Here is a 57,671-nt window from a genome sequence, read left to right as displayed (position 1 = left end):
GCGATCATGTACATTCGCGATCCCGGGTTGTTTCCGCTTCAGGTCAAGCTTCGTCAGCTGCTGGTGGACAGCGATGCGGAAGCGCTGATGCAGAGCGTGAATGTCACGATGCAATCGATGGAAGGCATTAAAATGGCGACGATAATGGTCGCTACCATCCCAATTTTGTTGGTCTACCCTCTGATCCAGAAGCATTTTATTAAAGGCGCCATGATCGGATCAGTCAAGGGTTAATCCATAGTTTCTCATTTCACGTATAAAGGAGAAGGGGTACATGAGAAAAAAGATATCTTTACTAGCCTTATCGGCAGCTTTGGCGGCAGGGGCACTGGCGGGGTGCTCGTCGGAGAAACCCACTCAAGGACAAGCAGATGGCAAGGGCGAAGCAAAACCGCCCAAGCTGAAGGTCGGCATCGGCACGGAGGGACTTCAATATATCGAAGGCTCTGCAAATATTAATGAAGACAAGTACACGAAGAAGCTGCGCGAAATTTCCAAGACGGACGTGACGTTGGAATTGATCCCGCATCGCGAATTCGATCAGAAGCTGACGCTGCTGTTTGCCGGCGGCGAGCTGCCTGACCTGCTGCAAACGCATGGCATCAATAAGCCGGAGGTCGCTCCCGCTATCGATACGGGCGTGCTGATCCCGCTGAACGATTTGATCGATAAATACGGCCCCAATCTGAAGAAGCATATTCCTAAGGAAGCCTGGGATTTCGCATCGGTCAGCAAGGACGGCAAAATCTACGGGGTGCCTAACGTAAATGCAACGCCTAACGGCAACGTGATGATGGTGCGCAAGGATTGGCTGGACAAGGTCGGACTCAAGCCGCCCAAAACGATCGATGAATATATCGAGATGTTGAAAGCGTTTAAAGAGAAGGACCCGAACGGAAACGGCAAAGCGGACGAAATTCCTTTCTCCGGGCGGGAAAAGCTAGCGTTTACCGAAGCTTTCTTCGGCTCCTATGACGTGCTGCCGGCGGATTGGAAATTCGAGAACGGGCAGCTGGTCCCGAACATCATCCGTCCGAATATGAAGGAAGCGCTGTCCGTCTACCGCAAGCTGTATGAGCAAAAGCTGCTGGACAATGAGGTATTCGTGCAGAAGGGGAAGGACTGGGACGCGAAAATTAAAGCACAGGGCATCGTCGGGTTATGGACGCATTCCCCAAGAATGGCGGATAAATGGACGGCTGAGGTCAAAACCGGAACGCCGAGCGCGCAGATCGAGGTTATCCCGTCTCCGGTCGGACCAGACGGCAAAGGCGGCTTAAGCATCGGCTCGAGCGTTGGCGGTAACGTATGGGTCATCCCGAAAACGACGAAAAATCCTGAAAACGCGATCAAGTTCCTAGACTGGTTTTATTCCGACGACGCCCAGAAGTTTCTGACTTACGGCATCGAAGGCGAGGACTACACGCTGGATGGCGGTAAAATCAAATACAAATATCCGGACAAGCAGGAAGATATCTTCCGGGAGGAAATGCACTTGACTTGGCTGCGGCTGGTAGGGCCTTCCCACCTGAGTGATGTGGAGTTTATGAAAAATCGTCCTTCCGGCGACCTGGTCATGAAGGCGTTGGATATAGCTGCCAAGGAAGGCCGGAATAACGATGGCTTGGGTATGCCCGCTCTGCCGACGCTCCAAGCGCGTCCCGAGCTTGGCAGAGACGGCCTCTGGCTGGAGCTTGCGGCGAAAATTATGACCGGCAAGGAATCGCTTGACGCGTTCGACAAATTCGTCGATGATTGGAAGAAGCGCGGGGGCGATCAAGTGATCAAGGAAGCGACAGACTGGTACAAAAGCACGCATAAATAGTAGATCAAGAGGTGAGGAACAAGGCATTGCTTAGGCAATGCCTTGTTCTATCGAGGGCGAGAGGAGCGGTTAAGACCCGTGGAACAGTTAAGAGGAACGCATGATTTGCCGCAGCTCCCCGCGTGGGGACCCTATACGAAAACATATATCGGCATTTCGCATATCGCGGATGCCAAGAGAGGACTGCGCTTCGATCTGAGCCTATTTCCCGGCTTTTATCGGAGAAAGGTCGATGTGCCGAATACGATGTGGGAGTCGGGCTATCATCCTTGGGAATCGTCGCCCGATCTAAGCTGGTATACGCACCGGCATGAGCTGGAGTGGAAGGACCGCGTATATGCGGATATTTCCTATGCGGAGCTGCCCGGAACCCGAACCGGCGAGGCGAGACTGCTTCGCTGTGAGCTTGCGAACCGAACGGAGGCGGAGCAGAACGTCGTGCTGCATGCAATGGCTTCCCTCCATTTTCCCCAGGTAAGCGGGCATGGAGACAGGCTGGAGACGGTGCGTCCTGAACTGCCGGACGGGGCATTGTGGACGGACGCGCTGGACTACGCGTTCTTCTCATTCGGATCGCCTCGTCCGAGCGATAATCTCGTATACGACGGTTTTTCCCGTGGTGAACGAAGAGGCCAGGGCCTTGTCGGCGGCTCTGCGCTTGGTTTCGGCGGGGAAGCCGGGGATAGGGCTTCCTACTCGTTCGAGCTTGCCCACCCGATGAAGCAAGCTGCGCTGCTGCTGCGCTGGAGGCTGCAAGCCGGGCAGCGGCTGCGGCTGCAAGTGACCGGAGCGGCCGAGAACGTCGTCGAGCTGGTCGGAACGGGCGACGTATCCGTCACGACCGTAGCCGCAGGCGCGCTGCAGGCTGGGCGTCATGAGCTTGTGTTGACGGCGGTCGAGGCGGTTGACTCCGGCACCGCCTGCGGCCATGCTTCCGCTGCCGGGCCGGGCTATGCCGAGCTCGACGGCTTTGCGGTTGCGGAGCTCGACGGCTTTGCGATTGCGGAGCTGGATGCGGCGGATGAGGTGCGATTTGTGCCGGAACCGTCCAACGCTATTCCGGAATTAAGTGCGGGGCCGGTTCCGAACAGCCTGCTGATTAAATATGAGGGGATCGACCATTATTACGGGCTGTTGTGGGCCTTTGACGATTATGAGGTACGGGAATTTCATTGCGATGAGCTGGATCGATTTCTGCGCCATAATGTGCACCATCATACGAGCGCTGTCTTTAAGGGAACGGGTGACGGACACTTTACGAATGTGTACTTGCGGCCGATTCCACTTGCTCCGCACACAAGCAAGATCATTCACGGCATGGTTTGCAGCGGTGCCAAAGAAGACGTCGAACGGCAGCTCGCCGAATTCCGTTCTGACGCGGATCATTGCGAAGCGATCTTTTCCGCTGTTAAGCGCAAATCGGAAGCGCGTGCGAAAGCGTTCAATCCTTCGGGCGAGCCGTACCGGTTCGGCCAACAGCTGATGGAGGCGACTCTGGCTACGAATGTCGTGTATCCGGTATACACCCGGCGTTCCTATATACGCCATAACACGCCGGGACGCTGGTGGGACAGCTTGTATACGTGGGATTCGGGCTTTATCGGGATTGGATTAGCCGAGCTTGATATTGAACGGGCCATAGAATGCTTGAACGCTTACATGACAGAGCCGGGAGATACGCATGCCGCCTTTATTCATCACGGCAGTATGGTGCCTGTCCAGCATTATTTATTCCTTGAAATTTGGAACAAGACGCAGTCCAGGCAGCTGCTTGACTATTTTTATCCGAAGCTGAAGCAATATTATCGCTTTTATGCCGGCAAGCTGGGAAGCTCGACGACAGGCACGCTTTCTTCGGGACTCTTGAAGACATGGGATTATTTCTATAATTCCGGAGGCTGGGACGATTACGCCCCTCAAGTCGAGGTTCATCGCAGCTCATTGACGGGGATAGCCGCTCCGGTATCGAATACCGCCAATGCCATCCGGATCGCGAAAATTTTGACCATGGCAGCGACGGCGCTCGGCGGGCTGGAGGAAGATACGGCGGAATACGAACGGGATATCGCACGGTTCTCGAAGGCGATCCAGGCGCATGCATGGGATGAGGAGAGCGGTTATTTCGGCTATGTGCTGCACGACGGCGAAGGACGTCCGGAGCGGCTATTGCGTCATGAAAGCGGACAAAATTACAATATGGGGCTGGACGGCGCTTATCCGCTGGTGGCTGGCATATGCAGCCCAGAGCAGGAAAGCCGCCTGATCGGGCATTTGACGGACGGCAGCAGGCTATGGAGCCCGATCGGGCTGACAGCTATCGATCAGAGCGCCGCCTACTACAAGAAGGACGGGTATTGGAACGGGGCCGTATGGATGCCTCATCAATGGTTTTATTGGAAAATGCTGCTCGGTCTCGGGTACGGCGAGGCTGCCCGCAGGATCGCCGACACGGCCTTGGAGCTCTGGCAGAATGAGACAGGCGAAAGCTACAACTGCTACGAGCATTTCATCGTACAGTCGGGCAGAGGGGCTGGCTGGCATCATTTCGGCGGCTTGTCGGCCCCCGTGCTGAGCTGGTTTGCCGCCTATCACCGTCCGGGCACGCTCACCGCTGGCTACGATGTATGGCTTGAGCATGTCCGCTTTAGCGCGGATCATGCCGAGCTTAGTGCTGATTTGCGTTATTTTGGAAGCCCGGAGCGCTCCCATACGGTGCTTGCGTGCATGCGTGAAGGACTCGCCTACCGCGCATTGTGGAACGGGGAGCCGGTAGCTGCTGCAACCGCGGGCGGTTTGCTGGACATCCAGCTGCCTGGCGACTCCGCCGGAACGCTGACCATTTGCCCCGTATGATGGCTGAGGCAGGCGGCATGCTTCGCGTGACTTGATTTTCACTTCATCTAGGTTCCAATTTGTTTCGAGGGAGACAGCGCCCTCGGTATGTCCAGCAGGATGTGCCGAGGGCGTTATTTATGTTTCGGGACATTCTGTTATACCATTTATTTCCATGCAATGCACAAAGATGTTTATTCCTATAACCGCAACATTCCGTATGACTGAATAAAGCAAAAAATGACTTTTGCGTGTAAAGACGCTGTCCTTTATCCAATCATACAATAAATAGGTAATGACTCAATTGGAGGAGGAAGAGCAAATGGTATAAAGAAAAAATTCATGGGGGCACTTGTAGCAGCAGTTATTTTGAAATAGCTTGCAAAAGGCTGTGGAGCAAAACAACGAAGAAGACAGATAGGCTCGACTACCCTTAGCGGCGGTTAGCACCTAGTGCCATGTCGTCGTCACTGGCAACACTCGTTCAACAGATATTGGAATAGAGCGGCATAGAGATCAGGCATCTTTGTATAAGGATGCCTGATCTGTCTAACCATTTGCCTGTTCGTATCGAATTCAAAGCTCGGACAGAAGCTTCAAAGGAGAGGTTACGGTGAAAAATCGGATAGGGTTGCTTATCGGCCTAGTGGTTCTCAGCGCACTGTCGTTGTTCTTTAGTATTTCCTATGGCAGTACCGAGACCAGCTCCAGTGAAGGGCAGAGGCTGGATGCCCATAAGCTGGAAAGTATTATGCGGTTGGCGCAAGCTGGTGGAAATCCCGGACCGAATGATGTAAAGGCACCCGCCTTTACTTTGAAAGCCACGAACGGCGCTTATTATTCGATCGGAGGTAAGCGCGAGAAGCCGCTAGTGATTCATTTTTGGGCCAGCTGGTGCGAGGCTTGTTCGATCGAAGTGCCAATGTTAAAAAAGCTGTATGAGCAATATCAAGATCAGATTGATTTTATGGGTATTAATGTATCCACCGAGGAAAAGCTGGACAACATTCAAAAGTTTATCGAGAAACACGGTATTTCGTATCCGGTGTTGCTGGATGAGCATAAGCATGCTGCCGACTTATACGAGCTTCACGCTCTGCCGACTGTGTTTCTTATCGATCGAAACGGCTTCGTGCTGGATACCTTCCATATGATCGATCCGCTTGAGCTTCAGGAGAAAATTGGACGACTGGCACAGAATTAAAACATTCTGAATAAAGTTGAGGTGTTGTCATGAAGAAAGCTAGACCAGCGCTTGTGCAAATGCTTATCCTTGCACTCTATATGTCGCTGATTTCTCCGTACTCGGCACATGCCGAGCAAGAGAAGCCAATTCCTACGTATTTCGCCGATCATTTCGATAAATCCATCATTAATGAGAAGTGGGATGTGATTGAAGGCCCGTGGTCCGTTGACGCAGGCAAGCTCACGGTGTCCAAAGGGCTCGGATATAAAGCAGTCTCGAAAGACCGGACATTTAAGGATTTTACGCTATCCTCTGAGATTTCGCTTGCTGACCGGACGGGTGATGCCGGATTGCTATTCAGAGTGAATAGTGCAGTTCCTGGCGCGGATAATGTTCGGGGCTATTATGCAGGGATTACGGCCAGCGGATCTGGTTCCTTGTTGCTGGGCCGCATGAACAACAGCTGGACGGAGCTGAAACGCGTTCCCGTTACCATTAATCCGAATACGGCCTACCGCTTGAGCATTACGGCTACGGGCAGTCAGATTCGTATCTATCTGGACGATCAATTACTTATCCAGCAAGAGGATACGGCTTATACCGAGGGCAGCATCGGAGTTCGGATGTACAACTCCCAGCCTGTCTACGATAATGTGGCGGTTCGATCGACAGCAGGCGATGTTTTGTTCGCGGATGACTTCAATGACTCACAGAATCCGGCGCTAACCCGTTGGAATACGATTGACGGCAATTGGAAGCTGCAATCGGGAGCGATCACGGTCAATAAAGGAGACGGCTACAAAATTTTAGCAAAGGACGCCCAGTTTGAGAATATGACGCTCGAGGCGGATATTAAGCTGTCCAGCGATACCGGCACAGGAGACGCGGGCTTGCTGTTCAAAACCCAAAGCGCCAAGCCGGGGGCCGACAATGTACAGGGCTACTATGCAGGCTTAAGCGGGGACGGGCAGGTCATCCTCGGGCGGATGAACAATAACTGGCAGCCGCTAAAGCTGGTCAAAGCTTTCGACAAGATTGATTTTAACCGTTACTACCATATGAAGGTCGTCACCTACAAGAATGAGATCAAGGTTTTTGTCAACGATTCCCAGAAGCCTGTGATCACCTATACCGACGACACTCCGCAGAAGTATGTGAAGGGCGGCGTTGGCTTAAGAAGTTACCGCTCCCAGCCGATGTACGATCATTTTATTGCGAGCGAATATGTAGTGCCAGAGTCGAAGTTCACAACACCGGTACCCAACAAGGATCCGCTGGTGCAAACACCGTTCATTCCACTTCCGTTGGGCAGTGTTGAAGCGGAAGGCTGGCTGCTGAAGCAGCTCGAGCTCCAGCGGGATGGCGTTACAGGGCATGCAGAGGATCTATATGGCGAGCTTGGAACGGGTGCCGCTTGGCTCGGAGGAACAGCGCCGGATTCCGATTGGGAGCGGCCCGTTTACTATCTGAAAGGTCTAGTGCCTCTGGCCTATACACTCAAGGATAAGGACTTGATTGCCAAGTCGCAGAAATGGATCGAAGCAATGCTGGCCAGCCAGAAGGAAGACGGTTCCTTCGGACCGGCAGGCAATAATGATTGGTGGCCGCGTATGGTCGCGCTTTACGTGCTGAAGGATTATTACGAGGCGACGAACGATGCCCGCGTGCTTCCTTTCATGACCAAGTATTTTCATTACCAGGCTGCATCGCTGCCCGACAGACCCTTGAGAGACTGGGGCAAGATGCGCGTCGGAGACAATATTGACACCGTACTCTGGCTGTATAACCGGACAGGGGATGCTTTTCTTCTGCAATTGGCCGACTTGCTTGCCGGGCAGGGCTACCCTCACACGGATACGTTCAAAAATAACCGTTTCCAAAACTTCGGGAACGATTTCCAGCCCGTGCATTCCGTTAACGTGAGTGAAGCGATCAAGATGCCGGCGATCTACTACCAAAGATCGCATAATGCCGATGACCGGGACGCCTTCCAGGCCGGTGTTGCGAATCTGGCGGACCACGATCAGATTACAGGCATGCCGTCAGGAACCGAGATGCTGGCGGGGATCGCTTCCACGCAAGGCGTAGAGCTCTGCGCCATTACCGAGCGTATGCAGAGCAATGAAGAAGCGGCGATGATTCTGGGAGATCCGCATATCGGCGATGCACTTGAAAAAATCACCTTCAACTCGCTCCCTGGCGCGATGGATAAGCAGCTGAAGCTGCATCAATATTATTCCTTGCCGAATCAAGTCGAGAGCAACTTGGCCGATCATGGGTACAAGCAGAACTATAATAACTCCACGATGCCTTCTCCGGTTTCGGGCTTCCCTTGCTGCCGGTTTAATATGCACATGGGCTGGCCGTATTTTGTGAAAAATATGTGGGCTGCCACATCAGATGGCGGCTTAGGCATTATCGCCTACGGACCAAGCCGCGTGTCAACCCGCATCCAGCAGGCGGATGTATCCATTGAGGAGAAGACGAATTACCCGTTCGAGGATCAGATTGGATTCGAAATCACGACTTCGGCTTCGGTCAAATTCCCGCTTAAATTAAGAATTCCAGCATGGGCAGATCAACCGTCCGTGACGGTCAACGGCCAAGAACAACCAGCTGTAAAGGCTGGCGAATACTTCACGATCGATAGAGCCTGGGCTACGGGAGACCGTGTTGTCCTGAAGGTGCCGATGAAGCTGAAGACATCCACATGGGTCAACAATTCCGTGGGAATTGAACGGGGACCACTCGTGTTCTCCCTCCAATTGGAAGAGAACTGGCAGGCGGAATCCAGCCCTATAGCGGCTGTGCCGGGCTTTGATGCGGCGGCCCTCGGATTCAAGCAATACCGTGTATTGTCTAAGACACCGTGGAATTATGGATTATTAATTGACCGGGAACATCCGGAAAAATCGATAGAGGTTATACAAGGACCTATGCCGGAAAATCCGTTTATTCAAGCGACAACTCCTGTCAAACTAATCGCAAAAGCAAAGAAAATCCCTTCATGGGGCAAGTCCGCCAATGGTGTCGAAGCATCGGAGCCGCCTATCAGTCCGTTGCTCTCTGCCGAGCCAACCGAGAGCATTACACTGGTTCCCTACGGGGCGGAAAATCTGAGAGTCACTTATTTCCCTGAAGTGACGGAGGAGCCGGACCAAGCGGCTCCAGCCCAATATGAGGCTGAGCAAGCCGAGATTTATAAAGCCAAAGTGAATACAAACAACAACTATGCCTCCGGCAAAAGCTACGTAGGCAGCATCGATTATGAAGACAGCTACGTGAAGTTTAAAGACATTACCGTCCCTGCAGCCGGTACGTATACGATGGACGTTTGGTTCGCGAACGGCGGAGATTATACAGCTGCGACTGGCAAAATTATTGTGAACGGCAAGGAGCAGACGCATAAATTCCAAGGAACTCGCGGCTGGGGCCGATTTATGGCGGCGCCAATCCAAGTAAAGTTGAATGAAGGGAAGAACACGATTACCTTCATGAAAGGAACGGGGTATTACGAGCTGGATTACATAGTAATCCGACAAAAGGCAGACGCACCGGATGCCGTTCCTGCGGTAACCTTGTCTGGCCCGGCTTCGGTAAAAGGAAACGAGCCGTTTGACCTGGTACTTGGCTTAAAAAGCGTATCCCAAAGCGTGTACGCTCAAGATTTGACCCTTACGTTTGATCCAGGACAAGTGGAATACTTGGGGTCAGAGGAATTGATTGAAGGATTTGAGATCGTGGGGCAGTCCCAAGCGGCCGGGCAGGTTCGTCTGATTACCGCGAACTTGGGTGCCGGTGATCTGAATGCTTCTCTGCTGAAGCTGAAGTGGAGAGCAAAGTCGGCTAGTCAGCCAGCCAGCACGGTTATTACGGTGTCCAAAGCCATCATGGCTGATGGACACGGGGTAGAGACTACGTACCCAACTGCGGCCCATAGTCTGCAAATTGCTGTTGCCACAGACAAAACAGCTTTGAATCTATTGATCGATTCGGCGTTAGAGAAGCATCGGAATGCGACGGAGGGCACGAACGTCGGTCAGTACCCTGTTGGTTCCAAGGCTCTCTTATTAACAGCGATTAACCTGGCCAAGGCCATAGCGGATGACGCAGCAGCAACACAGGTGCAAATTAACCAGGCTACAGTCACTCTGCAGCAGGCATTAACGAAGTTCCTGGATAGCGTCATTACTCGCATGCCTGGCGATACGAACGGTGATGGCCGTTATTCGATTGCTGACCTGGCTATCGTGGCGGCTGCGTACGGCAAAACATCGGCAGATCCGGATTGGGAGCTATACAAGCAAGCGGATATGAACAACGACGGTAAAATCAGTATTGAAGACCTGGCTATCGTAGCGCAAAGGATATTGGAATAAGTTTGTCAAGGAACACAGCTGGAACAGACGCTTGGAGCGGGCTGTTCCAGCTGTGTTTTCTTTAATACCGTATACTGAGATGATTACCGGACAAGCTCGATAAATCGTCTTGCCGGATTGGATAAAGGCATGTTGCGCATAGTCATGATGCCGACGGGGGAAGGTGGAAGGGTGACGTCGAGCTTGATTTCGAACAGGGAGCCATCATCCAGCTCATTTTTCACGAATTGCCGGGTCACATAGGATATGCCAAGCCCCCTCTTGGCGAACTCAATGAGCAGATCGACACTTCCGACTTCGATTTTCGGCCTTAGTTTCAGTCCATAGTCTTGAAATAATTCTGTGATCGACATTCTTGCCCGGCTATTACGGGAAAATAGAATAATAGGATGCTCCAGAAGCCCCGAAAGCGACAGCACCTCATGTTTAAGATGGGCATAATCCTCTCCAGCAACAAAACAATCCATCAGTTGAAACGTTTGTTGTACCTCCAATTGGCTATCAACGATAGGCATGCGAACGACGCCAAGGTCGATTTTTCCCTCTTTCAGGAACGTAATAATATCAGGGGTCGTGCCGTGATTCAAGCGAAGATTGATACCGGGATGGCTCTTGTGAAATATTTCTATAAAAGGTAGTAAATAATGCTTGAACAACGAATCACTGCCCCCGATTCGCAGCTCGCCGTTTTCCAAATTTTTAAGCGCAACCATTTTTTCTTCAGCCAGCGTGATTAAAATTTGCGATTGTTCGATGTAGGAATACAAATAAGCGCCTTCCTGCGTCAGGGAAACGCCTTTGGAATTCCTGTAAAACAACGTCATGCCGATATTCTCTTCGAGCTGTTTGATGGCATGGCTTACACTGGGCTGCGTTAGGTAGAGCATTTTAGCGGCCTGACTCAAGCTTCCGGTTTTCGCCGCCCAATAAAATACTTTGTACAGTTCATAATTTATACTCATAGATGTGGTATATAGCTCCTGTGAAATATATTGATTACTTATATGTCCCTGAATCGTATTATAGTGAACTTACATCCAAGAAACAAGGGATTGTTAAGCGAACGTTACATCGCTTCGCCGTCGACGTCCTAGGATAGAGAGATAGCTAGCTCTAATTCGGAAGGAGTATGCAACCTATGGAACCCATGACATTCGTGTTGTTTGGAGCGACAGGGGATTTGGCCAAACGTAAAATTTACCCGGCGCTTTTTAATCTTTTCCTTGACCGTAAGTTGCCGTCGTCATTTTCACTGATCGGTCTAGGTCGGAGAGAATGGAGCGACGAGTCGTTCCGAGCGAACGTCGAGCAATCGATTCGCGAATTTTCGAGACGTCAATCAAACGACCCTTCGTTAATGAAACAATTCGTTGAAGCTTTTCGATATCATGTACTGGATATCGGTCGTCAAGAGGATTACCTGGACTTGAAGCATTTGATCGAGCAGTGTGAGGAGGAGCTTCATCTACCGCAAAATCGGTTGTTCTATTTGTCGGTCGGGCCGGAACACTTCCAACCCATCGCCATGAACATCCAGCAAAGCGGACTTGGCTCCGTGAACGGCTGGAAACGGCTTGTTATCGAGAAACCGTTCGGCCATGATTTACAATCGGCCCGCGCACTTAACGAGAAGCTGTCCCAGGCGTTTACGGAAAACGAAATTTTCCGCATCGACCACTATCTTGGCAAGCCGATGGTTCAGAAACTCGAAGCGCTCCAGCAAAACAATCTGGTCATTCAGGGGATTTGGAACAACCGGTATATCGCAAACGTACAAATTACGGCGAACGAAACGGTAGGCGTCGAAGAAAGAGCGGGCTATTACGACCATGTAGGCGCTTTAAGGGACATGTTCCAAAACCACATGCTGCAATTGCTGATGATGACGGCTATCCAGCTCCCTCGTGAAAGTGGTTTTGATGAAGTGCGAGTCAAGAAGAAACGGGTAATGAAGGCTCTTGAGCCGCTACAAAAGCAGAATGTCACCGCAAGCGTCATTCGAGGGCAGTATACCGCGGGAAGCATGAAAGGCCAACCCGTCGCGGGTTACGTTGACGAACCGGGTATCATGGCCGGAACGATGAACGATACGTTTATCGCCGCCAAATTGCAGATTGACGATTATTATTGGCGTGGTGTGCCATTTTATATACGTACTGGCAAGAGGTTGAAAGAGAAATCGACGCGAATCGTCATCGAATTCAAGGAGCAGTTTATCTCGTCTCCGTCTGAGAAACACGGCCGTATCGAGCCGAATCTGCTCGTTATCGAGATGAGCCCCAACGAAAGCATCACGCTGCAATTGAACTCGAAGGACCTGTCCGGAGAGGGTGAAGTGAAGCCGGTTCACATCGACATTCACCCTGCAGGCGAAGAACTGCCGGAAGCCTATGAAAACCTGATCCGCGATGCCTTAGCTGGCGATTCCACCTTCTTCGCACATTGGGACGAAGTCGAACTTGCATGGGCCTGGGCGCAGCCGATCCTAGAAGCCTTTGAAGAGAACCTCGTTCCACTTCGCTTGTACGAAGCCGGTACATACGGACCTCCCGAGTCAGACGAGCTTCTTTCCCAAGACGGCTACCATTGGTGGTTCGATGCCAAAGAGCAACAAACTACCGAAGGGGAAGAAAAACAATATGCCTACCACAAAAATATAAATACTGTGGCCTCTTTACCGACAAAGTCGTTCTAAAAGACAGCGTTCTGCTCGTAGCAAAAATCGCTGAGTTGTTCCGCGTGTATAACATGGACACGTAAATCATCGCGGTTTCCGTTCTCGTTTATCGAACAGTTTGCGAATCACTTACTGACGGCGCAAGGACTGGAGAAGTTCGCCGCCGACTGGAAAAAATCTGTTCGCTAAACGACTCCCGCAGCATTGAACCTGCAGTAGATATGAATATTTAAGGAGGACGATTCTAATGACAATCAAATTCGATTATTCCAACGCGCTGCCCTTTATAGGGCAGCACGAAGTGGACTATGCGGCACCGTTCGTTGCTGCTGCGCACCACATGCTTCACGATAAGAAAGGTCCAGGATCCGATTTCCTTGGATGGGTGGATCTTCCACTGAACTACGACAAGGACGAATTTGCAAGAATCAAGTTAGCCGCCGAGCGCATCCGCTCGAACTCCGAGGCCTTGATCGTCATCGGCATCGGAGGGTCCTACCTGGGAGCACGATCAGCGATCGAAGCACTATCTCATACGTTTCACAATCAGATGAGCGGCCATACCCAGATTTATTTTGCCGGTCAGAACATCAGCTCGACATACATGACGCATTTGCTTGAGCTCCTCGAAGGCAAGGACATTTCGCTTAACGTGATCTCCAAATCGGGCACGACGACGGAACCGGCGATCGCTTTCCGCGTGCTGCGCGAATACATGGAGAACAAATACGGCAGGGAAGAAGCGAGGAAGCGCATCTTCGCGACGACAGACTCCTCCAAGGGAGCCTTAAAGAAACTCGCCGACGAGGAAGGCTACGAAACGTTCGTCATTCCGGACGATGTGGGCGGCCGTTACTCCGTCCTGACGGCAGTCGGCTTGCTTCCGATTGCTGCGGCCGGACTCGATATCGATCGGATGATGGCTGGCGCGGCGGCAGCGGCTAGCAAGTACAACAATCTGGATCTAGCGACCAACGAAAGCTACCAATACGCGGTCGTCCGCAACGCCCTGTATCGCAAAGGAAAATCGATCGAGCTGCTTGCGAACTTCGAGCCTTCCTTGCACTACGTATCCGAGTGGTGGAAGCAGCTGTTCGGGGAGAGCGAAGGCAAAGACCAAAAGGGCTTATACCCGGCTTCCGTCGATTTCTCGACCGACCTGCACTCGATGGGACAATACGTACAAGAAGGTCGGCGCGATCTGATCGAAACGGTTCTTTCCGTGAGGAAGCCGCGAGCCGAGCTGACTATCCAAAAAGATTCGGGCAACCTCGACGGCTTGAACTTCCTCGCCGGCATGACGATGGATGAAGTGAACAGGAAGGCGGAGGAAGGGACGCGATTGGCGCACATGGACGGAGGCGTACCGAACTTGGTCGTCGAGCTGGATGCTTTGAACGAATACACGTACGGCGAGCTGGTGTATTTCTTCGAGAAGGCTTGTGGGATCAGCGGCTTACTGCTTGGCGTGAATCCCTTCGACCAACCAGGCGTCGAAGCGTACAAAGTCAATATGTTCGCGCTGCTCGGAAAACCGGGCTTCGAGGCGCAACGGGAAGAGCTTGTCAAACGTTTGGCAACGAAGCAAAACTAAAGAGGAGGCAGTACGATGAAAAAACAACAAATCGGCGTTGTAGGCTTGGCCGTCATGGGCAAAAACCTGGGGCTTAATATTGAAAGCAAAGGATTCTCCGTCTCTGTGTACAACCGTTCGCCACAAAAGACGAACGAGCTGATCGAAGAAGCGAAGGGCAAAAACTTTGTCGGCACATACAGCGTGGAGGAGTTCGTACAATCGCTCGAAACGCCTCGTAAAATTCTGATCATGGTCCAAGCGGGTCAACCGACGGATGACACGATCAATCAGCTGGTGCCTCATCTGAGCGAAGGGGATATTCTGATCGATGGCGGTAACGCCTTCTTTCTTGACACGCAGAGAAGAAACAAAGACCTGCAAGCCAAAGGCTTCCGCTTTATCGGAGCTGGAGTTTCGGGCGGAGAAGAGGGGGCGCTCAAAGGGCCGGCGATCATGCCGGGCGGACAACGAGATGCCTACGAATTGGTCGAGCCGATTCTGACGGCTATCTCTGCCAAAGTGAATGGTGACCCTTGCTCGACGTACATCGGGGGAGACGGCGCGGGGCACTACGTTAAAATGGTCCACAACGGCATCGAATACGGCGATATGCAGCTAATCGGGGAAGCGTACCACTTGCTGAAGGATATCCTCGGCGTTGGAACTGATGAGCTTCATGCCATTTTCACAGAATGGAACCAAGGTGAGCTGGACAGCTACCTGATCGAAATCACGGCTGATATCTTCTCGAAGACGGATCCTGACACAGGCAAGCCGCTGGTCGATGTGATCCTCGACTCAGCCGGTCAAAAAGGAACGGGCAAATGGACAAGCCAAAGCGCTCTGGATCTCGGCGTACCGTTGTCCATCATTACCGAATCCGTGTTCTCCCGCTTCATCTCTGCGATGAAGGATGAACGCGTAGCTGCAAGCAAAAAGCTGAACGGACCTAAGACCGAGGTCTTCGAAGGAGATCGCCAAGCGTTCATCGAAGCGGTTCGCCAGGCGCTGTTTGCAAGCAAAATCGCATCCTACGCACAAGGCTTCGCACAAATGCGCGCGGCGTCCGATGAATACGGCTGGAACCTGAACTACGGCAGCATCTCCATGATCTTCCGCGGCGGCTGCATTATCCGAGCGGGCTTCTTGCAAAATATCAAGGACGCTTACGACCGCGATCCGGAACTGAAGAACCTTTTCCTAGATGATTACTTCGGAGCCATCATTGAAAAGTACCAAGCGGCATGGCGGAAAGTGATTGCGATCGCCGTCACTTCCGGCATCCCGGTTCCGGCATTCGCTTCTGCGCTGGCCTACTATGATAGCTACAGGGCGGAAAGACTTCCGGCGAATCTGCTTCAAGCGCAACGTGATTACTTTGGAGCGCATACGTTTAAGCGTGTCGATCGCGAAGGCACCTTCCATTTCCAGTGGATGGGCAGCAGCCAGTAATATAGGGGCGCGATCCGCCCCTGCTTTCGGAAGCGGTCAAGCTGGACGAGGAGCTGTCCGTGCAGCGTCCTTCCGGTGAAGCCGATATAAAATAATAGGAACAATCATCCCACAAGATATGTTAAAACCCTCGATACATGAGGGTTTTATTTTTTTTATCTCGATATCAAAATCCCGAATAAGTGGTTCTATGTTATCTCTAGGTTTAAAAGGAATTTGAATCCTAACTAAGAAAAAATTACAATAGAATAGATCATTTAAAAGGGGATGACTGTAGTGTCAGTATTAATTGACGAATTTAAAAAGTATCTACATAACGATAACTGGAAATACACTGAACTCAGAAATGGGACATTATTAGCTGCTCAGCCCATTAGATGTGATCGTGGAACTTACGAAGGATTTTTCGATCTTCGAAACCCGCAGCGGATTGATTTTTATTTCAAAGTTCCAATTCCGATACCCGAGGAGAAGAAAGAAGCCATAAGTCAATTTATCCATCTGGCCAACTACGGATTGTCTGCCGTAACATTTGAATTTCATTGGGAAAGAGGAGAGGTGCGAAGCAGATCTACGCTTATCTGGGTTGAAGAATCGGCTCCCTCTGAGGAAACGATTAGACATCATTTGGTCAGAAATTATCTCTGCTTAGATGAGTACTTTGAGGGTATCACTGCCATTTTATATGCTGGAGCTTCCCCGCAAGAAGCATTAGAAAAGTCAGAAAGTACGAATTGAGTATTAGGTGGCGGATCTTCATAAGTGCGAATAGCAAAGACGTGTGGGATCGTATACGGGGGATCTATGAAATATGAAATTATATCTAAACACTTATCCTTTCAGGTTTGAACATGCATATGAACTAGGATTTGGTCCTAGCTGTTTTGATTCCTTGGCGGAAATAATTCAAGCATTTACTGATGCTGATAAAGAAGTACTTTTTGCATTTTTTGATTACGATAAAGATAAAGAGCCGCATAAGAATGAAATTTCAGAGGAAATTTTAATGGGATTTTACAATGATACACATAGAGATGGGGAAGCTGAGAGACAAGTTAAGGAGATATTATTTAATTTTTATTATGAGGAAGAACAAAAGCATGAACATATTAATATTGAAGAACTAAAGAACCAATTGTTAACACAATTCAGAAATACGGACATCGATTTGTTGAATGATGTAGTAAAAGATCAATTAAAAGCAAGTTTGTACCGTTGTTTCATGAAATACGGTTTTAATGATATAGAATTAAGTACACAATTATTCATTCAGGAAAGACTTAAATATGAGAACTTAGCATGGCCATTTCCCCAGGAGAAGCCGGATTTTTTAAAGAGAATACTTTGGTATAAAGTCTTGTCTAAGGAAGAGATTATACACGCATTAACGGATACTGATTGGTGGTTTAAATGTGTTATTGCCAGTCCGAATAGGAAATTTGAGGAATATACTTACTTTTTAAATTATACCGAAGAGCATGGGGATGAGTGCGACGGCATGGTGCTTTATATTAGTACTAAAGAAGTCAATCATTTTCAAAATGTTATAGTTCCAAGATTACAACAACTTTACAGTACATTGGAGATTGTAAGATGAATTTATACGCCCACACGCCTATACAACAAAGATTGATCTCGGGGGCTCGATCCCTATACAAACGCAAATAGGCCTTGCAAGAACGATCAAAGTGGAGTATTTTAGACATTGTTATGAGAGATGTGCTCCCGAGGGTCCTCGCAAAGGCTCGGGAGCATTTTCTTTATTTAAATAACTGTACGGCCATCATTCCATGCGTCTACGTGTTGTATGGTATAAAAAACATAGAATAATCAATCAACATAGCCGCGTATAATCAGGCCTTGACTTTTCTAAATCGTTGTACGTTTACTTTTCTTATGGAGGAGTATATAAACCATCCAAATATTGATCCGATTACATAAAATAAAATATCGTTAATATTTAAAGTTCCAGTATTGGTTATGAACTGCACCAATTCTATAGATATCCCAGTTATAGCGGAATAAATCATAATTTTCTTCAAAGTATTGATCTTAAACAATATCGGAAGAAACAAACCTAAAGGAATAAATAATGAAACGAGACCTAAAACAGTAGTGAAGAAGGTGATGTCAAAGGCATTTCTTTGGGCGACCAAATAAAGAGATGATATAATTTCTTGGTCTATGCCTTTGAGTGGAATCAGATTATGATTTGCGTGAATTCCCCAATTAAACCTTAAAGTAACCCCTCTTTCGGCATTATTCAAGTGAGATAAGTTATCGAATTTACCAATAAAACAAGCCATTAGAACGAACCATATGTAGAAACCCCATAATAACCATTGCGTTACTTTTATGAATTTTTTGAAGGGATTTAGCGTTTTGTTTAAATTTTGTTGTAGTGATTTATATTCTCCGAAGTCAAAAACTGCACATTTCTCTGCAATATCTTCTGAAATTCCCTTCTCCATATACTCTTTTTTTAATAACATCAAATGATCTTGAAATTCCTCGATAAGTTCTTGTTTTATATTCGGATTACAGTCAAGATGTAAAGATAGTTGTTGTAAGTAACGCTGGATATAGCTCATACCGCTCCCTCCGTAACGTTTAATATCATAATATTGAGTTCATTCCATTGTTTAAGTTTCCTGGAAAGTTCAGTTTTGCCGTTTTCCGTGATACGGTAATATTTCCTTCTTCCCCCATCATGTGATTCTCCCCAATACGATTCCACATATCCCTTATTCTCAAGGCGTCTTAAGGCTGGGTATAATGTTCCTTCGCTCATATCGTAAAAGTTGTTACTTCGTTGTTTTAAGTGTTTAACGATCTCATATCCATAAGAATCACCTCTGTTTAGTTCTGCTAACAATAAAATATCAATACTGCCTTTCATCATTTCTTTATCCACGACGCTCACCCCCTTAATGGCACCTTAATTTTAATACATAGTACATCGAATTACAAGGTATTTGAAGCTGCTCTGCCCATTACAGAGTTATGAAAAATAGCCTAATCCTCCGTCAACTTACAGAAGGAATTAGGCTATTGCCGGTAAAGAGTTGGGATGGCATCCGCCATATCAGATGGCGAATTTCTGCGTTTTGCCGACAAATAATCCGACGGCGAACACCATATGAAATAAAAAGCACAGGACTGTACTCCAATGCTATGAGTGATTTCAGTTACTTGAGTCCAGATTGAGTTTTGTCTGTAAGTTTGTTCCCTGAAAAGGTCAATATGGCATATGTTCCTGACGATTTTCCGCTGTATGTTACAATCAGGAGATGATTTTTATTTCCTTTAAAACCTGATTCAGTATTTACTTCTCCTTCTGATCCAACTAATTCAATAACCTTTTCATAGGAAATTCCGGCTTCAAGAGAATCAAACATGGCCTTATTAATTTTTGGATTTGTACTTTGTGATTTCGTAGTAGTAACTGTTTCAGAATTTGGTGTCACTTCACTTGTTAAATTCTGCCGGGGAGTCAAAGAGGCCTCGTTTATACCATTTGAGTATGTTTTGACACTTAAAACTACGCCAATAATAAATATCGTTATGGAGGTAATAAATAATTGTCTCAACTGTTTCTTATTCTTGGAGTATGCACCTGACAGAACAATAATTAGCCAAGCAACTACATTAAGTGCCAAACCAATTAATCCAAAAACAAGTAGAGCTGCTGTGACAGAATTGAGTTTGTTTTCTGCGAGCAACGAAAATGTGATTAACAGTCCGAAGGGAATACCACAGATCCAATATAATACTTTCAGCCAGCTTTTCTTTTTGATTACAATCTCTTTTGTTTCGTAATTGGCACTAAAGAGAGGTTGATGGCACTTTTTGCACACATTACGATTGTCCGCATTAGCTGTATCACAGAAGGCACATACAAATAATCTCTCCGATTTGATAGTGGTATCTACTTTCTTAGCAGGAAAAGCAGTACTGAGTAACCATGTCCCACAGCTCATACAGTACTTTTGTTTCTCATCGTTTTTAGTTTTGCAACTTGGACATTCGTATAAATCAATCGCTTTTCCCATGAGAAACTCCTTCGCTAAATTCTTAATTATTAAAAGTATTATACAATATTTACATGAATTAGAACAATTAATCAAATGGATTTTGTACTAATTTAAACGATTTTGTATGATCAGATAAATCAATTCTTTCATGCCAAAAAGGAGATAACTAAGTGTGAAAAATGATGATTTCGGCAACAGAATGAAGGGATATGAAAACACATTCAGACAATCTCTTCCGCAAAGGCTACCTGTTATCAAGGATCGATGGATGTCATTTCCACACATTTACACATGGAATGAAGAAGCCATTTGATGAAACGTTAACTAGTGCTATGTGGGAAACATGCAAGTACTTAGCTCAGAATATTATGGGCTGCAAGCTTGTGTATCATCAGAGCGATGAGATTTCATTACTCCTTACCAATTATGATAGATTAGCAACCCAGTCATGGTTTGATAACAATCTTCAAAAAATGGTTTCTGTTTCAGCATCAATGGCCACTGCAAAGTTTAATGAAGTTATTAAGCAATCCTATCCAGATAAGCCTTTAGCAACTTTCGATAGCAGAGTCTGGGTGCTTCCTCACGATGAAGTTACCAATTATTTTCTGTGGAGACAGCAAGATGCTACTAAGAACAGTATTTCAATGGTTGCTCAAGCCAATTTTCCGCATAATCAACTCCAAGGATTAGGTGGTAAGCAACTTCAAGATAAGTTATTTTTAGAGAAGGGAATTAATTGGAATGACTTGCCTAGTTGGCAAAAGCGCGGCGTGTGCATTACCAAGCAATACTACAAAAAAGGTGAAGCAATTCGGAGTAAGTGGGATGTCGATTTGGAAACACCGATCTTCAGCCAGAATCGAGATTATATAAACCAATACGTCTATCTGAATAGGGATGAGTAACTGTGGAATGCGTAATCTTTATAGGGATTCAAGCTTCAGGAAAGTCAACCTTTTTTAAAGAGAAATTCTATAGTTCGCATATACGAATTAATCTAGATATGTTGAGGACAAGAAACCGCGAAGATATCTTCTTAATGGCTTCCTTTAAGGCCATGCAGCCATTTGTTGTAGACAATACGAATCCGATAGTTGCCGATAGAAAAAATACATCGATATGGCTAAGGAACATAAATTCAAGGTGATAGGCTATTTCTTTGAACCCGATTATGAGTTGTCTTATTCACGGAACGATTTGAGGCAAGGAAAAGAAAAATTACCTGAAGTAGCAATTAAGAGCACATTAAAGAAGTTGCAGAAGCCTTCATTCGCTGAAGGATTCGATGAGTTGTACTTAGTTAAAGCTCAGTATGGTAAGTTTTTGATTGACGAAATGGAATAGAACGAGTCTTTCATTGGCTTAAGAGTAAATGAAAGATAGAATGAAGATCCCAGCCGTAAGGAGCAATCATTCATGATTTCAAGATTTAAAAACGATGATGCTGGCTATGAAAGTTGGCTACAAGAAAATCAAAAAGGTTTTGTACTACATCATGCGAGTTGTGTCTATTTAAAACGATCCAAGTTCAAACTAAGATTGAAAAGACATGTTCAGACAACTTCATTTAGTTAGAGCTGGAGATCCAATAGATCTGCGGTGGAAAGTGGGATAGATGCGGCTTGTGTTTCAGGCAGTAAAATAGATATTTAATTGGGAATACGGGGATTGTTATTTGATTATTTCGCTTTCGTTAGGAGTGAATTTATTAGTTGATCAGTAGAAACAATTTGTATGATGGCAGAAGTTAAAATGGAATTGAGAACTGTTAAATCTTGTGATTGATGTAATGTACTCATGCTGGTGTGTGAAATGTTTAGTTTTGACCTTGAAGATAGTAGTGGACATTGTGAGAACAATGCGTGAACATAAGAAATGCATTAAATTTGGAGCTGAGAAGTACTTAGTCAAAAATAAATGGACTAAAAGGTAAATGTGATAAAGATTTATCACCGGACTTTAGGTGATCTTTATTAATTGAAAAGAATAGTGAATGGGCTTGCAAGGATAAAAGGAGGTTCGAGATGAGAAACGAAGAATATTGTCCTGAATGTGGAGAAACTAACTTTGGGGAAGGCAAGTCGCACGGCGAAGCCAGAGTATATCCTATGAAAAAAATCCTAACATTAGGATCGGATGTTACTCATGTAATTTGTATAAAGTGTGGGTATATTTTAAAAAGCTTTGTTAAAGAGCCACATAAATTTGAGGATAAATAAAATGAATATCAACATTTATGAATACTGTAAAACAAATATTTAATTTGGAAAGACGTGGTGATCAGCATCTGGTTTGTAGCTGTTCAGCGTATTAGCGATAGTAGCTTGTTTATATATGAGACTGAGGATGAAGCAAAAGAAGAATATGAAAACTTGTTTGTGAAATACTTGGAGGATGAAGCTGAAGATGATGTAAAACTTGTGTTTGGAAAAGTTACTGAACTTACGCATTTCAAGTAGATTTATAAAATAATACTTTCATGATGATTAATGCTACATGGGGGTTGGAATGGGAAAAATAGGTTTTTCAGTAATTATTCCAATAATTACATTATCTGGTGTTTTTATTTATTGGACTAATGAAACAGATAGCAAAACCGTTGCTCCAGTCATAACCGGTTTCTACGGCATTTTTATCGAAAAAGATTATTCTAATATGTATAAATATACGGACTTCAGCAAGCATTCGCAACATACTGATTTAACAATGAAAATGCCTTAACACAAATTGGAAAGCAATAAAACAATTCTTTCAAGGGAGTGGCAATGGCAGGTAAATCATTTTATTTCACTGAAAAGAATTGCAATGAGGTGGTTAAAATCTCGCTTTCACTTGAGGGGATGAGAAGATGAGAATCAACAAGAAGTATAAGTATTGGGTATTTTATTTTGACGAATCAAATGACGATGACAGGCAGCGTGTTGCTGCGATTTGGGATGGAGAATGGCATGGTATTGAATTGCTGGATATGCCTGATGCCGAATTGGAGGAATATCTGTCTGAAGTGATTGATGATAACAATGTATACACAGGTGAAAAAATCAATAAAAATATGATTAAACATGCTATATCTGAGATGAAGAAGATTAAAGAAGAGCTAAATTTAGGTTAATACAGATTGTTATACTATCTTGGTTTATGAACCGAGTATATATGACAAACAATTATTTAATAACTCTCAAAAAGTGGTCTGATGAGATGGATGGCACTTATTTTGTTGCTAGAGTACTAGAATTAGACGGATCTATGTCTGATGGAAAAACAATAAAAGAAGCGTTAAGTAATATTAGAGAGGCTATCCAGGAATATCGTGAGGTAAAGCAAGAATTTGGTGATTTCATCCCTCCTCCAGTGAACAGTAGGGAGATAGTTAAATTACTTGGAGAGTATACTCAAGATGAAATCAAAGGTGTTACGATGCAGTTGAAAAGTTCGGAGATCTTCTTAGGGAGACTGAATGAAATTGAACTTTCATAGGGGGATAATCCATGATAAGGCATAGTGATATGGAACTTATTCAACGACGGATTGAAGACGGAGATACATCATTAGTTGATAGTGACATTATCGAAGTATTTCTTGCTTGGTTACCTAGTTACAATTGTGAAACTGCAGCTGAAGGATATTTTTCCTTTCTTACGTCAATTGCAGACTACAGACCCCAGTTAATTGAGCCGCTATTAAAAAAAGCAATCGAACCTGTTTATTTTTTGGGCTACGATAGTTCAGAAGGTATTATTAATTGGGTAACTTATTTTGCCGATTGCGCGGATGGCGTCTATAAGCCATCAGAATCAGGAAAACTTTGGTTGACTCAAGAATTACCTAATTACAAGGAGTTTATTGAACGATGCCTGAAAGAATATATATCTGAATGAATTGAGCATTTTAGATTCACCACAGCCATTTGATAAAGATTATCACTCCAAAGGAGAATGGTTAGAATGTACCAAGTGAATGATGCTGTTTTTGGCGAACTTAGTTTATTTTTGAGTTGGTCTAGAGATACAACGATTGATTTTTGCGGTAAACTTTCTGAGATAGAATTGATAATTGACGGAGAAGAAGATGGTAAATTTGATAAAGAGCAGTACGATGCATACGTTGCATTGATGGATAATTGGGAAACGCTGCAATACAACATATTACAGTTTATTTTTGATTATTATATTCAAAGACGACATGAACTTGGTTATGATGTTGGACATAATGAAGATTATCCTTTGATTGATACAGCAGAACAACTTCTTGAGCATATAAATTTAGATGGAATTATTATCAAATCTGCTAGTCTATCTAAATATATAGATGTTGGGTTGACATTTTATTGTAGTTGGGATGATGAAAATGGTCTTGGAGTAAAATTATTAAGAGGTCAAGTAGTTGAAGTGGGTTTTCAAGATGTTGCTATTTGACAAACGATAATAACGAAACGGATATTTTATTTGTATTTTTTTAATAAATAGATGTGGGGGGTTAGTTGTGGAAGATAAAAGTCCGATGTATATCACGAGAGCAACTATAGAAAGCTTCATTACGAAATTAAGTTTACCTGATCTGGGTCCTTATTCACAAGATTGGGAAATTGAGAGTGCTGATTCATCGAGAGTACTAGAATTCATCACATTTTATGAAAACCACTCATTCACTGAAGATGAAAAATTTGGGCTTATGGCTTTGATTATCGCATCTTATGATGATTTTATATCAGAAGGTAATGAGCCTGATTTTGTATGGGGTAAAATTAGATATTATCTTACACAAGACTTTGTTATACATAAGAATACAATTTTATATTGGGTATTAGAAGATAATGATTTGGATGATTGTTTTGCAATTACACCATTAATGAGGGAGGTTCTAGCAAGCATGAACAAGTAAATGTTTGGTTTGTCGATAAAAAAATTAGGAAAGTAGTGATTGCATGATCTACATTACTGGAGACGTGCATGGCAGCATAAGTATCGGTAAGAGATTGAACACCAGAAGCTTCCCTCAGCAGAAAAGTATGACAAAGAATGATTATGTTATCATTGCGGGAGACTTTGGCCTAGTCTGGAACAATGATAAGGAAGATTTATATTGGCGCAAATGGCTTAACAAAGAAAAGAACTTCACAACACTATTCATCGACGGAAACCACGAGAATCATGACTTGTTGGATGCATATCCTGTAGAAGAATGGAATGGGGGAAAGGTGCATAAGATCAATGATTCAATCATCCATCTTATGCGAGGCCAAGTGTTTGAGATTGAAGGGAAGCTGTTCTTCACATTCGGTGGAGCTGATTCACATGATAAGGAGCATCGACGTGAGGGGATCTCCTGGTGGAGTCGTGAGATGCCTTCTTATGCTGAGTACGAGGAAGGTTTGATCAACCTGGATAGGCACAGATGGATGGTAGATTATGTGATTACACATACGTGCTCTAGTGGCACGATGGAGCGGATAGGAGAGCGCCTGGGGCTTAACTATGACCTGGATCAGACACATAGATACTTTGCTGAAATTGAAGAAAAATTAGAATATAAGAAATGGTTTTTTGGACACTTTCATGCTGATATGGAGTTTCTCAATAATCAAAGGTTGATTTATACGGATATGTTACAGTTGCAATGAATCATGCAGTTTACGGGAGTTGTTTGCATGGATAATACGAGGAAAAAAGCATACAAAACATTAATCTATCAAGCCTTCTTGGACATAAAAAACAGTGGGGGATATAGCGAGGAAAATTATAAGCGAATAAAAAGTACATTTTACCTGAAAGGAAGTAAATGATGAAGTTCGTATACTACAATGATACAGGAAGAGTCGTATCTATCCATCCGGGGACGCTTGTTCACGGTTGTACTGCGGACCAGACTTCAATTCAGCCGCTAGAAGAGAGAACATTTATTTTACCTAACAACACCTATCCATGGGTTAAAATGTGGGATTATGGGGAAAAGCGTGGACTGAGCATTTTGGTATCACCAAGGCCGATAACAGAATAACAGCCAATTTTTAATTGACTAAATCGTCTGCGTTTTCTCTATTAAGCCTCATGAATGCAATTATTTCAAAAACATCAACCAATTTGACTCCTAGTTTTTTAATTTGCTCCTCGCTGTAGTTACGAAATGTTAGACCTCCGATAGCATTCTTTTCACTTACGTCTTTAGAAACGGCAGCAGGCCGATATATAGCTCCCTGCACCTTACCGAAGCTTAACGTGGCGTATTTATATGTTGATAGATCAGCGACAATCTCGCCGTTATAGGTGTTGATTCCTGCACTGAAGGTTTGGCTAATCAACAATTGACCCAGAAAATTTGCCTGAGAATCATAAAATCTCATCACTCCTCCCATGTCGTTGTCAGGAATATCATTAAGGAGCTGAAAGGATACTAAAGAATTAAGACCTTCTTTAGTCACTTTAATATTGCCATAAGGGAGTGCGTTGTTGGTTTTATAAGGTAAATTGGGATCATAGTTCTCTTCTTGATATTGTGGAGGAATAGGAGCCGCATTTTGACCGTCAATTCCGTAGTTGATGAGCACTCTTTTACCGGTCTCGTCATATCCGATATTTAAGTTAGTGTTTTCTGCAATAAATCGTATCGGTACATAAGCATGACCGTTATAATTGATGCTGGAATATTCGGTAGGAATCGGCTTTTCAATGTCATTAAAAACATACTTTACTGGAAATAAGGATACATCTGTGAGATTTGTTGCTAGACTTGTGGCGCTGAGAGACAGTATTGCACCTGCCATTACACCAATAACGAACTTTTTCACATCGTTCATCCCTTCGATTTCAATTTATTGTAATAACGTAATCGATTGGAAATATGTTACATTTTCATAGGTAAAAAATATGCACCCCTTTTATTTTGGGATGCATATTTTGGGGTCATTTGACGGTTTTCAAGAAAATAAAACTCCACTGTCCATGATTATTATAGTCCGTTTTCTCACCGTAGAGAGCGGATTTTTTACGTTCCTCTTAAAATGCCCCCGCTCAGCATCGTACCCTGTGAGATAGTGCCGGCCGCAGTCACGCGCTAGGCCTACTCTTTTTTCCCCTGAGAGGGACGTGCAAGTTTGTCCGCGATAACAAGAATGAGCAGTACCGGCAGGAATGTTATCATATCCACGACGACGAAAGCCCATGGCTTGGAACCGATCAGCCGATAGGCGGGATGATGAGGCAGCAGGGAGGTCTCCACCCCAAGCCATATCGCAACCAATAGGTAGGCGAATATATAATACTTCATCTCGACCTCCAATGTCCCGTAACCTGTAACAAGTGAATGGCGCCCGTTTATCGTTCATTGCTGAGTAATTCCTTTATATGGTGGCACAGGACAAGCTTCTCTATGCATTCGCATAAATCGTCCCCGCAGGCGCATACTAGCGCTATATGGAAGGGGAGTATGGACATGGCACAGCAGAGCATGATTTCCAATCGTCAGTTGCTGGCTCTCGTCGCTCTGGCTACCGTAGGAACATCAAGCCTCTACGCTCCTGCACCACTGGCCCATTATGCAGGACGGGATGCGTGGTACCTGGTCCTGATAGGCGGTGCTGCAGGTTTATTGAACATAGGGGTATTTGTATGGCTGAATCGGCTCTATCCGGAGCATAACTTGATCTCGATCTGCAAACAAGTGCTCGGCCGCTGGGTGGGCGGGCTGCTCGGTTTTATTTTTGTGCTGTATTTATTAGATATCAGCTCCTGGGTGCTTCGTGAATTTGCGCAATTTTTTATCATTACGCTTGAACCTACGATTCCAATCACCTGGTACTTGGCGGCCGGCGCTTTGATGTGCGGTTATGCGGTATACCACGGATTGGAGGTATTCGCGCGGGTATCTGAAATCGTATTTATTCTTACTGTGGCTACCTTTCTAGGCATTTATCTGCTTTTGCTGTATCAATATCAGCCGGAATACATGCTGCCTGTGCTGGAGAATGGCCTGTTGGAGCCGCTGAAGGGCGTGCTTGTCCCGATTTCGTGGGTCGGGGATCTGATGTGTGTTTCCATGCTGCTCAAGCATGTCCGCAAAACAAAGCAGACGGGCTATTACATAGTTGGTACTGTAGGGGTTATTGCTCTGATCCTGCTGCTCGCCGTCGTGACGTGTACGATGGTGCTGGGCGGCGAAGCGACAGCAACCTTCACCTATCCAAGCATCAGTTTGATTCAAAATATTCATTTGTTCCGCAACATCGAGCGCTTCGATGCCGCATTGGTCGCTGCCTGGGTGATGAGCGCTTTTATTAAAATCACTGTTTACTTCTGGTCGGCGCTTCAAGGCTTCACCGAGCTGCTTCCGATCCGGCAGCCTCGCGCGTTCGTAGCTCCTCTGGCGGTTGCGATGATTCTCTGCTCCAAATACAAGGTTTGGGGGCTGATCGAGATGGCCTCCTTTTACGATAAGCAGTCCTGGTATTTCATCATCTTTCAATTCTGCCTCCCGGCACTTTTATTGCTGGCCGCATTAGGTAAATCGATTCTGACCAAACACAGAGACGGGTGAACACGGGTGGATGCCAGTACAAGGACATGGACGAACGAAGGCTCTGCCAATAGGCAGATGCTTGAGGAGAGAATGCAGTATACGGAAGACTTGATCATCGTGGAACCTTCCTCAGGCGTTCAGCCTGGTGTGCTGGTTTGCTACCTGGATGGGCTTGTCGATCCGATGAAGCTGGAGAATTTGCAGCTGTCTGTGGATGGTCAGGGAGAAAACCGAACTTCTTTGTACAAACAGGTACCCGTTCCTACCGTAGAGGAAGCGGTTCATCGTCTGGCACAAGGGTACACAGTGATCATCAACTCTCCGGCGGGGACCGGTACGGCGATTGAGACGCTGGGCGTTCAATTGCGCAGTGTGGAGGAGCCGTCCAGTGAGGTGACGGTGAAGGGTCCCCGCAGCGGATTTACCGAATCGATGCAAAATAATCTGGCACTGATCCGGTTTCATTTTCCATCGCCGGAGTTAAAGGTAGAATGCCGGAACGTCGGCAAGCTCAGCCAAACCCAGATAGCCGTCCTCTCTGTGGGAGGCTTGACGAACACGGAGATCGTGCGAGAGGTACACCGCCGTATCGAGGAGATTCCTCTCGATTCGATCTTGTCGAGCAATTATCTGGAGGAATGGATCACGGATAACAAATATACGCTATTTCCTTTAATTGAAACGACGGAGAGACCCGACCGGGTCGCGGGAGCACTACTGGATGGGAGGGTAGCTGTTCTGGTGCAAGGTTGCCCATTCGTTCTCCTGCTGCCGTTTGTATTCCTGCAGGCCTTTCAGGTGAGCGAGGATTACAACTGGAACTTCTATATCGGTTCCGTGATCCGGCTGCTCCGGCTGTTCAGCGGGCTGATCGGGCTGTTCCTGCCAGCCTTCTATGTGGCTACCATTACGTACCATCATGAGCTGGTTCCGACTCCTCTGCTGCAAAGCATCGCCGCGGCCAAGGAGCCGGTTCCCTTCCCGGCGGTCGTGGAGAGCTTCGCGATGATGATTGCCTTCGAGATCATGCGCGAAGCAGGGGTCCGCATGCCCAAGCAGGTGGGGCAGGCCGTCAGCATCGTCGGAGCGCTGATTCTCGGCCAGGCGGCAGTCCAGGCCGGGATCGTCTCCCCGATCATGGTCATCGTGGCCGCGTTAACCGGTATTTGCACATTTACTCTGTCACCGACAGCCGTTAACTATGTAATCCGGATGCTGCAATTCGGCATGACTGTATTTGCAGCCCTGCTCGGCTATGTCGGCATCATGGTGGCCGCCATCCTGCTGCTGACCTATCTGGCATCCTTACGGTCCTTCGGCGTTCCCTATCTGGGCCCTGTGGCTCCGTTCGATCTGTCCGGTCTGACGGATGTGCTGGTACGCAGACCGCTTGTGGTCCATGACAAGCTACCGCGCTTATTCAAGCCGCTCAGGACGTACCGGTTCAGGAGCAAGCGATGAGCGGGGCGGGCTGCCGGAAGCATGCTCTGCTTATACTTGTACTTGCCGTCACTTTGGCGCTAACTGGCTGCCGGGGAAATCGCGAGCTGAATGAATTGCATATTGTCCACTCGGCTGCTATTGATGAGGGGGAAGACGGGAATATCAGACTGACGGCAGAGATTGCCAAGCTGACACCCGAGGGGCAGCAGCCCAAAGGCATGCAGAACCCTACCTTTCTGCTTACTTCGGAGGGAAAGAGTTTATTTGAAGCGGCCCGGTTGATGAGAACGGAGTCAGATCGTGAGTTGCTCTGGGGACATACCACGGTCGTCCTGATGAGCAAGGACGCAGCCAGGAAAGGGATCGCGCCGTATATGGATGACATCCGGAGACTGCGGCAATTTCGCAACGGGACGTTACTTTATGTGACAGAGGGAAAGGCCATGGAGGCGCTGCAGATTTCCTCGCCGCTGTCCTCCATAACCTCCCAGGTGCTGCGCGGATTGACGGATGGAGGTGAAAGCACAGCTCTGACGCATAAAACAAGCTTGATCGAAGTATACAAGGAGCTGGTCAACCATTACCGCGACCTGCATATACCGGCCGTTCAGGTCGTAAGCGACCCCCATGTGAAGGGCGATAAGCTGCTCCAGACCAAGGGGTTATATGCTTTCCGGGGAGACCGTCTCGTGGGACTGCTTTCTTCTGTGAAGACCAAGGGCTTCATGCGGCTGATCAACGAGTTCAAAGGCGGACTTGAAAAGCTGCCGTGCAGTTCCGGTGAAGGTGGTGAAGGTGTGACTTTGGAGAATATCAGTAATGTCAGTAAGATCCGTCCTCAAGTCGACAGCAGCCTGAAGGCGTCGGTGCTTATCAATGTATTTGCGGACCTGAATATGACGAGCCTGCATTGCAAGTCTATCGAGGTTACCCCTGAGATCATATCGGAGTGGGAAAACATTCTGAACCAGAATATTGCCGGGGAGATCCGGCAGTTTCTCCAATACTCTCAGGAGCACAAGACGGATCTGACTGGAATCGGGGAAGAGATTCACCGTCATGACCCGGTTGCATGGAAGAAAATAAAGGAGCGCTGGAGTGAGATCTACGCATCGATTCCGTTCGACATCCAGGTGCATACCCGCATCGACCACACGAATTTTATCAAGTAAGGAGAGGCGGGAACAGCTTGCTGTACACCTGGTATTCCGTTAGAATAAGAATATGATTATCATTGATAATCATTATCGATTGTGAAATGAAAAAAACCTTTCCGGGGAGGAGTAAGGTTTCTCCTCTCCCATGAAAGGGTTAAGCTTGGAACGTTGCGGCTGCGCGGTGAAGCCGGATCCGATTGCGGATCGCAGTACTTGGTGATGGGTCAGTCGGCCACCAGCAGAGAAGCCTCTCCATCGTAGAACAGCTTCAGCTCATGCAGGGCGCGTGTGCAGCCGACATACAGCAGCTTGGCATCCCAGGCGGTCTGCTCGTAATGCTTGCGGCTCGCGTCTACGATGATGACGGCGTCGAACTCCAGCCCCTTGGACATGTAGACGGGGAGAACGGACACTCCTCCTTCATAATGCTGCTGGCCCGCGCCGATCCGGTGCACCTGCCCGCAGCCTGCTTGGTGCAGCAGCTTATGCAGCTCGATGCTGCGCGACTCCGTGCGTGTCAGCACAGCCAGTGTTCCATTGTCATTGCCGGCCTGGAACTCCCGTATCTCCTCGGCCAGCCGGTCGATCAATTCTTTCTCCGGTACAGGAGTCACGGCTACTTCACGGCCACTGCGGAACACGGGTACTGCCAGCGTAGGGGGCGGCTCGGGTGACCGCTCCAGCACGCGGTTCGCAAAGTGGATAATTTCCATCGTCGACCGGTAGCTGCGGTTCAGTGTGAAGAAACCGCGCGCATCCGCGGGGAACATATCCAGCATCTCTTCCCAGCGGCGTACGCCCTGGTAGGCATGGATGCCCTGGGACAAGTCGCCGAGAATGGTGAAGGAGCCGTTCTTCGTATGACGGTTCAGCAGAGCGACCTGGAAGGGCGAGAAGTCCTGCGCCTCGTCGATGACGGTATGGTCGAACCGGTGGTCGCTGTGAATGCCGACGAAACGCTCGCGGATCAGGAGCAGAGCGGCCAAATCCTCCTGCTGGACTTTTTTCTTCTTGGCAAGGCGCAGCGTTGTCTCACGCAGGGCTTCCGGCAGCCGGAAGGGGGACTCGCTATCCGCAGCGGCCTGGGCAGGGGCTGATGGTTCTTCGGATGGAGCAGCTCCCGGTGTCTCGAAGAGCTCTCTATAGAAAGTGAACGGCGTGTAGGCCGTCCAGCGCTTGCCGTAGTCTCGCAGCCGGGAGGTCAGCTTTTTCTTATGCTCCTTGCGGAGATGGACCTCCCAAACCTTCTCGAGCTCCATCTCGGCCCAGCGCTTGATGCGGGCCATGACGCGTTCGCGCCGCTTCATCAGCGGCTCATGCTTATTCTCAACGTCGAACCACTGCTTGATTATGGCCGCTGGCAGCTTCTTGCCGTCCCAGGGCAGGAAGTCCTCTTTAGGCACAGCCTGACGCTCGTAGCTGTCCAGACGGTCCGAGATCCATTGCATGTAGCGTAAGGAGCCCTTCAGCCGTCCGGGAGCATGATCATCAGCCTGTGGCCGGTCAGGTCCGACAGCGAACCATTCGTTCAGCTTTTCCGCCGGGTCGGTAAGCGAGACTTCGCCGTCCAGCAGGTCTAGCGCCCAGTCGCTAAACGTGGTTTGTTGAATATGACCGACGCCAAGCTCAGGCAGGACCCCTGAGATATAATCGAGGAACATCCGGTTAGGTGCGAAAATAATCATTCTCTCCGCCTTCACCTGCTCGCGATATTGATAGAGAAGGTAAGCAAGCCGGTGCAGCGCGACGGTCGTTTTTCCGCTCCCGGCTACGCCCTGAATGACAAGCGCATCGTTCTTGCCGGCACGGATGATCGCGTCCTGCTCGGCCTGAATCGTCGAGACGATGTCCCTCAGCTTGTTATCCTTGTTCTCACCGAGCCGGTACAGCAGGAACTCGTCGGTGACGGCCATCGCATTCTCCTCGCGGTCGAACGTATCGACTACCCGCTGGAGGATACGCTTGCGGATCGCCAGGTTGCGCTTCAGGTATACGAGCCCTTCGATCTTGCCGTCCGGTGAGTCGTAGGCCGCGGGATCGAGCCCGCCGGTGAAGGAGTAGAATAGGCTCGCCACAGGCGCCCGCCAGTCGATGACGAGCAGATCGGGAGAGTCCGCTTTCTCCACGCCGAACTTGCCGATGTAAAGAGGCGTCGGCTCGGGCTTGCCGGATTCCTGAAAATCCAGTCTTCCGAAATACGGCTCCGGCATCGCGTGGGCAAGGTTATGGCGCTTATTCTCGCGAATCGATTCCAGGACCTGCTCCGACACATCATGACCGGTGTACCTCGGTACGGCTTCCAGCAGGCTCAGATGTTCATCCATTTCGCGGATGGTCCGGTCGAGCCGCTCCATTTCTTCTTGATAGGCTTGGTGCAAAGCGGTTTCCAACAGTGATTCCTCCCATTCGGTTCATGTTCCAGTAACTGTAAAACAGTTGACAGAATGATGAGTATACCACAAACGGAAGCCGCGCGGCAACTGACCTTAAGACGGATTTATGCGATCCGGCTCCGGCATGCTTGAGTCCAGTTGCTTCTCTTCTTCATTCTCCTTATCATTAAAAGGGAAGAACAGGAATGAGAGTGAGGAGCTTCCATGCTGGATCAAACAGACAAAGACATCCTGCGTTTGCTGAAGCAGAATGCCCGGCTGCAATGGAGAGAAATAGGCGAGCAGGTACATATGACAGGTCAAGCGGTAGGAGCCCGCATCCGCAAGCTGGAGGATACGGGCGTGATTCAGGGGTATACGGTCATGTCGGACCCGGCGAAGCAGGGAATGGCGGTACAGGCGCTCGTGACCGTCTTCTTGAAATCCTGGGATCATCAGCCCTTCCTGCGGTACCTGCAACAGGAAGAGTCGGTTTCCGAGGCTCACCGGGTCAGCGGCGAGGGATGCTACCAGCTCCGGGTGATCGTCGAAGACACGGATGCGCTGAACGCGATGCTCGACCGGCTGCTGGAGCATGGCAATTACCGGGTGAACATGCTGCTCGGCCGGATCAAATAGAAAGGGCTTAGGACAGCTTGAATTCGAGGGTGTCCCCATCTGCCGGAATATGAATCCGGCGCGCTGTCCCGGGATCGGCCTGTCCGGCGATACGGCGCATGTCGGCGCGCGTGACGAAGCAGTGGTTCCAGGTATCCAGGTGGGCGACGACAAGCTCGGCCTTCGGGCCGTACGAGGCAACCTGAAGCACATCCTCGCCCGTCATGGTGATCGGACCGCCCTCCCGGAACTCCGCCCCGCCGCCAAACAGAACGATCACATCAGGCTGATGGACGTTTAGCGCGTCTTGCACATCCGAACACCAGATGGTGTCTCCGGCAAGGTAGAGGGATGGCTCGTTGTCCGCTTGCAGGACGAAGCCGGAGACGGGGCCCATCGCGATCCCGATCTCGCCCGTCCCGTGCTGGCCGGATGTCCGCGTCAGACTTATGCCTTGCCACCGCAAGGAGGATTCGACGGCGGTGACTTCCTTAAAGCCTAGCTCCTGCAGCATCTTCAGGTCGGCGGGCTGGCAGAAGACCGGGATGGAGCGGGGCAGGCGCTGGGTCGCGGCTGCGTCCCAATGGTCCGGGTGATTATGCGTCAGAAGAATAGCGTCCGGATGCAGCAGCTCTCCCACGGACACTGGCAGCGGTACGAGCGGGTTGTTCACGGCGTTATCCGTATTGGGAACGGGTGGCAGGGAGCCGGCCTCGCTGAACATCGGATCGACGAGCAGTCGGAGACCTGCGTAATGGAACTGCAGAGTGGCGTGACGGATTAATTGAATATGCATGGGAATCTCTCCTTATGGGATCAGATAGAAGACTTGCTTGAACTTCTATCTGATCGTACACCGGATCGCACGAGCTTCGCGAAGGGATTCAAGCCGGTTAGCTTTCATCATGAAAAAGACCGGCACCGATGAATCTTAGGCGGGGCCGGCCGCATTTGCAGGACACAAGTAGCATGAAGTTAGTTGCCTTTACGGTGCTGCTCGCCGGGAAGCTTGCTTTCCGGATGGCCTCCGCCGTTATGCGCACGATTTTTGTCGTCCTTGGCCTGGGTATCGTGCAGCTTGTCTACAAACTGCTCCGTCGATCCTTTCAGGTTGTCTTTCACTGGAAATCCCTCCTTTCGCTGTCAGTCCTCTAGGTTGCCCAAACCCTATAGAGCCCTATGCAGGAGGGGAACATGCTTACCAAATCTATTCACAATTGAGGAGGCTATACGTATGGATTACCGGATTGAGAAGGATACCATGGGAGAGATTCGCGTCCCGAATGATAAGCTGTGGGGAGCGCAAACGCAGCGCAGCCGCGAAAATTTCCGCATCGGCACGGAGCGGATGCCGCTCGAAGTGGTGCATGCTTTCGGCCTGCTGAAGAAAACGGCCGCATTGGCGAACCTGAAGCTCGGCAAGCTGGAGCAGGCCAAGGCGGATGCTATCGCTGCCGCAGCCTCCGAGGTCGTCGCCGGAGACTGGGACGAGCACTTCCCTCTGGTCGTCTGGCAGACCGGCAGCGGTACTCAGTCGAATATGAATGCTAATGAGGTCATCGCACGGCTGGCGAATCAGCGTCTCGAAGAGCAGGGGTCCGTCGTGCGCATCCATCCGAATGATGACGTGAACCGTTCCCAGAGCTCCAACGACACGTTCCCTACGGCGATGCATATCGCAGGGGTACTGGCTCTTCACAACCGGCTGCTGCCGGCCCTGGACGCGCTGAAGGGGACGCTGAAAAGTAAATCAGAGGCGTTCGCCGATATCGTCAAGATCGGAAGAACCCATCTCCAGGACGCAACTCCGCTTACGCTGGGACAGGAGATTAGCGGCTGGTGGGCGATGCTGGACAAGACGGAGCGGATGATTCGCCAGAGCATGGAGACGATGCACGAGCTTGCGATCGGGGGCACGGCTGTCGGCACCGGGCTGAACGCCCACCCGCAGTTCGGCGATGACACGGCGGGGGAAATTGCCCGCGAGACGGGCATTCCGTTCGTCTCCGCGGAGAACAAGTTCCATGGGCTGACGAGCCATGACCAGATCGTGTACACCCACGGCGCGCTCAAAGCGCTGGCTGCCGATCTGATGAAGATCGCCAACGATGTTCGCTGGCTGGCAAGCGGCCCACGGAGCGGGATCGGCGAGTTGACGATTCCCGAGAACGAGCCGGGCAGCTCGATCATGCCGGGCAAGGTCAATCCGACGCAGAGTGAGGCGATAACGATGGTGGCCTGCCAGGTCATGGGCAATGATGCCGCGATCGGCTTCGCCGCGAGCCAGGGCAACTTCGAGCTGAACGTATTCAAGCCGGTTATTATCCACAACTTCCTGCAGTCGGTCCGGCTGCTGGCGGATGGGATAAACTCTTTCAACGAGCATTGCGCTGTCGGGATCGAGCCGAACCGTGCGGTCATCACGCGGCATCTGGAGCAGTCGCTGATGCTGGTCACGGCGCTCAACCCGCATATCGGGTACGAGAAGGCGGCCTCCATCGCCAAGACGGCCCATAAGGAAGGCCTGACACTTAAGGAAGCGGCCGTGCGCAGCGGATACTTGACGGCAGAGCGTTTCGACGAGGTTGTCAAGCCGGAGGATATGATTCATCCGAAGGCGTAAGCGGTAAGCCGACAATAAGAGAAAGAGGGGAGCCCCGGGACTTCACAAGTCTTGGGGCTCCCCTCTTTGGGCTGTCTTTACAAACGCGGGTTGCAGGCTTGGTCTAAAGGTCTAAGGCTCTAAGACAGCGGCTCTTCAGGCAGCTCCCGCTGCCTTCCTACCATGATGATGCTGTCCAGGTGGGCGGAGATCACCTTGGCGATCTGTTCACGGCTGATATGCCCTAGATAGAGCACACCGTGGACGACGAGGCCGTCGATCAGCGCGCGTGGACACGAAGAGCCTCCATCTCTACTTGGAGACCTGGTACCGTGGGGCCCGAATCCTTCGTCATCCGCATGATGCCGCAGATCACTCCCAGTAGTTGCTCGTGTACCTCCTCGCTCAAAGGTGGTGGTTGCCGCGTTATTCCTGGTCCCATGTTCGTCTCAAGTCAAGTCTGTGTCAACGACAGGATCTGTTCCTGCTCCCAAACTCCTGCTATAATATTCCATTATATGGACATTTCAGGTGATCTGTATGTAGTAAATCACTTATGCAGGAGGCGAACATTCCATGTTGAGACGATTGGGCGCGGTTTTTCTGGCAGCCGGACTTGTATGCTCGGTGCTTCCAGCGTCATCCCATGCCCGCGAGAAGGAAGTCAAGGTGTCAATCCCCACATTTAAAGTAACGGTGAACGGGGTGCAAGTGGACAATACATACCGGCAGTACCCGCTTCTCGTCTACAACGACATTACCTACATGCCGATGACGTACTCGGACAGCCGGTTTCTGGGTTTAACGACCCGATGGGATACGGACAAGGGTCTAGAGATTACGAAGACCGGCATTTCGGTTGCCTATCAAGCCTACCGCGGAGACAAGAAGAATGCCGCTGCCTATACGGCAACGATTCCTGACTTTGCCGTTAAGGCGGGTGGCAAGGACATTGTGCAGTCTGCAGAAGAATACCCGCTGCTGGAATTCCGGGAGGTCACGTATTTTCCGCTGACGTGGAGATTCGCCGTGGGTGAGTTCGGCTGGAGCTACCAGTTCGACGAGCGCAGCGGGCTGAACCTTCAATCCTCGAATCCCCAAGTGCAGCAGATCGACCTTCCCGGCTACAGCGACGGTGCGGTGGTAGAGTCAGCCGGGAGCATTTATTACAGTGGACCGGATGGGAAGATTATGCAAAGTTCCGCCCAGCACCCGGAGCAGGCCAAAGAGATCTTCCAGCTTCCGGTCTGGAACTATGGAGACGGCTCAACGTATGTATCCCACGGGCTGCGTCGAGTAGACGGCGACGTCTTGCTTTGGTACCACCAGGGCGGAGCTGTAATGGGCAGTGACAACTATATTAAGCTGAATCCGGACGGCTCCCATGAGGAGATCCGGTCGGGATATTCGGCCGGAGGGAATTTTGGAAGCCTGAATGTTTATGTCAGTCATGGAACGCCGCCAGGTCCGGGCAATTTACGGATCAAGGAAGAGGGACAGGAATACCGGCCCGCAGGGGATCCGGATTATTTATACGGCTGGAATTGGAAGATCAACAACGGTGGGCAAAGTGGCACGCCTAGTCAAAGCTTGTATATGGTCGGGCGCAATCTCTATTTGAATGCCTTTCATTGGAAGAACGATACGGATATAAGCCGTATCCATAAGGTGAATATCGACACCGGGGAGACGACCCGGGTCAGCGATTTGCCAGCTAGCGATTTTGTCGTGCAAGAAGACTCCATCTACGCCATCAGCAACGGCAAGCTGTACCAGATCCCGCTAGAGGGAGGTCCTGAGAAGTTGTTGCCTACCAAAGGTGAGGTGAGTCCGGACCGCCCGTTCGTGATCTCACATGACACCATCTACTATGTGGACAGCGAAAGCGGGGAGCTGTATACCGCCGGCAGCAGCCTTTCCTTGAATCCCCGTGCCGAAGTAAAGAATCTCAAGCTGGAGAACGGTTATCTGTGGGCCACCTTCAACGGAGGTGGAGACCGGTACGCCCTGATCGTATGGGATGCTGATGGAAAACGTGTGTTCGCCACTTCGGATCCCGCCGATTACGTCTCTGTAGAGGGTGGAAGGCTGACCTACACGGACAATGTCGACCGCCATGTTTACCGCGTTGATCTGATGCAGACGTCTGGCAAGAGCAGTTCGAACTAATTCAAAAATCTTATTTTTTTGCGTTGCACGGGGACGCTTTTCAGCCCTTTATGCACCGGCCAAGCCGCCTGACAGGCGGCTTTTTGGCGTGATCCGGCAGCTCGAAAGCAGCTCCAAAGGGAGAAAAAGTCACGGGGACTGTCCTAATTTGTCGATAAAGATTCTCATTGACAAACACCGGGCAGGCACTATATATTGATATGAGTTTGTTGAAAGTATCTACATATGGTTTAATTGGTAATTTTCCAGGGCGATGGCAACGCGGTAGACGCCGTAGAAAGGCGTCAGACAAGCCTTGCGTCATCCTTGTATCGACAGCATTCCGGGAGGCACTCACGGACGTCTGGACCCAAGCTGCAAAGCTACAGGGCCATTCCTGATTTCGTCCGGGGCACTCCCTTATCTGCTCCTCATCCGGATGGTTTTTTTGGAGGGGCTACTTTGTAACTGGAGGGGATCCTCTTATGCTCGTTGTTTATGATTCCAAGACAGGCAATGTCCGCCGGTTTATCCGCAAGCTTAGCGTGCGCTCGCTGCAGATCGAGGAGGCGATGATCGCGCAGGAGCCCTTCGTGCTCGTCACTTATACGACAGGCTTCGGGCAGGTGCCCGAGCGTGTCGCTTCGTTCCTGCGGGACAATGGTGATTATCTGCAGGGTGTGGCTGCCAGCGGGAACCGTAATTGGGGGACAGGCTTCGCGCTCAGCGCGGACAAGATTGCAGCGGAATATAAAGTACCGATCCTGGCTAAGTTCGAGCTTGCGGGGACTCAGCGGGACGTGCAACAATTTATGATGGGAGTGGACGAGGTTGCGGCATATTGAGTTAAACAACCTTTTGATGCAGAAAGGGACGGACGGATTTTTCCAATTGGACAAGGACCGGGAAGCGGTTCGGTCTTTCATGGAAGAGGTGTACGCCAAGAGCCTGGCCTTCGAGAGTCATCTCGTCAAGGTACGCTATATGATTGATCAGGACTATTACGAGAATGTTTTCGATACGTATACGGAATTCCAGGTGGATGAGATTTACCGGATCACCCATGAGTACGGCTTTGAATTTCCTTCCTATATGGCGGCCTCCAAGTTCTATACGGATTATGCGGTGAAAAGCAATGACCGCTCCGTCTACCTGGAGCACTATGCGGATCGCGTGGCGATTGTAGCGCTGCATCTGGGTCAGGGCCGTGTGGAGGTAGCACGCACGCTCGCTTCCTCAATGATGGAGCAGCGGCTGCAGCCGGCAACGCCGACCTTCCTCAATGCGGGCAAGAGCCGCAGGGGAGAGATGGTCTCCTGCTTCCTGCTGGAGATGGACGATGCGCTTAACTCGATCAACCATGTGCTGGCGACCTGCATGCAGCTCTCTAAGATCGGCGGCGGCGTCGCAGTCAATCTGTCCAAGCTGCGCGGACGCGGCGAGCCGATCAAGGGCGTCGAGGGCGCTGCCAAGGGCATTATGCCCGTGCTGAAGCTGATGGAGGATGCCTTCTCCTACGCGGATCAGATGGGACAGCGCAAGGGCTCCGGTGCGGCTTACTACAATATCTTCGGCTGGGACTTGATGGAGTTCCTGGATAGCAAGAAAATCAACGCTGACGAAAAAACAAGACTGCAAACCTTATCGATCGGCCTGATCGTACCGAACCGCTTCTACAAGCTGGCAGAGGACAATCAGCCGCTTCATGTATTTGCTCCGTTCACCGTGTTCAAAGCCTATGGACAGCATCTTGACGACATGGATCTGGACGAGATGTACGACACGCTGCTGGCGGACGACCGGGTACGCAAGAAGGTCGTCATGAGCGCGCGCGATATGCTGGTGAAAATTGCATCCATTCAGCTCGAATCCGGCTATCCCTACATCATGAACCGCACCAATGCGACTAAGGCCCATGCGCTGAACGGTGTAGGCAAGATCAAGATGTCCAACCTGTGCACGGAGATTTTCCAGCTGCAGGAGACTTCGACGATCGGTGATTATGGACAAGCCGATCAGATCCGGCGCGATATCTGCTGCAATCTGGCTTCGCTGAACATCGTAAACGTGATGGAGCGCCGCAAGATCCGCGAGTCCGTCCATGAAGGGATCACCGCGCTGACCGCGGTCAGCGACATGACGGAGATCGGCAACGCTCCAGGCGTCGCCAAGGCAAACCGCGAGCTGCATGCAGTCGGTCTCGGGGCCATGAACCTGCACGGCTATCTGGCCAAGAATCGGATCGCCTATGACAGTGCGGAAGCGCGTGAGTTCGCAGGTACGTTCTTCATGATGATGAACTTCTATTCCTTGGAGAAAAGCGCTCAAATCGCCCGCGAAACGGGGCAGCAGTTCGCCGGCTTCGAGAAATCCGACTATGCAAGCGGCATTTATTTCGACCGTTACCTGACGACGGATTACACACCGAAAAGCGACAAGGTGAAGCAATTGTTCGAAGGTATGGCTGTGCCTACGACGGAAGACTGGCGCGCGCTGAGCGAGCAGGTGAAGCGTGACGGGTTGTACCATGCTTACCGCCTGGCGATTGCACCGACACAAAGCATCTCGTACATCCAAAATGCGACGAGCAGCGTGATGCCGATCGTCGAGCAGATCGAGACCCGGACTTATGCCAATTCGACGACTTACTACCCGATGCCTTATATGGACCGCCATAATGTGTTCTATTACAAGTCGGCTTATCAGACCGACCAATTCAAGGTGCTCGACCTGATCGCAGAAATTCAGACCCATGTGGACCAAGGGATCTCGACGGTTCTGCATGTCAACAGCGACGTCACGACGCGGCAATTGGCCCGTTACTATATATATGCGGCCCGCAAGGGTCTAAAGTCCTTGTACTACACACGGACGAATCACTTGTCCGTCGAAGAGTGCCTGAGCTGCTCCGTGTAATTGGGAGTTCAACCATCGGATTAAGTTTCACCTGGATTGCCCTAACGGACCAGACATCATGGCTTATATATAGAAACAAGACGTAGAAAGGGGCGCCTGCATTCATGAGCGTCTTCAAAGCAGTGAACTGGAATAGACCCGATGATGATTTTTCGATCACCTTCTGGAATCAGAATCTGATGCAGTTTTGGACAGATGAGGAGATTCCCCTGTCCGACGACAAGATGTCCTGGATTACGCTGAGCGCAGAAGAACGGGATACCTATATGAAAGTACTGGGCGGGCTGACGCTGCTCGATACCGTACAGGGCGGGATCGGTATGCCCAAGCTGCTCGAGCATGTGGAGGGCCTGCAGCGCAAGGCGGTGCTTGGCTTCATGGGCATGATGGAGCAAATTCACGCCAAGTCCTACAGCAGCATCTTCACCACGCTGGCAACAACGGAGGAAATTGACGGCGTGTTCCGGTGGGTGGAAGGGAATCCGCATCTGCAGCTGAAGGCGGAGACCATCTCGCAGTATTACCAGAACATCGATACGCCCAAGGGGCTGTATCTCGCGATGTCTGCGTCGGTGCTGCTGGAAAGCTACCTGTTCTACAGCGGCTTCTTCTATCCGCTCTATCTGGCGGGTCAGGGGAAAATGACGAGCAGCGGCGAGATCATCGACCTGATTCTGCGCGACGAGAGCATTCACGGCTTGTACGTCGGTGTACTCGCCCAAGAGGTTTACGGGAAGCTGTCTGAAGAGGAGCAGGACGAAGCGCTAGAGACCTTGCAAGGCTTGCTGCGCTATCTGCATGCCAACGAGGAGCAGTATACGGAGCAGCTCTATGCTTCGATCGGACTGGCCGATGATGTGAAGGCCTTCCTGCGCTACAATGCCAATAAAGCGATGATGAATCTGGGGCAGGAGCCACTGTTCGAGGATGAGGAGATCAACCCGATCGTGCTGAACGGGATTAGCACCCGGACCAAGCAGCATGATTTCTTCTCCAAGAAAGGCAATGGCTACGTCCGCGCTCTCCATATGGAGACCTTGACGGATGATGATTTCAAGTTTGATTGATCTTGAGCATAGTAGAGGCTCCATGAGGCTTGTGCGGGTGTGTCCTGGACAAGCTGTATGGAGCCTTTCGTGTTTTCTGCGAGGTGTGAAGCCTAAGGTTATGCGTGCTTTCCCTATGGTTTTGAGCAGAACGGACCTCGCCCTCGCCGGAGGGGATATGGTATGCTAAGGAAAGCTACACCATACAAGGAGCGATTACCGTTTGAAAACTCTTATTATCGCCGAAAAGCCTGACATGGGGCGGAATATCGCCGCAGCCATCGAGCCCAAAGCGAAAAATCAGCGAACCTACATCGAGGGCGAGCGCTACGTGATCACATGGGCGATCGGGCATCTCATCGGGCTGGCTGAGCCTGACTTATACGAAGAACGTTATAAAAAATGGAATTTCAATGATCTTCCGATCATTCCCGACAAGTTCAAGCTAGTGCCGAATCCGCGGACGAAGGATCAGCTCAAGGTGATCAAGGAGCTTGCCCAGCGCTGCGATGCGCTGGTGAATGCCTGCGATGCCGGGCGCGAAGGTCAGCATATTTTCTCACTGATCCAGCGTCACCTGAAGCTCAAGCAACCGGTGAAACGTCTCTGGATCTCCGATCTGACGCCGGAGACGATCCGCAAGGGCTTCGCGGAGCTGCGCGACGGTGTGGATTTCGAGCCGCTGACGCGGGCGGCCAAGGCGCGCAGTGAGGCGGACTGGCTGATCGGCATGAACGGCTCGAGGGCATTCACCACGAAGCACCGGGAGCTGTTATCGGTGGGACGGGTCCAGACGCCTGTGCTGGCGATTCTGTATGACCGGCAGAAGGAAATCGAGGCCTTTCAGTCGGCAAAATACTATGAAGTCGAAGCTTGGTTCGCCCAGGAGCCGACGGAATACCGCGGCCTATGGCAGGGCGAGAGGCTGACAGACAAGGAGAAGGCGGAAGCCATCGCCGCCAAGGTCAAGGGCAAGCCGGGGCGGATCGGCAGCTATGAGATCAAGGACAGCCGGGAATATCCGTTCAAGCTGTACGATCTGACGCTGCTGCAGCGCGAGGCCAATGCCAAGTTCGGCTTCTCGGCGAAGAAGACGCTCGATCTGGCACAGGCCTTGTACGAGAAGCATAAGGTTATCAGCTACCCACGGACCAACTCCAACTATGTCACAGAGCAGAATGTACCGGAGATGCACCGCACGCTGGAGCAGTTGAAGCGTACCGAATATGCCGGGCTCGCGGAGCAGGCAGACAAGAAGCTGGTGCACACGGGCAACCGGTCGGTGTGCAACCCGTCCAAGGTAGAGGATCACCATGCGATTTTGCCGACGCATAAGATGCCCGGTACGCTCGCGCCGGACGAGCGCAAGCTGTATGACCTTGTCGTCAAGCGGTTCCTGTCGCATTTCTACCCGCCGGCTCTATACAAGATTCATACGGTGCTGACGGTATGCGAGAACGAGACGTTCAAAAGCACCATCAAGCAGGAGCTCTCGCAGGGTTGGAAGATCGTCTATGCCGGTGATCCGAAGGAGTCTAAGCCCGCAACCCGCGGAGGCAAGAAGGGGGCAGGCGACAAGGACGAGGAAGACGAGTCGGCCGAGCAAGAGATTACAACGCCGTTTACGCTCGATGCGGCGGCGGGTGTCAATTGCCGGAAATCCGCGGCTAAGGAAAAAGAGACGAAGCCGCCCAAGGCGTATACCGAGGGTACGCTGTTGAAAGCGATGGAAAGCGCGGGCAAGCAGATCGAGGACGAGGAGCTCAGGGACGCGATGAAGGACTCCGGTCTCGGTACGCCTGCCACGCGAGCCTCCGTGATCGAGAGGCTCAAGCAGGTCGGCTATGTCGTGATGCAGGGCAAGCGGATCGAAGTTACGATCAAGGGCCGGACCGCCGTCGAGCTCATCCGCGGGGCGGGGGTTGAACTGCTGACCTCGCCGGAGATGACAGGCCATTGGGAACGGCGCCTGAATGAAATAGCCCGTGGATCGGCATCGGACGAAGCGTTCATGCAGAACGTCAAGCGTTTCACCATATCGATTGTCGATAAGGTACGTGCGCAGCGACCGGCCGAGAAGCAGGCATTTGGAACGGAAGCCGAAGCCAAGCAGGAGAAGCCGAAGCGGACTCGAGCGGCCAAGGCTTCCGCTTCAGCTTCTGCCGACCCGGAAACGGGAGGCGGCAAGGCCCCTGCCAAGCGGGGCAAACGCGCGGCGGCAGCCGCGGAACCAGCCGGGCCGAAGCGCACGGGGCGGTCCAAGCAGGCGGTTGCAGAGCCACCAGCACCTGCTCCGGGTCCAGCCGAGCCTGCGGCCAAAGACGGAGCAGCTCCGATGGCAGCGGGTTACACGCCGCTCGGCTTATGTCCGCGTCAAGGCTGTGATGGCCGGATTATCCGCGGCAAGCGGGGTTACGGGTGCAGCGCCTTCAAGTCCGGCTGCTCGTTCGTCATCTGGAAGGATAGCTTCGGAGCATCCTTGACGGATACGGCGGTTGCCTATCTGCTCCGCCATGGGCGAACTGCCCGTATGAGGCTTCAGGACGGCAGCGGGGAATGGATGGAAGGCAGTATCGTGCTAGTGAACCGGAACACCGGAGAACTGGGAATTGAACCGGCGGCAGGCCGATAGCCGGTGTTTTAGCAGGATTGGACTCAAGCTCAAGCGGAAAGGAGGATAACCTGAATGAAGGAAATACCTATCCCGTTGGTGCGGGCGAATCAGGCAGGGATTGTGCTGTTCGTTGTGGCGGCCGTGCTGCTTAAGGCTCCTGTGCTTATTGCTGCGCTGTGGGCGGTTCAAGTGCTCGGACTATGGCGTGGCATCCGAGCGAATGTGTTCGTTCAGCTCGCTGCCCCGTTTCTGAAAAACCGGATCGTCGGGGCGCAGACAGAGGCGCGCGAGCTGCTGCGCTTTAACAACTCGATCGCTGTCAGCCTGCTGACCTTGTCACTGATCGGCTTCTGGCTGGATCGTGACGGCTTGACAGGGTATGTGCTGGCTGGATTGGTCGCCTTGGCGGCACTGATCGCTATTCTGGGCTTCTGCGTAGGCTGCTTCCTGTATTATCAGTGGAAGCGTCTGACGCGCTGAGGCGGCGTCAAGTCGCAGCAGGTTCACTACGACAAACAGTCCGTCGCCTCAGCTTCGAGGTGACGGACTGTTTGTTGTCTGACAAGAGGTTCGTTTAACTGGGCAGTACATAGAAATACACGGAAACGAAGTGACAGATGCTGCCCATTAGAACGAACAGATGCCAGACGGCATGATGGTAGAACAGCCTTTTCCATAAATAAAAGATTGTTCCGAGCGTATACAGGATACCCCCAGCAACAAGCCAGGCGATACCGGGCTCCGGCAGCATCTGCTGCAGTGGCTTGAATGCAAATAACACCATCCAGCCCATGCCTATGTAGAACAGAGTCGACAGAACGTTAAATCGTCCGGTGAAAAACATCTTGAACAGGATGCCCGCCAAGGCGAGTCCCCAGACGATGCCCAGCAGGCTCCAGCCCAGTGTGCTGCGGATGGTGACGAGCAGGAACGGCGTGTAGGTGCCGGCGATCAGCACATAGATAGCGGCATGATCCATAATCTCGAACGTGCGCACCCAGCGTTCCTGACGGGCGCTATGCAGCAGGGTGGAGCATACATACAAGAGCAGCAGCGAAGCGCCGAATATGGCGAAGCTGACGACATGCCAGGCTGTTCCATACATAGCTGACCGGATAACAAGCAGGACGAGGGCGGCCAGGCTGAGCACGGCCCCGATGCCGTGGCTGATGGCATTGGCCCGTTCCTGCTTCAAGATAGCGGCATTCATGACAGGTCACTCCTTTCAAAGTCTATTATAACCCGCTTGCTCCGCTCCAACCAAATCTTAGGCGGATGTCAGCCGATCCAGCCAGGTACGCGGACCCGGTATCCTGGCGGTGTGGTGTGTGACGCCATTCCCTTAAGCAGCCAGCGCTCCGGCGTGTCGCGGATGCCGTCTAACCCCAGGTCGAACTCTCCGGCAGGCCATGCGTCAGACTGCAGCTCCAGCAGCTGTCCATCTGTCTCTACCTTCGGCGGGACGATCTGCTGCCCGGCAGAAGCAGCCTGTCTGGGCGTGAATAGACGCGCTGAGGCTGTGCGTAAGTCCGGAGGGCTGCCGTAGGCTTCGCGGTCTCTGCCTTCGACGATGAAATAAGAAGCCTTCTCCGCTGAAGCTTCATCGATACGCTTGTTGAACTCGACGCGCAATCGATCGGAGCTAAGGCGGACCGCGCGCAGGGGCAGGGGCGGCTCGTCGTACATCCATCTTCCGATGGAATATTCGTAAGCAGTCCAGAACGAATAGCCGAGCCTCCCGGCTTCCGTGGCGAAGTCCTGCAGCCAGGCCGAGCTGCGCCTCATGCGCTTCAGGGAGCCGCTATCCGTCTGCAGTCCTAGCGGCAGCGACGGGAAGGCATGACGGATCGGGGAGGCGAACGGCTCATACCGTCTGGTATAGTCGGCAGGGAGGCGGGAGCGCATCCAGTCGGGCCAGTGCGTCTGCAGGACATGAGCATCCGGCTGCACCAGGCGGATCATCGCCACGGCATCGAGCCCCTGCAGCTCTCGCACGATATCGGCAGCATCCGGTCCGGCGTTCACAGCGACCGACCAGGTCGCCACTCGGATATCGGGGCGAGCGTCCCGAACGCCACCTGCGCCGTTGATCAGCTCGTGGACGAACCGGTTCACGGCGTCCACACGGCATTCGACCCAGAGTGCATAGCGCACCGGGTCCTTCTTATAATAGCGGGGCGAGCTGGTGAGACGGAACTCGGGCAGCTGGCTGCCGCCAAATGAGCGGAAGGCTGCCTGCGCCTGCGGTCCGATATCTCCGTATACGCCGGAGGACAGGCCGTTCCACTCAGGGAAGTAGCACTCAGCGACTTCTACGCCGGTGAATGGGAATCGGCTGATAAGCCGGGTCAGGGAAGTTTTTTTCCAGGCGACATATCCGGGATGGAAGGGGGAGAGGCGCAAATAGCCGTCGTTTACCGGCTTCACGAGCTCCATCTGCCACGCCTCCCAGCCGCTGGGAAGCGGAGCGGACGTGTAGGAGCCGTTGCCTAGGACCATTGCCCATACGTCCAGTCCGCGATGCCGCAGGGCGTGAACAAGCTTGCCGTCAACCTGGCTTTCATCGGTGACGAAATAGCGGACGGCCGTGTAGCCGGCCTGGGCGAGCTCGGCCGCGACGCTATGCGCGCTGCGGTCCGTATAATAGGAAAAGGTAGGATCAATCTGAATCGTGGCCTGAGCCGATAAGGGCGAGTGCATACCCATCATGCCTCCTGCTTTCGAATAACTGAAGCTTTGTCGTAATTCTTACTTTTAATTGACTTTCCTCGCGCTCAAGCATACAATTTGAAGAAAAACGGAGGGAACCTCTTATGTCTACTCATCCTCATACCCAAGCCGATTCACATAAAGCCACACAGGAAGCTCCACATGCAGTCCCTGTTCACATTCTGAGCGGTTTCCTCGGCAGCGGCAAGACGACGCTGCTCACACGGGCGCTGGATTACTATAAATTGAGCGGCCGCAGACCCGCCGTCCTGATGAATGAGCTGGGCGAAGTGAATCTGGACGGGATGCTTCTGCTGGAGGCCGATGTGCCGATGACCGAGATGCTGGGCGGGTGCATCTGCTGCACCGTTCGTGGTGACCTCGGGATGGAGCTCAAGCAATTGATCGACGAGCATCAGCCGGACGTTATCTTCGTCGAGTCGACCGGAGCGGCCAACCCGCTGGAGATGCTGGACGGCGTGACGGACGCTTCTTTGCTTACCCATGTGCGGCTGGCCTCCGTAATCACCGTAGTGGACGCAGCGCAGTTTGCCGAGAAGTCAGTCTCTCCACGCTCCAAGACGTTCCGGCTCATGTCCGACCAGATCCGCTGTGCCACCTTGCTGCTGCTGAACAAAACCGATCTCGTGCCGCCTTCGGAATGGCCTAAGCTGGAAGCGGCTATCCGGGAGCTGAATGCGCATGCTCCGATGCTGCCTACCATTCGCAGCGAGATGGACTTCACCTTGTTCGATGCGATGGATGCAGGGACCACGCCTCAGGTTAGGACGGCCACGGGCTCCTGCTCATGTCACAGCCACTCTCACGGGGAGCATGCACATGAGCATGGGGCAGGGGAGCAGCATGATCCTGCCTGCGGGCATTCTCATCAAGGCCATAGCGAGGATTTTCACCATCAAGATGGCCATAGCCATGAGGGACATGCGCCGCATGAGTCCCATGAGCATGTGATGGCGTACACGCACTATTTCCAAGGGCCGATTGACAGCGAGCAGTTTGAGGCGCTGATCGGACGTTTGCCGGATGATGTTTTCCGGGCCAAGGGTATCCTGCGCTTTACGGATACAGTCAGTCCGTTTCTGTTCCAATATGCCTACCGCCAGATGGATTTCATAAAAATCACGCCGAAGACTTTGGTTCCGAGCGTTGCCGTCTTTATCGGCGAGCATTTCGACAAGTCGGTGCTGACGGCGGAGCTTGCTGCGCTCGAAGCGGCGGTCAGTCCACAGGAGCCGTCCAGTCCTTGACGGACGCTGTTCCGTTAAGGCATTATGAATAGAGATGCGTTAACGAATGCTTAGAGAAGAGGTCGCTATGGATACACATGAGCACAAGCATGAACATGAGCATGAAGCCGGGCACAAGCATGATCACGAGCAGGATACGCAGGAGATGATCCGAGAGATCATCAGCGCTATGTCCGCTAAGGGATGGCGCATTACCGATCAGCGCAAGAGTCTTGCAGCCCTGTTCGCTGAATCGACGGGCTATTTATCCCCCAAAGATGTATATGACTATATGCGAACGTCCTATCCCGGCGTCAGCTTCGATACGGTGTACCGCAACTTGCGCCTGCTTAGCGAGATGGGCGTGCTGGAGCAGATTTACTTGAATGACGGGTTGAAGTTCCGGGCACGCTGCCGGTCACATCACCATCATCATCTGATTTGTGTAAGCTGTGAGAAAACCATTCCGTTCGAGTTCTGTCCGATGAAGCATATGTCTAATTTGCCTCAAGATTTCCGGGTCGTCAATCACCGCTTCGACATTCTTGGTTACTGTGAGGACTGTACGTCGTCAGGAGAATCAAGGGCAAGCGAGGTGTAACGGCAGGACTGTAAAGTGGCTGAATGAACAGAACGACCATCCGATGGAACTTAAGCAGACGCCTTGAGTTTTTCAACCGGAGGACCATCCTGATCATACCTGAAACCTGAATGCTCCGCTTCGGCGCAGCGTTCAGGTTTTTTTCCGTACGTTTCCATAGATTTTTCCAAAAAAACGATTGACAGGACGAAAAGGCGAATGCTAATATACTCCCATAACAAAGTAAGTTTATCGGAATTATAAGTTAGTTACCGGACAAACCGGAGCGCTTATCCGTTGCAAAGACGTACAATTCGAAGGATGCCGTCTAGCAGCCGTAAACTTCATCCAAAAGACGAGTTAGTTTCTTTTAAAAGGGGAGAGAAGTTCTTATGTCAACTTTACAAAAAAGTGCGTTTCGGTCTTTCGGTAAATGGTCTCTGTTCGGGGCACTAACCATATCCTTGGTTGGGCTTACCGCATGCGGCGGTGGAAGCGGAACGAAGAATGGTGGCTCGGGCACAGCGCCTGCACCGGCTCCGGCCGACGGCTCCAAGCCGGCTGTGGCAGCAAAGCCGGCCGTCGAGCTGCTGAATGTCTCCTATGATCCTACTCGCGAATTGTACGTCAATTATAATAAAGCATTCTCCGCTTACTGGAAAAATAAAACCGGTCAAGAAGTTACGATCAAGCAGTCTCATGGCGGCTCCGGCAAGCAGGGACGCTCGGTCATCGACGGTCTGGAAGCCGATGTGACCACACTGGCGTTAGCCTATGACATCGATGCGATCCAAGAAGCCGGCCTGATCAAGGAAGGCTGGCAAAGCAAGCTGAAGGATAACAGTACGCCGTATACGTCCACAATCGTCTTCTTGGTCAAGAAGGGCAATCCGAAGGGGATCAAGGACTGGGACGATCTGATCAAACCGGGTGTCCAGGTCATTACGCCGAATCCGAAAACATCCGGCGGCGCCCGTTGGAACTATTTGGCGGCTTGGGGTTACTCTTATGAGAAGAACAACAAGGACGAGGCCAAGGTGCTCGAGTACATGCAGAAGCTGTTCAAGAATGTGCCCGTGCTGGACTCCGGCGCCCGCGACTCCACGAACACCTTCGTACAAAAGGGAATCGGCGACGTGCTTCTCGCCTGGGAGAACGAAGCGTTCCTGTCGATCAACGAGTTCGGCAAAGACAAATTCGAGATCGTAACGCCTTCGGTCAGCATTCTGGCTGAGCCACCGGTAGCCGTTGTTGACAAGGTCGTCGATAAGAAGGGCACCCGTGAGGTCGCGCAAGCTTATCTGGAGTATTTGTACTCGGAAGAAGGCCAGGAGATCGCAGCGAAGAACTACTACCGTCCGCGTCTCGAATCCGTTGCCAAGAAGTATGAAAATCAATTCGCCAAGGTGAAGCTCTTCACGATCAAAGACGAGCCGTTCGGCGGCTGGACGAAGACGCAGAAGACACATTTCAGCGATGGCGGGACTTTTGACAAGATCTATAAACCGTAACGGGGAGAGACAGCCGGTATGCGAAAAGCTTGGAAAGAGCGCAGTATTTTACCCGGGTTTGGGCTTTCGATGGGTTTTACTGTATTGTACTTAAGCCTCATTGTGCTGTTCCCCTTATCTGCTATTTTTATCAAGACGTCAGGGATGGGATGGACCGACTTCTGGACGACGGTTTCCGACGATCGTGTAATTGCTTCGCTGAAGATCAGCTTTGGAACGGCCTTTGCCGCCGCTCTCGTCAACGCAGTCTTCGGCTTCATCGTCGCCTGGGTGCTGGTCAGGTATACGTTCCCGGGCAAAAAGATCATCGACGCGCTGGTCGACCTGCCGTTCGCCCTGCCTACGGCGGTGGCCGGGATCGCGCTGACGACGATCTACTCTCAGAACGGCTGGATCGGCAAGCTGCTCGAGCCGCATGGTATCAAGATTGTGTTTACACCGCTCGGGATCACGCTGGCACTGACCTTTATCGGTATCCCTTTCGTTGTCCGCACCCTGCAGCCGGTCATTGAGGAGCTGGAGAAGGAAGTCGAGGAAGCTGCGGTCAGCTTGGGCTCCGGCCGCTGGCGCACCTTCCGGACGATCATCTTCCCAGCTTTGTTCCCAGCGCTGCTGACGGGCTTTACACTGGCCTTCGCCCGCGGGGTGGGCGAATACGGATCGGTCGTCTTCATAGCCGGCAATATGCCGATGAAGACGGAGATTGCCCCTCTACTGATCATGACGAAGCTCGAGCAGTACAACTACGCTGGGGCTACGGCCATCGCGCTGGTTATGCTCGTCATCTCCTTCGTGACGCTGTTCGTAATCAATCTGATTCAGTGGCGGGCTAACCGCCGCTTCACGACAGCATAAGTCGCGGGGGAGGAGGACAACTATGGCTGGTTATGTAACGACAACGACTAAGACGGGGACGACGGTTTCAAGCCGTCCTCGCCACATTACGGAGGCGCCGCTCGTCAAATATCTGTTGATCGGGATCGCTCTGCTATTTCTGGGCTTGCTGCTGGTGCTGCCGCTAATCAGCGTATTCGCCGAAGCGTTCCGCAAGGGCTGGGAGGTCTACGTGGCCGCGCTGACCGAGCCGGACGCTGCGGCGGCGATCCGCCTGACCTTGCAGGTCGCTGCGATCGCCGTGCCGCTCAACCTGGTTTTTGGAGTCGCGGCAGCCTGGGCGATTTCCAAGTTCCGGTTCAAAGGCAAGAACCTGCTGCTGACGCTGATCGACCTGCCCTTTGCCGTATCGCCCGTGATCGCGGGTCTGATCTTCGTCCTGCTATTCGGTGCTAAGGGCTGGTTCGGCCCGTTCCTGCAGGGGCATGATATCAAAATTTTATTCGCTCTTCCCGGTATGGTGCTGGCGACCATCTTCGTCACCTTTCCGTTCGTCGCTCGTGAGCTGGTCCCGCTGATGCAGGCCCAGGGCACGCAGGAGGAGGAGGCCGCCGTTACGCTCGGCGCGAAGGGCTGGAGGATCTTCTGGAAGGTTACGATTCCGAACATCAAGTGGGGCCTGCTCTACGGCATCATCCTCTGCAACGCCAGGGCGATGGGCGAATTCGGAGCCGTCTCCGTCGTCTCCGGCCACATCCGCGGCCAGACGAATACGATGCCGCTGCATATTCAAATTTTGTACAATGAATATAATTTTGCCGGATCGTTTGCGATCGCTTCGCTGCTCGTCCTGCTCGCCGTCGTGACCCTGCTGGTCAAGTCGGCCGTCGAATGGAAGCATGCCAGAGAGCAAAGCCGGGGAGGGGAATAAGGCCTATGCATATCGTTGCCAAACACTTGACGAAAAGCTTTGGCAGTTTCCAAGCGACCAAAGACGTCAGTTTCGAGATTGAAAAAGGAAAGCTGATCGGCCTGCTCGGACCGAGCGGCGGCGGGAAAACGACGATTTTGCGGATGCTGGCCGGGCTGGAGGAGCCGGATTCGGGTGATATTCTTTTCCATGGCAAGCGGGTTAACGATGAGCCGCCGCAGGCGCGTGGCATCGGATTCGTCTTCCAGAACTATGCGCTGTTCCGCCACATGAGCGTATTCGACAATATTGCCTTCGGCTTGACGGTTCAGAAAAAAAGCCGGGCGCATATTAAAGAGAGAGTACAGGAGCTTGTCGAGCTGACCGGGCTGAAGGGACTGGAGAAACGTCTGCCCCATCAGCTGTCCGGCGGGCAGCGCCAACGCGTAGCCTTCGCCAGGGCGATTGCTCCCGAGCCGCAGCTGCTGCTGCTGGATGAGCCGTTCGCGGCTATCGACGCCAAGGTCCGCAAGGAGCTGCGAACGTGGCTCAAGGAGATGATTGACCGCGTAGGGATTACGACGATCTTCGTTACGCATGACCAGGAGGAAGCTGTCGAGGTCGCCGATCAGATTATGATCATCCACAACGGCAGGCTGGAGCAGCAAGGGACGCCGATCGACATCTATAAGCATCCGACAACACCTTTTGTCGCTGAGTTTATAGGGGAATCGAATCCGGTTGCGGACATTTCGAATCTAAGAGGCTTCGATGCTCAGCGGGTCCCGGGTGCCAAGGCGATCATCCGGCCTGAATTTATCGAGATTGGACTCCCTGAGGAAATCTCTTTTCCTTCGGCAGCGGAGCACGGGATCGTCAAACATGTTTATTTCCGCGGCATTCACTGGCAGATTGAAGTGGAAGTCGAGGGAAGCCGACTGTTTGCTTACCGGACGCTGGAGCTTCCAGAGCTGCATGTCGGCGACGAAGTGGCGGTATTGATTCACAGATTGTATGTATTCAATGAAAAAGAACAGCTTATACTGGAGAACGGCCTGAAAGTCGATCCGCTACCTGTTCATATTTAATCGGCAAAAGAGGGGACTTCTATGGAACATCACATCACGATTCAGAGCGAAGGCATCGAGCTCGCAGCTACACTTCACTATCCCGCATTCGGCGACGGAGACGGTCAGCGCAAGGCAGATGAGCGGTTGCCCATCGTTATTATCGCGCACGGTTTTGTCGGCACCCGGATAGGTATCGACCGGCTGTTCGTTTTGACGGCACGCGATCTGGCCAGTCACGGGTACATGGTACTCCGCTTCGATTATGGCGGCTGCGGCGAAAGCTCGGGCGACTACGGCGCGGGAGGACTGGACGCGCTGATCGATCAGACGCGCAGCGTCATCGATTATGCGCTGGGCATCGATTGCGTCGATCCGCAGCGGGTCATCCTGCTGGGCCACAGCCTCGGCGGGGCAGTCGCATTACTGACCGCAGCACGGGATAAACGGGTGAAGACGCTCGTTATGTGGTCTTCTGTAGCGTACCCTTTCAACGATATTGTGGGCATTACCGGCAAGAAGGCTTATGAGCAGGCGGTGCAGTCCGGTTCTACCGATTATTTGGGATATTCCCTCAAGCCGGTGTTCTTCGAAAGCTTGACACGGCATCAGCCGTTTGAGCAGCTGCGCAAATTCAACGGGGATGTGCTGCTCGTACACGGGACCTCCGATGAAGTGATACCCGTGGATTATTGCTTCCTCTACCAGAAGCTCTTCTGGCTGCGTAGTCAGGGGCAGTGCGACAAAGAGGTTGTCTTCCAGGCGGATCATACGTATACTGGCGGCCAGGCCAAGGAGCAGTTGATTAGCAAGACAAGGGACTGGCTGCTGGTTCAAGACAAGCGCAAGCAGGATTGGAATGATTGGACGATTTAACAATCTTAATGAAGAGATACCGGAGGGATGATCGATATGGCCAAACCGCTTGATGTTGATGATCTGTGGACGAAACGAATCATTCAAAGTGTGAATGGATTGGAGTACGGAAGCGTACAAATCGTCGTACATGACGGCAGAATCGTACAAATTGAACGCACGGAGCGCAAGCGCTTCGAGTCCGCAGCCGCCGCCGAGGCCCCAGCCAGACGGGCAGTCGCTGAACCGAAGCAGCAGCGCACGAATCCTTAGGCGAAGGGAGCTGGAGCGCATGCTCTTGGAAATAGAGCATCATCTACACCCGGACGTTCAGCTTCCGGATATCCAGTTCGTAACCTACTGCTTTGAGCATTACGGACTGAACCGGGGGATCTACAACACCGTGGACGAATGGTTGTATGAATATGGCATTCGTGATATTATTGCCCGCCGGGGACTGATTGTCGATTTTCTAGAGTCGCTGCAAGGTCCGGATCGCTCACGCGGCAGTTATCTGAAATTCGGCAAAGGCGGATTGACCAGGCAATTATCTGATTTTATAGCAAGTCAAGCGGAAAAACGGTAATTCCCACGTGGAATTACCGTTTTTTCATTATTGGAGCAGGTTGAAGGGTCAAGCAGGATTGCTGCCTTTGGGCAGCTCCGGCTCTGCAGCCTTACCGGAACTAGTGGAGGCTGGGCTGGCTTGGGATTTCTCGGGCTTGACGGCGTAGATTCCGTAGAGCAGGGCGAGCACGGCCAGGGCGCTCAAGCCATAGAACAGAAATTGCGGGAAGCGAACCATGCCGATCGACACGAGCGGCGGACCGAGGGCCACTCCGATAAACCTCATGCTGCTGTACAGGGAGGTGACCGTACCGCGCTGTTCCTTGCAGATGCCTTCGGTAATCAACGCATCCATGCAAGGCAGAGCCGAACCGATGCCTACACCGCCGGTTCCGACAAGAACAAATAACAGCCAGAGCGGATTCGTTCCGATCCATGCGATCCCGACCAGTGAAGCCGCCAGCAGGAACAAGCCGGCGACGGATATCCATTTCATCCGCATCTTGCTTTCCCCAATCCATTTCCCGGTTAAGAAAGAAGAGAGGCAGAGTGCTGACAGCGGAATGGCGAGCAGCGCGCCCTTTGCAACACCGTGTATATTGAACAGCTCTTCCAGCACATTGGATAAATAAAACAAGATGCCGAACAGGACAAGCATCGCGGTAGCCCCGATCGCGAAGATGGCAGCCAGCCAGCGTCCCTCCTGCCTGGCTATGCCGGCCAGCGATGATAGAAAGGATCGGAAGCCGGGCTGTTGTTGCTTCGCATCCTGATCCTTGGTTGGAACTCTAATAAGGAAGGCTACCAGCAGTACGGAAGCGAGACTCAGCACGGGAATGGATAGAAAGACCGCGTACCATGTCCACAGCGCAAGCAGGGAGCCAAGAATTGGACTAAGCACTTTGCCGAACGTATTGGAGGTTTCGATAATACCAAGAGCTCCGCTGACCTCGCGCTCGCTCTTGTACATATCGCCGACCAGCGGCATGACGATCGGGGCCGCTCCTGCAGCGCCTATGCCTTGGACAAATCTTCCGATTAAAATCATCTGATACGTAAAATCACCCGCGAACCAGCTGGCGCTGCCGCACAAGAGACCTCCGATGCCGGTTACGATCAGGCTCGGAATCATAATTTTCTTGCGGCCGAAGCGGTCCGATAAATAACCCGCCAAGGGGATAAGGACAATAGCGACAATGGAATAAACGGTAATCAACAGGCTGATTTGCAGGGAATTCACATGCAATTCCTTCTGCAGAGAGGGAAGTACCGGGATCAGCATCGAATTGCCAAGCGTCATAATCAGCGGCACGGAAGCGGCAGCGATCAAATCTTTGCTTTTACTGGTTCCCATATCAAGTAAGCACCCTTCCGTAGGTCACCATTCTATTGTGCGCGTCAATGTGGTCGCCGGTCATTCCGGTGGACGCTCATACTTGTTTATTTTGATGGGATCAACCCTATTTTATTCATGTACGCTTGCTGGCCAAAGCTTGTCAAAAACAGCCTGTATAAGATAAGGTTGAAGTGAATCGGAAAGGAGAGTTTGCCTATGCTTAAACCATCTATACTTGTATCCTTGCTTCTATGCTCGGTTCTATTACTATCGGCCTGCAAAAGCCAGCCGTCTCCCCCGATTGCTGGTGATGGGGAAAGTCCTACAGGCGCTACAGAAACGGTGAAGATAAATAGGCTGGAGCAAATTAAGAAAAACGGAAAAATTACAGTAGGCACCAGTGCCGACTACCCGCCTTATGAGTTTCATCGGGAGGTCGATAAGAAGGATACGATCGTAGGCTTCGATATCGCGATCGCGGAAGAAATCGCCAAGGAACTCGGGGTCACGCTGGAGTTGAAGGAGATGAAGTTCGAAGGCTTGCTGGCAGCGCTCGAAGCGGGCAGCATCGACTTTGCTATCTCTGGGATGGAACCGACCGAGGAGCGGAAGAAGAATGCAGACTTTACTAAAATCTACTATAAGGCCATTCAGACGGTGTCGA

53 protein-coding genes and 1 pseudogene (2 of these 54 only partly in view) are annotated in these 57,671 nt (G+C 51.0%); 42 read left to right on the top strand and 12 right to left on the bottom strand.

The genetic code is table 11. The annotated features are described in order from the left end of the window. The 5 genes from WMW72_RS11390 to WMW72_RS11370 form a co-directional block, all read left to right on the top strand. A protein-coding gene (locus WMW72_RS11390; protein WP_341415588.1) for a carbohydrate ABC transporter permease crosses the window boundary here: on the top strand, positions 1-234 show its 3' end. The gene continues 636 nt to the left of window position 1, outside the view; only the last 234 of its 870 coding nucleotides appear in the window; its start codon lies off the left edge, out of view; the stop codon is at positions 232-234. A 40-nt stretch (positions 235-274) separates the two neighbouring features. Then, entirely contained in the window at positions 275-1,825 is a 1,551-nt protein-coding gene (locus tag WMW72_RS11385) for an extracellular solute-binding protein (protein WP_341415587.1), read from the top strand. A gap of 78 nt (positions 1,826-1,903) precedes the next feature. Then, positions 1,904-4,678 (top strand): MGH1-like glycoside hydrolase domain-containing protein, encoded by a 2,775-nt coding sequence (locus tag WMW72_RS11380; protein WP_341415586.1) that lies wholly within the window; start codon positions 1,904-1,906, stop codon positions 4,676-4,678. A 592-nt stretch (positions 4,679-5,270) separates the two neighbouring features. Then, positions 5,271-5,861: a TlpA family protein disulfide reductase gene (locus tag WMW72_RS11375; RefSeq protein WP_341415585.1), complete on the top strand. Its 591-nt coding sequence runs from the start codon at positions 5,271-5,273 to the stop codon at positions 5,859-5,861. Positions 5,862-5,890: 29 nt separating this feature from the next. Continuing rightward, positions 5,891-10,222, top strand: a complete 4,332-nt coding sequence (locus WMW72_RS11370; protein WP_341415584.1) for a 3-keto-alpha-glucoside-1,2-lyase-like domain-containing protein — start codon at positions 5,891-5,893, stop codon at positions 10,220-10,222. A gap of 83 nt (positions 10,223-10,305) precedes the next feature. Here the strand turns inward: WMW72_RS11370 and WMW72_RS11365 are convergent, their stop codons facing one another. Next, positions 10,306-11,184: a LysR family transcriptional regulator gene (locus WMW72_RS11365; protein ID WP_341415583.1), complete on the bottom strand. Its 879-nt coding sequence runs from the start codon at positions 11,182-11,184 to the stop codon at positions 10,306-10,308. A gap of 176 nt (positions 11,185-11,360) precedes the next feature. On the opposite strand from WMW72_RS11365, the gene zwf reads away from it, so the two are divergent. From zwf to WMW72_RS11335, 5 genes are all read left to right on the top strand, one after another. Next, entirely contained in the window at positions 11,361-12,917 is a 1,557-nt protein-coding gene (gene zwf, locus WMW72_RS11360; RefSeq protein ID WP_341415582.1) for a glucose-6-phosphate dehydrogenase, read from the top strand. A gap of 229 nt (positions 12,918-13,146) precedes the next feature. Beyond that, positions 13,147-14,493, top strand: a complete 1,347-nt coding sequence (locus tag WMW72_RS11350) for a glucose-6-phosphate isomerase (protein WP_341415581.1) — start codon at positions 13,147-13,149, stop codon at positions 14,491-14,493. A gap of 15 nt (positions 14,494-14,508) precedes the next feature. Beyond that, positions 14,509-15,927 (top strand): NADP-dependent phosphogluconate dehydrogenase, encoded by a 1,419-nt coding sequence (gene gndA / locus WMW72_RS11345; RefSeq protein WP_341415580.1) that lies wholly within the window; start codon positions 14,509-14,511, stop codon positions 15,925-15,927. Between the two features lie 276 nt (positions 15,928-16,203). Further along, positions 16,204-16,665 (top strand): type III secretion system chaperone family protein, encoded by a 462-nt coding sequence (locus WMW72_RS11340; protein ID WP_341415579.1) that lies wholly within the window; start codon positions 16,204-16,206, stop codon positions 16,663-16,665. A gap of 73 nt (positions 16,666-16,738) precedes the next feature. After that, positions 16,739-17,524: a hypothetical protein gene (locus WMW72_RS11335; protein WP_341415578.1), complete on the top strand. Its 786-nt coding sequence runs from the start codon at positions 16,739-16,741 to the stop codon at positions 17,522-17,524. A 256-nt stretch (positions 17,525-17,780) separates the two neighbouring features. Here the strand turns inward: WMW72_RS11335 and WMW72_RS11330 are convergent, their stop codons facing one another. From WMW72_RS11330 to WMW72_RS11320, 3 genes are all read right to left on the bottom strand, one after another. After that, on the bottom strand, positions 17,781-18,518 hold the full coding sequence (locus WMW72_RS11330) for a VanZ family protein (RefSeq protein WP_341415577.1): 738 nt from the start codon (positions 18,516-18,518) through the stop codon (positions 17,781-17,783). Further along, complete coding sequence (locus WMW72_RS11325; RefSeq protein WP_341415575.1) at positions 18,515-18,841, bottom strand: PadR family transcriptional regulator; 327 nt, start codon at positions 18,839-18,841, stop codon at positions 18,515-18,517. The genes WMW72_RS11330 and WMW72_RS11325 overlap by 4 nt, the downstream gene beginning before the upstream one ends. Before the next feature lie 274 nt (positions 18,842-19,115). Then, a complete protein-coding gene (locus WMW72_RS11320; protein ID WP_341415574.1) occupies positions 19,116-19,979 on the bottom strand; it encodes a DUF3862 domain-containing protein in 864 nt (287 codons plus the stop codon). Positions 19,980-20,133: 154 nt separating this feature from the next. Between WMW72_RS11320 and WMW72_RS11315 the strand changes: the two are divergent. From WMW72_RS11315 to WMW72_RS11265, 11 genes and pseudogenes are all read left to right on the top strand, one after another. Next, a pseudogene (locus tag WMW72_RS11315) lies at positions 20,134-20,869 on the top strand (tRNA(His) guanylyltransferase Thg1 family protein). 214 nt (positions 20,870-21,083) lie between these two features. Then, positions 21,084-21,308 (top strand): hypothetical protein, encoded by a 225-nt coding sequence (locus WMW72_RS11310; protein WP_341415573.1) that lies wholly within the window; start codon positions 21,084-21,086, stop codon positions 21,306-21,308. 680 nt (positions 21,309-21,988) lie between these two features. Next, positions 21,989-22,183 (top strand): transcription initiation factor TFIIIB, encoded by a 195-nt coding sequence (locus WMW72_RS11305; protein ID WP_341415572.1) that lies wholly within the window; start codon positions 21,989-21,991, stop codon positions 22,181-22,183. A 57-nt stretch (positions 22,184-22,240) separates the two neighbouring features. Beyond that, positions 22,241-22,423: a hypothetical protein gene (locus WMW72_RS11300; protein WP_341415571.1), complete on the top strand. Its 183-nt coding sequence runs from the start codon at positions 22,241-22,243 to the stop codon at positions 22,421-22,423. 49 nt (positions 22,424-22,472) lie between these two features. Next, on the top strand, positions 22,473-22,685 hold the full coding sequence (locus WMW72_RS11295; protein ID WP_341415570.1) for a hypothetical protein: 213 nt from the start codon (positions 22,473-22,475) through the stop codon (positions 22,683-22,685). A 127-nt stretch (positions 22,686-22,812) separates the two neighbouring features. After that, positions 22,813-23,076: a hypothetical protein gene (locus WMW72_RS11290; RefSeq protein WP_341415569.1), complete on the top strand. Its 264-nt coding sequence runs from the start codon at positions 22,813-22,815 to the stop codon at positions 23,074-23,076. A 41-nt stretch (positions 23,077-23,117) separates the two neighbouring features. Next, positions 23,118-23,441 carry a type II toxin-antitoxin system HicB family antitoxin gene (locus WMW72_RS11285; protein ID WP_341415568.1) on the top strand — a complete coding sequence of 108 codons (324 nt, stop codon included), beginning with the start codon at positions 23,118-23,120 and terminating at the stop codon, positions 23,439-23,441. Between the two features lie 11 nt (positions 23,442-23,452). Beyond that, the gene (locus tag WMW72_RS11280; protein WP_341415567.1) at positions 23,453-23,842 is read left to right on the top strand and encodes a hypothetical protein; all 390 of its coding nucleotides are present in this window, start codon (positions 23,453-23,455) and stop codon (positions 23,840-23,842) included. A 66-nt stretch (positions 23,843-23,908) separates the two neighbouring features. Beyond that, the gene (locus WMW72_RS11275; protein ID WP_341415566.1) at positions 23,909-24,379 is read left to right on the top strand and encodes a DUF6985 domain-containing protein; all 471 of its coding nucleotides are present in this window, start codon (positions 23,909-23,911) and stop codon (positions 24,377-24,379) included. A 67-nt stretch (positions 24,380-24,446) separates the two neighbouring features. Continuing rightward, complete coding sequence (locus WMW72_RS11270; RefSeq protein WP_341415565.1) at positions 24,447-24,845, top strand: hypothetical protein; 399 nt, start codon at positions 24,447-24,449, stop codon at positions 24,843-24,845. A 43-nt stretch (positions 24,846-24,888) separates the two neighbouring features. Continuing rightward, a complete protein-coding gene (locus tag WMW72_RS11265; RefSeq protein WP_341415564.1) occupies positions 24,889-25,584 on the top strand; it encodes a metallophosphoesterase family protein in 696 nt (231 codons plus the stop codon). Between the two features lie 387 nt (positions 25,585-25,971). Here WMW72_RS11265 and WMW72_RS11260 read toward each other — a convergent pair whose 3' ends face one another. Next, on the bottom strand, positions 25,972-26,757 hold the full coding sequence (locus WMW72_RS11260) for a hypothetical protein (protein ID WP_341415563.1): 786 nt from the start codon (positions 26,755-26,757) through the stop codon (positions 25,972-25,974). 263 nt (positions 26,758-27,020) lie between these two features. Continuing rightward, complete coding sequence (locus tag WMW72_RS11255; protein ID WP_341415562.1) at positions 27,021-27,227, bottom strand: hypothetical protein; 207 nt, start codon at positions 27,225-27,227, stop codon at positions 27,021-27,023. Positions 27,228-27,392: 165 nt separating this feature from the next. Between WMW72_RS11255 and WMW72_RS11250 the strand changes: the two genes are divergently transcribed. The 3 genes from WMW72_RS11250 to WMW72_RS11240 are packed head-to-tail and all read left to right on the top strand — an operon-like array spanning position 27,393 to position 31,090. Continuing rightward, entirely contained in the window at positions 27,393-28,493 is a 1,101-nt protein-coding gene (locus tag WMW72_RS11250) for a GerAB/ArcD/ProY family transporter (RefSeq protein ID WP_341415561.1), read from the top strand. 57 nt (positions 28,494-28,550) lie between these two features. Then, entirely contained in the window at positions 28,551-29,936 is a 1,386-nt protein-coding gene (locus WMW72_RS11245) for a spore germination protein (RefSeq protein ID WP_341415773.1), read from the top strand. Next, the gene (locus tag WMW72_RS11240) at positions 29,933-31,090 is read left to right on the top strand and encodes a Ger(x)C family spore germination protein (protein ID WP_341415560.1); all 1,158 of its coding nucleotides are present in this window, start codon (positions 29,933-29,935) and stop codon (positions 31,088-31,090) included. The genes WMW72_RS11245 and WMW72_RS11240 overlap by 4 nt, the downstream gene beginning before the upstream one ends. A gap of 209 nt (positions 31,091-31,299) precedes the next feature. Here WMW72_RS11240 and WMW72_RS11235 read toward each other — a convergent pair whose 3' ends face one another. Then, a complete protein-coding gene (locus tag WMW72_RS11235; protein ID WP_341415559.1) occupies positions 31,300-33,465 on the bottom strand; it encodes a HelD family protein in 2,166 nt (721 codons plus the stop codon). 207 nt (positions 33,466-33,672) lie between these two features. Between WMW72_RS11235 and WMW72_RS11230 the strand changes: the two genes are divergently transcribed. Then, on the top strand, positions 33,673-34,086 hold the full coding sequence (locus tag WMW72_RS11230; protein WP_341415558.1) for an Lrp/AsnC family transcriptional regulator: 414 nt from the start codon (positions 33,673-33,675) through the stop codon (positions 34,084-34,086). A gap of 7 nt (positions 34,087-34,093) precedes the next feature. Here the strand turns inward: WMW72_RS11230 and WMW72_RS11225 are convergent, their stop codons facing one another. Then, on the bottom strand, positions 34,094-34,861 hold the full coding sequence (locus tag WMW72_RS11225) for an MBL fold metallo-hydrolase (RefSeq protein WP_341415557.1): 768 nt from the start codon (positions 34,859-34,861) through the stop codon (positions 34,094-34,096). A 179-nt stretch (positions 34,862-35,040) separates the two neighbouring features. Further along, positions 35,041-35,187 (bottom strand): DUF4023 domain-containing protein, encoded by a 147-nt coding sequence (locus WMW72_RS11220; protein WP_341415556.1) that lies wholly within the window; start codon positions 35,185-35,187, stop codon positions 35,041-35,043. A 112-nt stretch (positions 35,188-35,299) separates the two neighbouring features. On the opposite strand from WMW72_RS11220, the gene fumC reads away from it, so the two are divergent. The 7 genes from fumC (at position 35,300) to WMW72_RS11185 (ending at position 45,871) form a co-directional block, all read left to right on the top strand. Beyond that, positions 35,300-36,688, top strand: a complete 1,389-nt coding sequence (gene fumC, locus WMW72_RS11215; protein ID WP_341415555.1) for a class II fumarate hydratase — start codon at positions 35,300-35,302, stop codon at positions 36,686-36,688. A gap of 555 nt (positions 36,689-37,243) precedes the next feature. After that, positions 37,244-38,836: a DUF5050 domain-containing protein gene (locus WMW72_RS11210; protein WP_341415554.1), complete on the top strand. Its 1,593-nt coding sequence runs from the start codon at positions 37,244-37,246 to the stop codon at positions 38,834-38,836. Between the two features lie 464 nt (positions 38,837-39,300). Continuing rightward, entirely contained in the window at positions 39,301-39,660 is a 360-nt protein-coding gene (gene nrdI / locus WMW72_RS11205; RefSeq protein ID WP_341415553.1) for a class Ib ribonucleoside-diphosphate reductase assembly flavoprotein NrdI, read from the top strand. Continuing rightward, the gene (gene nrdE, locus WMW72_RS11200; protein WP_341415552.1) at positions 39,647-41,731 is read left to right on the top strand and encodes a class 1b ribonucleoside-diphosphate reductase subunit alpha; all 2,085 of its coding nucleotides are present in this window, start codon (positions 39,647-39,649) and stop codon (positions 41,729-41,731) included. The genes nrdI and nrdE overlap by 14 nt, the downstream gene beginning before the upstream one ends. Positions 41,732-41,835: 104 nt before the next feature. Beyond that, on the top strand, positions 41,836-42,798 hold the full coding sequence (gene nrdF / locus WMW72_RS11195) for a class 1b ribonucleoside-diphosphate reductase subunit beta (RefSeq protein WP_341415551.1): 963 nt from the start codon (positions 41,836-41,838) through the stop codon (positions 42,796-42,798). Between the two features lie 202 nt (positions 42,799-43,000). Continuing rightward, complete coding sequence (locus WMW72_RS11190; protein ID WP_341415549.1) at positions 43,001-45,409, top strand: DNA topoisomerase 3; 2,409 nt, start codon at positions 43,001-43,003, stop codon at positions 45,407-45,409. 54 nt (positions 45,410-45,463) lie between these two features. Further along, a complete protein-coding gene (locus tag WMW72_RS11185) occupies positions 45,464-45,871 on the top strand; it encodes a DUF4395 domain-containing protein (RefSeq protein WP_341415547.1) in 408 nt (135 codons plus the stop codon). A gap of 94 nt (positions 45,872-45,965) precedes the next feature. Here WMW72_RS11185 and trhA read toward each other — a convergent pair whose 3' ends face one another. Beyond that, positions 45,966-46,601, bottom strand: a complete 636-nt coding sequence (trhA, locus tag WMW72_RS11180) for a PAQR family membrane homeostasis protein TrhA (RefSeq protein ID WP_341415546.1) — start codon at positions 46,599-46,601, stop codon at positions 45,966-45,968. Positions 46,602-46,669: 68 nt separating this feature from the next. Next, entirely contained in the window at positions 46,670-48,091 is a 1,422-nt protein-coding gene (locus tag WMW72_RS11175; RefSeq protein WP_341415545.1) for an N-acyl-D-glucosamine 2-epimerase, read from the bottom strand. 113 nt (positions 48,092-48,204) lie between these two features. On the opposite strand from WMW72_RS11175, the gene WMW72_RS11170 reads away from it, so the two are divergent. From WMW72_RS11170 to WMW72_RS11130, 9 genes are all read left to right on the top strand, one after another. Further along, positions 48,205-49,368, top strand: a complete 1,164-nt coding sequence (locus WMW72_RS11170) for a CobW family GTP-binding protein (protein ID WP_341415544.1) — start codon at positions 48,205-48,207, stop codon at positions 49,366-49,368. A gap of 67 nt (positions 49,369-49,435) precedes the next feature. Beyond that, on the top strand, positions 49,436-49,948 hold the full coding sequence (locus WMW72_RS11165) for a Fur family transcriptional regulator (RefSeq protein WP_423227536.1): 513 nt from the start codon (positions 49,436-49,438) through the stop codon (positions 49,946-49,948). Positions 49,949-50,319: 371 nt separating this feature from the next. Next, positions 50,320-51,438 carry a sulfate ABC transporter substrate-binding protein gene (locus WMW72_RS11160; RefSeq protein WP_341415543.1) on the top strand — a complete coding sequence of 373 codons (1,119 nt, stop codon included), beginning with the start codon at positions 50,320-50,322 and terminating at the stop codon, positions 51,436-51,438. 18 nt (positions 51,439-51,456) lie between these two features. Further along, positions 51,457-52,293 carry a sulfate ABC transporter permease subunit CysT gene (gene cysT / locus WMW72_RS11155; RefSeq protein WP_341415542.1) on the top strand — a complete coding sequence of 279 codons (837 nt, stop codon included), beginning with the start codon at positions 51,457-51,459 and terminating at the stop codon, positions 52,291-52,293. Between the two features lie 22 nt (positions 52,294-52,315). Next, positions 52,316-53,203: a sulfate ABC transporter permease subunit CysW gene (gene cysW, locus WMW72_RS11150; protein ID WP_341415541.1), complete on the top strand. Its 888-nt coding sequence runs from the start codon at positions 52,316-52,318 to the stop codon at positions 53,201-53,203. A gap of 5 nt (positions 53,204-53,208) precedes the next feature. Further along, complete coding sequence (locus WMW72_RS11145; protein WP_341415540.1) at positions 53,209-54,270, top strand: ABC transporter ATP-binding protein; 1,062 nt, start codon at positions 53,209-53,211, stop codon at positions 54,268-54,270. Positions 54,271-54,291: 21 nt separating this feature from the next. Beyond that, positions 54,292-55,125, top strand: a complete 834-nt coding sequence (locus tag WMW72_RS11140; RefSeq protein ID WP_341415539.1) for an alpha/beta hydrolase — start codon at positions 54,292-54,294, stop codon at positions 55,123-55,125. Between the two features lie 36 nt (positions 55,126-55,161). After that, a complete protein-coding gene (locus WMW72_RS11135; protein WP_341415538.1) occupies positions 55,162-55,377 on the top strand; it encodes a YezD family protein in 216 nt (71 codons plus the stop codon). Between the two features lie 19 nt (positions 55,378-55,396). After that, positions 55,397-55,690, top strand: coding sequence for an RNA-binding protein (locus WMW72_RS11130; RefSeq protein WP_341415537.1), 294 nt, complete (start codon positions 55,397-55,399; stop codon positions 55,688-55,690). A 48-nt stretch (positions 55,691-55,738) separates the two neighbouring features. Here WMW72_RS11130 and WMW72_RS11125 read toward each other — a convergent pair whose 3' ends face one another. Beyond that, positions 55,739-57,025, bottom strand: coding sequence for an MFS transporter (locus WMW72_RS11125; RefSeq protein WP_341415536.1), 1,287 nt, complete (start codon positions 57,023-57,025; stop codon positions 55,739-55,741). A gap of 324 nt (positions 57,026-57,349) precedes the next feature. Here WMW72_RS11125 and WMW72_RS11120 point away from each other — a divergent pair, with 324 nt between their 5' ends. Next, on the top strand, positions 57,350-57,671 hold the 5' portion of the coding sequence (locus tag WMW72_RS11120; protein ID WP_341415535.1) for a transporter substrate-binding domain-containing protein. 404 nt of this gene lie beyond the right edge of the window; the window shows 322 of its 726 coding nt (coding positions 1-322); its start codon is at positions 57,350-57,352; its stop codon lies beyond the right edge, outside the window.

The organism is Paenibacillus filicis, from assembly GCF_038070315.1.
GTDB lineage: Bacteria > Bacillota > Bacilli > Paenibacillales > NBRC-103111 > Paenibacillus_G > Paenibacillus_G filicis.
The sequence above is the reverse complement of the archived record's forward strand: the minus strand, read 5'-3'. Positions and strand labels throughout refer to the sequence as shown.

Excerpts from the sequence above, each read along its gene's own strand:
- WMW72_RS11140 (WP_341415539.1), top strand. The coding sequence starts at position 54,292 with ATGGAACATCACATCACGATTCAGAGCGAAGGCATCGAGCTCGCAGCT.
- WMW72_RS11350 (WP_341415581.1), top strand. The coding sequence starts at position 13,147 with ATGACAATCAAATTCGATTATTCCAACGCGCTGCCCTTTATAGGGCAG.
- WMW72_RS11265 (WP_341415564.1), top strand. The coding sequence starts at position 24,889 with ATGATCTACATTACTGGAGACGTGCATGGCAGCATAAGTATCGGTAAG.
- WMW72_RS11310 (WP_341415573.1), top strand. The coding sequence starts at position 21,084 with ATGGCTAAGGAACATAAATTCAAGGTGATAGGCTATTTCTTTGAACCC.
- WMW72_RS11170 (WP_341415544.1), top strand. The coding sequence starts at position 48,205 with ATGTCTACTCATCCTCATACCCAAGCCGATTCACATAAAGCCACACAG.
- WMW72_RS11245 (WP_341415773.1), top strand. The coding sequence starts at position 28,551 with ATGCTTGAGGAGAGAATGCAGTATACGGAAGACTTGATCATCGTGGAA.
- WMW72_RS11240 (WP_341415560.1), top strand. The coding sequence starts at position 29,933 with ATGAGCGGGGCGGGCTGCCGGAAGCATGCTCTGCTTATACTTGTACTT.
- WMW72_RS11290 (WP_341415569.1), top strand. The coding sequence starts at position 22,813 with ATGAGAATCAACAAGAAGTATAAGTATTGGGTATTTTATTTTGACGAA.
- WMW72_RS11335 (WP_341415578.1), top strand. The coding sequence starts at position 16,739 with ATGAAATTATATCTAAACACTTATCCTTTCAGGTTTGAACATGCATAT.
- cysW (WP_341415541.1), top strand. The coding sequence starts at position 52,316 with ATGGCTGGTTATGTAACGACAACGACTAAGACGGGGACGACGGTTTCA.
- WMW72_RS11370 (WP_341415584.1), top strand. The coding sequence starts at position 5,891 with ATGAAGAAAGCTAGACCAGCGCTTGTGCAAATGCTTATCCTTGCACTC.
- WMW72_RS11185 (WP_341415547.1), top strand. The coding sequence starts at position 45,464 with ATGAAGGAAATACCTATCCCGTTGGTGCGGGCGAATCAGGCAGGGATT.
- WMW72_RS11275 (WP_341415566.1), top strand. The coding sequence starts at position 23,909 with ATGTACCAAGTGAATGATGCTGTTTTTGGCGAACTTAGTTTATTTTTG.
- WMW72_RS11255 (WP_341415562.1), bottom strand. The coding sequence starts at position 27,227 with ATGAAGTATTATATATTCGCCTACCTATTGGTTGCGATATGGCTTGGG.
- zwf (WP_341415582.1), top strand. The coding sequence starts at position 11,361 with ATGGAACCCATGACATTCGTGTTGTTTGGAGCGACAGGGGATTTGGCC.
- WMW72_RS11330 (WP_341415577.1), bottom strand. The coding sequence starts at position 18,518 with ATGAGCTATATCCAGCGTTACTTACAACAACTATCTTTACATCTTGAC.
- WMW72_RS11285 (WP_341415568.1), top strand. The coding sequence starts at position 23,118 with ATGACAAACAATTATTTAATAACTCTCAAAAAGTGGTCTGATGAGATG.
- WMW72_RS11280 (WP_341415567.1), top strand. The coding sequence starts at position 23,453 with ATGATAAGGCATAGTGATATGGAACTTATTCAACGACGGATTGAAGAC.
- cysT (WP_341415542.1), top strand. The coding sequence starts at position 51,457 with ATGCGAAAAGCTTGGAAAGAGCGCAGTATTTTACCCGGGTTTGGGCTT.
- WMW72_RS11165 (WP_423227536.1), top strand. The coding sequence starts at position 49,436 with ATGGATACACATGAGCACAAGCATGAACATGAGCATGAAGCCGGGCAC.
- gndA (WP_341415580.1), top strand. The coding sequence starts at position 14,509 with ATGAAAAAACAACAAATCGGCGTTGTAGGCTTGGCCGTCATGGGCAAA.
- WMW72_RS11260 (WP_341415563.1), bottom strand. The coding sequence starts at position 26,757 with ATGAACGATGTGAAAAAGTTCGTTATTGGTGTAATGGCAGGTGCAATA.
- WMW72_RS11130 (WP_341415537.1), top strand. The coding sequence starts at position 55,397 with ATGCTCTTGGAAATAGAGCATCATCTACACCCGGACGTTCAGCTTCCG.
- WMW72_RS11365 (WP_341415583.1), bottom strand. The coding sequence starts at position 11,184 with ATGAGTATAAATTATGAACTGTACAAAGTATTTTATTGGGCGGCGAAA.
- WMW72_RS11230 (WP_341415558.1), top strand. The coding sequence starts at position 33,673 with ATGCTGGATCAAACAGACAAAGACATCCTGCGTTTGCTGAAGCAGAAT.
- WMW72_RS11135 (WP_341415538.1), top strand. The coding sequence starts at position 55,162 with ATGGCCAAACCGCTTGATGTTGATGATCTGTGGACGAAACGAATCATT.
- WMW72_RS11125 (WP_341415536.1), bottom strand. The coding sequence starts at position 57,025 with ATGGGAACCAGTAAAAGCAAAGATTTGATCGCTGCCGCTTCCGTGCCG.
- WMW72_RS11160 (WP_341415543.1), top strand. The coding sequence starts at position 50,320 with ATGTCAACTTTACAAAAAAGTGCGTTTCGGTCTTTCGGTAAATGGTCT.
- WMW72_RS11385 (WP_341415587.1), top strand. The coding sequence starts at position 275 with ATGAGAAAAAAGATATCTTTACTAGCCTTATCGGCAGCTTTGGCGGCA.
- WMW72_RS11210 (WP_341415554.1), top strand. The coding sequence starts at position 37,244 with ATGTTGAGACGATTGGGCGCGGTTTTTCTGGCAGCCGGACTTGTATGC.
- WMW72_RS11145 (WP_341415540.1), top strand. The coding sequence starts at position 53,209 with ATGCATATCGTTGCCAAACACTTGACGAAAAGCTTTGGCAGTTTCCAA.
- WMW72_RS11305 (WP_341415572.1), top strand. The coding sequence starts at position 21,989 with ATGAGAAACGAAGAATATTGTCCTGAATGTGGAGAAACTAACTTTGGG.
- WMW72_RS11250 (WP_341415561.1), top strand. The coding sequence starts at position 27,393 with ATGGCACAGCAGAGCATGATTTCCAATCGTCAGTTGCTGGCTCTCGTC.
- WMW72_RS11320 (WP_341415574.1), bottom strand. The coding sequence starts at position 19,979 with ATGGGAAAAGCGATTGATTTATACGAATGTCCAAGTTGCAAAACTAAA.
- WMW72_RS11175 (WP_341415545.1), bottom strand. The coding sequence starts at position 48,091 with ATGCACTCGCCCTTATCGGCTCAGGCCACGATTCAGATTGATCCTACC.
- nrdF (WP_341415551.1), top strand. The coding sequence starts at position 41,836 with ATGAGCGTCTTCAAAGCAGTGAACTGGAATAGACCCGATGATGATTTT.
- WMW72_RS11225 (WP_341415557.1), bottom strand. The coding sequence starts at position 34,861 with ATGCATATTCAATTAATCCGTCACGCCACTCTGCAGTTCCATTACGCA.
- fumC (WP_341415555.1), top strand. The coding sequence starts at position 35,300 with ATGGATTACCGGATTGAGAAGGATACCATGGGAGAGATTCGCGTCCCG.
- WMW72_RS11295 (WP_341415570.1), top strand. The coding sequence starts at position 22,473 with ATGGGAAAAATAGGTTTTTCAGTAATTATTCCAATAATTACATTATCT.
- trhA (WP_341415546.1), bottom strand. The coding sequence starts at position 46,601 with ATGAATGCCGCTATCTTGAAGCAGGAACGGGCCAATGCCATCAGCCAC.
- nrdI (WP_341415553.1), top strand. The coding sequence starts at position 39,301 with ATGCTCGTTGTTTATGATTCCAAGACAGGCAATGTCCGCCGGTTTATC.